Below are 57,671 nucleotides of genomic sequence, written 5' to 3'. Positions count from 1 at the left end.
ACAGAAGATGAGTTGAAAGGTTTGCTTGCAAACGCCGACTTAAAAATAAACCGCATTATAGATACCGGTACTTATTTAACGATTGTTGAAGCAGTCGCTCGTTAATGATAGGGAGATGATCACGTAGAATGTTAGATGTCAGTTTGCTTAAGCCCATAAGAAACAACGTATGGGCTTTTTCTTTTCCTAAATCAAATCAGTTTTCCATCAGTGCCAAGAGCTATCCTATAACTTGCAGCTTTGCATTCCATAACACGCACTGACTTTTTCCTCATAAACGTGAACTATGGGATTAATTAATCGGTTATTCCGAGTATTTGTTGCTATAAAAACGACTTTTTACGAGTGAATAATTAGCCTAGAATTTATAAATTATTTGCCAGCTCTTCTGGCTTTTTTTCTGTCCGATGTAAGGAGTATTCATTGTGACAAATATGATTCGTCAATTTTTGCGCCAAGAGGCCGCGGGTGGACTGATTTTAATCTTTGCCGCTATCGTCGCCTTAATAATGGCTAACACTTCGTTACAAGGGATTTATCAATCGTTTCTTGATGTACCCGTATCAGTCAAGATCGCATCGTTGGATATCAGTAAACCGCTGTTGTTATGGATTAATGATGGCTTAATGGCGGTGTTTTTTCTGGTTGTAGGACTAGAAGTTAAGCGCGAGCTGATGGAAGGTTCTTTGGCGGGGCGCGATAAAGCTGTCTTCCCTGCGATTGCTGCGTTAGGCGGTATGTTGGCTCCAGCCTTGATTTATTTAATGTTTAATGGGGCCGATGAAGTGACTCGCCAAGGTTGGGCAATTCCAGCGGCAACGGATATCGCTTTTGCTCTTGGGGTGATGGCGCTGCTGGGGAATAGAGTTCCAACCAGCCTGAAAGTCTTTTTACTGGCACTGGCGATTATTGATGATCTCGGCGTCATCATTATTATTGCGCTGTTCTACACATATGAGGTTTCAGTACAGGCTTTGGGGATCGCAGCGGCGGCTATTGCACTGCTGGGGTATATGAACTGGCGTGGTGTTGGGAAAACATCAGCCTATTTGCTAGTAGGATTAGTGCTGTGGGTTTGCATTCTTAAGTCAGGTGTACATGCGACCTTAGCGGGTGTGATTGTTGGCTTTATGATACCGCTGCATACCAAAGATAATCGTTCACCTTCAGAATCTCTGGAACATGGCTTGCATCCGTGGGTCGCCTATTTGATTCTGCCCATTTTTGCATTTGCTAATGCGGGTGTATCGCTGCAAGGTGTCTCTTTCTCTGGTTTGACGTCGTTGCTACCTTTGGGCATTGCAAGTGCCCTGTTTGTGGGTAAACCACTAGGCATTTTCGTCTTTAGTTGGTTAGCGGTTAAGTTAGGGATTGCTAAACTGCCTGATGCGATAAACTTTAAGCAGATCTTTGCGGTATCAGTGCTCTGTGGTATCGGCTTTACGATGTCGATATTTATTGCCTCACTCGCCTTTGGCGACGCAGATATTGCTCTGACAACGTATTCGAAGTTAGGCATATTGCTAGGTTCGACTGCTGCTGCGGTCGTGGGTTACAGCTTATTGCGTGTGGTCTTACCCACAAACAAAAAACTGTCTGACTAGCTTAATATTTTGGCATTGCCGGTGTCAGGCAAAGGCACCGGCGGTTTTACTTGATGGGATTCCTGGCTCACAGTTTGTGAAGCCTAAAACAAGGAATGTTTTATCGTGCATTTGGCCCTATATCTGGCTTCGCGATATGTTAAGGAGATAACGACATGCGAGTATCACATATCAATTTTAACCATCTTTACTATTTCTGGCAGGTCTGCAAAGAAGGATCTGTTGTTGGTGCCGCAGGCGCATTATTCCTAACGCCACAAACTATTACCGGTCAAATAAAGGCATTGGAAGAGAGGTTGGGCGGTAAACTGTTTAAGCGCCAAGGGCGTGGGTTAGTGCCTTCTGAACTGGGGCAATTGGTTTTTCGTTATGCCGATAAAATGTTCATGCTGAGCCATGAAATGCTCGATATTGTTAACTATCGCAAAGAATCTAACCTACTTTTTGATGTGGGTGTCGCTGATGCATTATCTAAGCGTTTGGTGAGTCAGGTGCTGGAAACCGCGGTCGTTGATAATGAAAAAATTCATCTGCGTTGTTTCGAATCGACTCACGAATTGCTCCTCGAGCAGTTGAGCCAGCATAAACTGGATATGATTGTGTCGGACTGTCCTGTTGACTCCAGCCAGCAAGAAGGGCTGTTCTCCGTTAAACTCGGCGAATGTAGCGTGAGTTTTTATTGTCGCCAGCCTGTCCCTGATTTGCCTTTTCCTGCGTGCTTACAGCAAAAGCGCTTGCTGGTTCCAGGGCGTCGTTCAATGCTTGGGCGAAAACTATTGAATTGGATTAATAGCAAAGGGCTACAAGTAGAGATTTTGGGCGAGTTTGATGATGCCGCGCTGATGAACGCTTTCGCTATCTACAATGATGCCATTTTTGTCGCGCCAACAATTTATGCTGCTGATACCTATGCCAAAGATGAGCGAATTGTAGAAATTGGCCGTTTAGACAATGTGCAAGAAGAGTATTACGTGATTTTTGCTGAACGAATGATCCAGCATCCAGCCGTTCAACGGGTATGCAATAAAGATTTCACAGCACTTTTTAGTGGTTAAACGCTTGCTTGAGTATTGTACGGTGAAGATATAAGCGATTTTTCGCGAGGATTATTGCTCTATTGGCGGTTCTACTGACGGACGGATCACTGACGATAGTGCAGCGCATTCGTGGTGGTGACACCTAATGATAGACATAAAAAAACCGGCCTAGGCCGGTCTTTTTACAAGCAATCAATGTAAAGCAATTACTGCATTGCGTTGATTTGCGCGACTAAGTTTGACTTATGACGTGCTGCTTTGTTTTTGTGGATCAGACCTTTACAGGACTGACGATCCACGATTGGTTGCATTTCATTAAATGCTTTTTGCGCTGCGTCTTTATCGCCAGCTGCAATTGCCGCATACACCTTCTTAATGAAGGTACGCACCATTGAGCGACGGCTAGCGTTATGCTTGCGGCGTTTCTCAGACTGTACGGCGCGTTTCTTAGCTGATTTGATATTAGCCAAGGTCCAACTCCCAAATATATTCTATTGAGGACAATTCAAAGGCCGAGGAATATGCCCTTTTAGCCTTCGTTTGTCAATGGATTTGTGCAAATAAGCGCCGTTTGTACGGGCGGCACTTGCTACGTTGTGATGGAGCGGGATTTTACCAGCTTCGCGCTGTGGAATACAGTCTTTCGAAAGAAAATTCCACAGTTCACTGCCTCGAAGGGATTCGACGGTGGTTCTTGTAAAAATCTCAGCCTGCTTCTGTATTCAACGGCGAACGTATTCTACAGGATAAAGTCAGTAAAAGGGATTTTACCTGCATATTATTGGCAAAATGGTATGACTTTCGACTAAAGGTGCCAATCGCGGGTTAACCTTAACCGCTGTACAAGGTATAATCCGGCGATTTCCACTGTTTTGAGCCAGCTATGGAGCTAATTCGCGGTATACATAATATCCGGGCACGCCACCATGGTTGCGTGTTAACTATCGGTAATTTTGATGGTGTCCATCGAGGGCATCAAGCCTTATTGGAGCAGCTAAAGCGCGAAGGTCAGCGTTTAGGGCTACCCGTTATGGTCATGATATTTGAACCGCAACCACTGGAATTGTTTGCAGCGGACAAAGCACCAGCAAGGCTGACGCGTTTGCGTGATAAGGCCCGATATCTGGCCGAAGCGGGTGTTGACTATTTATTGTGCGTTAAATTTGATCCGCGTTTTGCAGCGAATACTGCGCAAGCATTTGTTGCTCAGTTGCTGGTCGAGAAGTTGGGTGTTAAGTTTTTAACTGTTGGTGATGATTTCCGTTTTGGTGCAGAACGCCAAGGAGATTTTCATCTATTACAGCAGGCCGGTGCTGAATTTGGTTTTGATGTCATCAGTACTGACAGTTTCTGTGACGGTGGGTTGCGCATTAGCAGCACGGCGATTCGTCAGGCACTTCAGGACGATGACCTCGTGTTGGCTGAGGCACTGTTAGGCCACCCGTACAGTATTTCTGGTCGTGTGGTACACGGTGATGAGTTGGGGCGAACGATTGGCTTCCCTACAGCAAACTTGCCGTTAAAACGTTTAGTTGCTCCGGTAAAAGGAGTGTATGCAGTTGATGTTTATGGCTTGGGTCCAGAGCCATTACCCGGTGTTGCCAATATTGGCACTCGGCCTACAGTTGCCGGTGTTCGCCAGCAACTCGAGGTTCATCTGCTTGATGTGACAATGGATCTTTATGGGCGTCATATCGATGTGGTGCTCCGCGCAAAACTGCGCAATGAACAGCGTTTTGCTTCGCTCGATGCCCTGAAGCAGCAAATCGCCAATGATGTGGTGACGGCCCGAATATTTTTTGGGCTAAAGACACCGGTTTAATATTTCTAGCCGAAACGGAACCGAGAATCTAATGAGTGACTACAAGAATACCCTGAATTTACCTGAAACAGGGTTCCCGATGCGCGGCGATCTGGCTAAGCGTGAACCTGACATGCTGAAACGTTGGTATGAGCAGGATCTGTACGGGATTGTTCGTACGGCCAAGAAAGGTAAAAAGACCTTTATTCTGCATGATGGCCCTCCTTATGCGAACGGCAGCATTCACATTGGTCACTCTGTTAACAAAATTCTCAAAGATATTATTATTAAATCGAAAGGAATGGCTGGCTACGACTCACCTTATATTCCAGGTTGGGACTGCCATGGTTTGCCGATCGAGTTAAAAGTTGAGCAGTTAATTGGTAAGCCGGGTGAGAAAGTCAGTGCTGCCGAATTCCGTACAGCCTGCCGCAAATATGCCGCTGAGCAAGTTGAAGGCCAGAAGGCGGACTTTATCCGTCTGGGTGTTTTAGGCGATTGGGACCATCCTTATCTGACGATGGATTTCAAAACTGAAGCCAATATCATTCGTGCGTTAAGCAAAATCATTGATAACGGTCACTTGCATAAAGGCGCGAAACCAGTGCATTGGTGTACCGATTGCGGTTCGTCATTGGCTGAAGCTGAAGTTGAGTATTACGACAAAACCTCACCTTCTATTGATGTGCGTTTTAACGCTGTTGATACCGCTGCAGTGAGTGCAAAATTTGGTACCACTCACGCTAATGGCCCGATCTCTCTGGTTATCTGGACTACCACTCCGTGGACGTTGCCCGCTAACCGCGCCATCTCACTGAATGCTGAATATATCTATCAGTTGGTGCAGGTTGAGGGCGAATGTCTGATTCTGGCGGAAGATCTGGTTGAGAGCGTTATGAAACGCGCCGGTATCGCCGAATGGACCATTTTAGGAAGCTGTAAAGGCGCGGATCTTGAATTACTGCGTTTTTCTCATCCGTTTATGGGCTTCGATGTCCCCGCAATTTTAGGCGATCACGTGACATTGGATGCCGGTACAGGTGCTGTCCATACTGCACCAGGCCACGGCCCAGATGACTTTATTATCGGTCAAAAATACGGCTTGGAAGTTGCCAATCCCGTGGGTCCAAATGGTTGCTATTTGGCGGGGACTTACCCAACACTTGATGGCCTGTTTGTCTTTAAAGCAAATGATGTGATCGTTGAATTGCTGCGTGAAAAAGGCGCTTTACTAAAAGTGGAGAAACTGGTGCACAGCTATCCATGCTGCTGGCGCCATAAAACGCCAATTATTTTCCGTGCCACGCCACAATGGTTCATCAGCATGGATCAGAAAGGCTTGCGTAAGCAGTCACTGGAAGAGATTAAAGGTGTGCAGTGGATCCCTGATTGGGGTCAAGCACGTATCGAAACGATGGTCGCTAATCGTCCAGATTGGTGCATTTCGCGTCAGCGTACTTGGGGCGTACCGATGTCTCTGTTTGTGCACAAAGAGACTGAAATGCTGCACCCACGTAGTACTGAATTGATGGAAGAAGTCGCCAAACGTGTTGAGCAAGGCGGCATCCAAGCGTGGTGGGATTTGGATCCTGCTGAGATCTTAGGGGCTGATGCGGCCGATTACGTTAAGGTGCCAGACACCTTAGATGTTTGGTTCGACTCTGGTTCAACCCATTCTTCTGTAGTAGATGTGCGCCCTGAGTTTAATGGTCATAGCCCAGATATGTATTTGGAAGGTTCTGACCAGCACCGCGGCTGGTTTATGTCATCACTGATGATTGCGACCGCGATGAAGGGCAAAGCGCCTTATCGCCAAGTGTTGACCCATGGATTCACCGTTGATGGTCAAGGGCGCAAAATGTCCAAATCCATCGGGAACACCATCAGTCCGCAAGATGTGATGAATAAGCTGGGTGGTGACATCCTGCGTCTGTGGGTCGCTTCGACCGATTACACCGGCGAAATTGCTGTTTCTGATGAAATACTGAAGCGTTCTGCCGACTCGTATCGTCGTATTCGTAATACGGCACGCTTCCTGCTGGCTAACCTGAACGGTTTTGATCCTGCGGTACATCAGGTGAAACCAGAAGATATGGTTGTGGTGGATCGCTGGGCGGTAGGCCGTGCTCAAGCAGCACAAGCTGAGATCATGCAAGCGTACGAAAATTACGATTTCCATTTGGTCGTCCAACGTTTGATGCAGTTCTGTTCGGTTGAGATGGGTTCTTTCTACCTGGATATCATCAAAGACCGCCAGTACACCGCGAAAAGTGACAGCGTTGCTCGTCGTAGCTGCCAAACGGCGTTATACCATATCGCTGAAGCCTTGGTTCGCTGGATGGCACCTATCATGTCCTTCACTGCCGACGAAATTTGGAATCAGCTACCGGGTGAGCGCCCGCAGTATGTTTTCACTGAAGAATGGTATGACGGTTTGTTTGGGTTGGCGAGCACTGAGGGCATGAACGATACTTTCTGGGCCGAGCTACTGAAAGTCCGTGGCGAAGTCAACAAAGTGTTAGAGCAGGCCCGAAGTGATAAGCGTATCGGTGGTTCGCTAGAAGCTGCTGTGACTTTGTACGCAGAGCCTGAATTAGCGGCGCGTTTGAACTGCTTGCAAGATGAGCTGCGCTTTGTGTTGCTGACTTCTGGTGCAACTGTCGCGGATTATACCCAAGCAGGTGATGATGCCGTGCAAAGTGAGCTGATCGCAGGTCTGAAAATTACCTTTAATAAGGCTGACGGTGAGAAGTGCCCACGTTGCTGGCATTACACCCAAGATGTCGGTTTGGTAGCGGAACATGCTGAACTGTGTGGTCGCTGTGTTACTAACGTCGCCGGTAACGGTGAAGAGCGTAAGTTTGCCTAATGAGTAAGCCTATTTGTTCGACCGGATTGCGTTGGCTATGGCTAGCGGTACTGGTGGTGATTTTGGATCTTGGCAGCAAACAGTGGGTCATGACCCACTTTGCGTTGTATGAATCCATGCCACTGATTCCTTTTTTCAATCTGACCTATGCGCAAAACTATGGTGCGGCATTTAGCTTCCTTGCGGATAAAAGCGGTTGGCAGCGCTGGTTCTTTGCTGGGATTGCCATCGGTATTTCAGTTGTATTGATGGTGATGATGTACCGCTCCACGGCTAAACAACGCCTGATAAACTGTGCTTATGCATTAATTATTGGTGGTGCTCTCGGGAATTTGTTTGACCGTTTAGTACATGGCGCAGTGAACGATTTCATCGATTTCTACGTCAATAATTGGCACTTCCCGACGTTCAATCTGGCCGATGTCGCGATTTGTATCGGTGCTGCGTTGGTGATATTTGAAGGCTTCTTGAGCCCAGCGGATAAAACGGCGATTGATAAAGAAGGTGAGTGATATGTCTGAAGGTGTGCAAAACATTCAGGTACAAGACAACAGTGCGGTATTGGTGCACTTCACTCTGAAGCTGGAAGATGGCTCAACGGCGGAATCAACCCTTATCAACGGGAAGCCTGCACTATTTCGGTTAGGCGATAACAGCCTATCTGATGCATTGGAGCAGCAATTAATTGGCTTGAAAGTGGGTGATAAGCACACTTTTACCTTGCAACCTGAAGATGCGTTTGGTGTGGAAAGTCCTGACCTGATTCAGTATTTCACTCAGCGTGATTTTGCGTTAACGGGGGTGCCGGATGCCGGCACCATCATGCTCTTTACCGCGCGCGATGGCAGTGAAATGCCGGGTGTGGTGCGTGAGGTTGCAGAAGAGTCTATTACTGTTGATTTTAATCACCCGTTGGCAGGACATATCGTCAGCTTTGAAATTGAAGTGCTGGAGATTGACCCCCAACAGGAGGCTGCCCATGCAGATATTGCTGGCTAATCCACGAGGCTTTTGCGCCGGAGTTGATCGGGCTATCAGTATTGTTGAACGCGCGATTGAAATGTACGGTGCGCCCATCTATGTGCGACATGAAGTGGTACATAACCGCTATGTGGTTGATAGCCTGCGCGAACGTGGGGCTATCTTCATCGAAGAAATCTCTGAAGTGCCTGATGGCTCGATTCTGATTTTTTCTGCCCACGGTGTTTCACAGGCGGTTCGTGCAGAAGCCCGTGAGCGTGAGTTAACGATGTTGTTTGATGCAACCTGTCCGTTGGTGACTAAAGTGCATATGGAAGTTGCACGTGCCAGCCGTAAAGGTAAAGAAGCTATCCTGATTGGCCATGCTGGTCATCCGGAAGTCGAAGGTACGATGGGGCAATACAGCAACCCGAAAGGGGGGATGTATCTGGTTGAGTCTCCCGAGGACGTTTGGGCTCTGAATGTCAAAGACGAAGATAATCTGTGTTTCATGACACAAACAACTTTGTCCGTTGATGATACATCTGCCGTGATTGATGCTTTGCATAAACGTTTTCCGAAGATTATTGGTCCACGCAAAGATGATATCTGCTATGCCACAACCAACCGGCAAGAAGCGGTGCGTAATCTAGCAAACGATGCTGATGTGGTACTCGTTGTTGGCTCGAAAAACTCTTCTAACTCTAACCGGTTGGCTGAGTTGGCTCAGCGAATGGGGAAATCAGCTTATCTGATTGACTCTGCTGCTGATATCCAAGAGTCATGGTTAGCCGGCGCTGCGCGAATTGGTGTGACGGCAGGTGCATCAGCGCCTGATATCTTGGTGCAACAAGTTATTTCACGTTTGCAAGAACTGGGTGCTGGCGGTTCTATTGAGCTCAGCGGCCGTGAAGAGAGCATCGTCTTCGAAGTTCCCAAAGAGTTACGTGTGGATATCAAACAGATCGATTGATTCTTTTCAGCACAGATATATATGCGTTAACCAATACTAAGCAGCCGCAGTGGCTGCTTTTTTTTATCGTAAAAGTGGCGATTTTGCCATGTTGGTGCATGACGCTCGGCCGGACTAACCCTGTGATAGGGCAGAATAAACCGCAATAAATGGCAGCATAACTTGCACTATAACTGAATGAATATGCGCACTAACGGCAAACATGCAGATTAAGCGCTCTGAAAGTGAAGTGGGATGAATGAGACGCTGCTGGACTAAGGTTAAATAACGATATTTAAGGCTTTAAGTGGTTTCGCTGATAAACGCGAGCGTATATCATTTTTTTCTAATACAGACTAAATAGACTGGCGGAGTCCATAGTGGGCGGCTAATCTGAACCCTTGTCAGGGTAGATGACACAACATGAGGAGGAATCATGACTCAATCAACAATTCGTATTGCTGTGGTTGGCGCTGGTGGTCGTATGGGCCGGCAATTGATCCAAGCAATCACCGATACAGACGGTGTTGCACTGGGTGCTGCTGTTGAACGCGTAGGTTCCACACTAGTAGGCAGTGATGCGGGTGAACTGGCTGGAACAGGTTTGTTAGGTATTACTGTAAGTGATGATTTATCCAAAGTAATTGATCATTTTGACGTATTGATCGATTTTACTCGTCCAGAGGGCACATTGGCGCATTTAGCCATTTGTCGCCAATACCGCAAAGCGATGGTTATCGGCACTACGGGCTTCGATGATGCTGGTAAGGCGGCCATTCGTGAGGCAGCAACCGAAATTGGTATCGTGTTTGCGGCTAACTTCAGTGTTGGGGTCAATGTCGTGCTTAAATTGCTCGAAAAAGCAGCTAAAGTGATGGGCGACTATACCGATATCGAAATAATTGAAGCTCACCATCGGCATAAAGTGGATGCGCCTTCAGGTACGGCATTAGCGATGGGAGAAGCGATTGCTGACTCACTCGGTTGGTCATTGAAAGAACATGCTGTTTATAGCCGTGAAGGCCATACCGGCGAACGTAAACCGGGCACAATTGGTTTTGCAACAGTACGTGCTGGCGATATTGTCGGTGAGCATACCGCGATGTTTGCGGATATTGGTGAGCGTGTTGAAATCACCCATAAAGCGACCAGTCGCATGACATTTGCCAACGGTGCCGTAAAATCCGCTGTTTGGGTATCAACGCACGATAATGGCCAGTTTGATATGCGTGATGTCTTGAATTTGAACGAACTTTAACGGTGTAAAGCACAGCCAGTGATGTGGTTGTTTTTATCATAATTATTTGATAATAGGGCAATATTTTATTGTCCTTTTTTATTTTGTTATGTAATTGCCGTTTTTAATCAAATTATTCACTATAAGATACAAAATAATGTGTTTTTAGTGCTATTTATTCCTTTCATCTCCTAAATGAAGCAGCCGCATGTGCTTTTCTCCCTTCTGAACCTCTATTTACCAACCACTGGCCATCGCAACCGTTTACTCAGTTAGGTTAATATGTGTTTTTGCCGTAGTAAGCCGCTCTTTTTGATGAGAACGGCAAAAAATAGAGAAAAAATGGCACTATTAGTAGACAAGAGCATCACTCATCATTAAAATGCGCCCAATTTGCCAAAAATTAGCTTTGAGGGCGGTTTTTGCATTGATTTAGATCGTTAGATATGAATTAATATGCAAATAATGTGACTGTTTATTCCTTGGAGGGTGTTTTGATTAAGTCAGCGCTATTGGTTCTCGAAGACGGAACCCAATTTCACGGTCGGGCCATCGGGGCAGAGGGTACGGCAGTGGGGGAAGTGGTCTTCAATACGTCGATGACCGGTTATCAAGAAATCCTCACTGATCCTTCCTACTCCCGCCAGATCGTCACTCTTACTTATCCCCATATCGGCAATGTCGGCACTAATGCCTCCGATGAAGAATCCTCCGCAGTACACGCCCAAGGTCTGGTTATTCGCGACCTACCATTAATTGCCAGCAACTACCGTAATGAAGAAGGCTTAACCGAGTATCTCAAGCGTCACAACATTGTTGCGATTGCGGATATTGATACCCGTAAGCTGACTCGGTTGCTGCGTGAAAAAGGTGCGCAAAACGGCTGTATTATTGTGGGCGACTTGTCTGATGCCGCTTTAGCATTGGAAAAAGCGAAAGCCTTCCCTGGCCTGAAAGGGATGGATTTAGCGAAAGAAGTGACCACGAAGGATAGCTACGAGTGGCTACAAGGTAGTTGGACGCTGGAGAATGATTTGCCTGCGGCGAAGCAGCCAGAAGATCTGCCCTTCCACGTAGTGGCTTACGACTATGGCGTGAAACGCAATATTCTGCGCATGTTGGTGGACCGTGGTTGCCGCCTGACGGTGGTTCCAGCACAAACCCCTGCTGAAGACGTTCTGAAGCTGAATCCGGATGGCATTTTCTTATCTAACGGTCCAGGGGACCCTGAGCCATGTGATTATGCTATCGCAGCCATTAAACGCTTCCTTGAAACGGATATTCCCGTGTTCGGTATCTGTCTGGGTCATCAATTACTGGCACTGGCCAGTGGCGCCAAAACGGTAAAAATGAAGTTTGGTCACCACGGTGGTAACCACCCGGTTAAAGATTTAGATGCCGATTGCGTCATGATCACTGCGCAGAACCATGGTTTTGCTGTAGATGAAACCACATTACCCGCTAACCTGCGCACTACGCACGTTTCATTATTCGATGGGTCGCTGCAAGGCATTCATCGCACCGATAAAGCAGCGTTTAGCTTCCAAGGTCACCCCGAAGCTAGCCCAGGGCCGCATGATGCTGCTCCGTTGTTTGATCACTTTATCGAGCTGATTGAAGCTTATCGTGCCGCTAGTCACACCCATAAATAATCAGGAGCGATTACCATGCCAAAACGTACAGATATAAAAAGCATCCTGATTCTGGGCGCAGGCCCAATTGTTATCGGCCAAGCTTGTGAATTTGACTACTCTGGTGCTCAGGCTTGTAAAGCGCTGCGTGAAGAGGGTTACCGCGTCATTCTGGTGAACTCAAACCCAGCGACCATCATGACTGACCCAGAAATGGCCGATGCAACCTATATCGAGCCAATTCACTGGGAAGTGGTGCGTAAAATCATCGAAAAAGAGCGCCCAGATGCTGTTTTACCGACCATGGGTGGCCAAACAGCACTGAACTGTGCGCTGGAACTGGAACGCCAAGGTGTTCTCGCCGAGTTTGGTGTCACCATGATTGGTGCCACCGCTGATGCGATTGATAAAGCAGAAGACCGTCGCCGCTTTGATATTGCGATGAAAAAAATCGGTCTGGATACGGCGCGCTCCGGCATTGCACATAATATGGAAGAAGCACTGGCCGTTGCGGCTGATGTGGGCTTCCCTTGTATTATCCGCCCCTCCTTCACCATGGGTGGCACTGGTGGCGGTATTGCCTATAACCGCGAAGAGTTTGAAGAGATTTGCGAGCGCGGTCTGGATTTGTCACCAACCAAAGAATTGTTGATTGATGAGTCACTGATTGGTTGGAAAGAGTATGAGATGGAAGTGGTTCGCGATAAGAACGACAACTGCATCATCGTTTGCTCCATCGAAAACTTCGATGCAATGGGTATCCATACCGGAGACTCCATTACGGTCGCGCCAGCTCAAACACTGACTGATAAAGAATACCAAATCATGCGTAATGCCTCGATGGCAGTACTGCGTGAAATCGGTGTAGAAACCGGTGGTTCTAACGTCCAGTTCTCGGTTAACCCGAAGAACGGCCGTTTGATTGTCATTGAAATGAACCCGCGCGTTTCTCGTTCCTCAGCGCTGGCGTCAAAAGCGACGGGTTTCCCGATTGCTAAAATTGCCGCCAAACTGGCGGTAGGTTATACGCTCGATGAGTTAATGAATGACATCACCGGTGGCCGCACACCAGCGTCTTTCGAGCCCTCTATTGATTACGTTGTGACCAAAATTCCACGCTTTAACTTCGAAAAATTTGCGGGCGCGAATGACCGCCTAACCACACAGATGAAATCTGTCGGTGAAGTGATGGCAATCGGTCGTACGATGCAAGAATCATTGCAAAAAGCGTTACGTGGTCTGGAAGTTGGCGCGACGGGTTTTGATCCGAAAGTCAGCTTGGATGACCCTGAAGCCTTGACCAAGATTCGTCGTGAATTGAAAGAAGCCGGTTCTGACCGTATTTGGTTCATCGCTGATGCTTTCCGCGCCGGCATGTCGGTTGATGGCATTTTTAATCTGACGAACGTGGATCGCTGGTTCTTGGTACAGATTGAAGAACTGGTTCGCCTAGAAGAAAGTGTGGCGGAGTGCGGTATCAATGGTCTGAACGCTGAGTTTATGCGTCAGTTGAAACGCAAAGGTTTCGCCGATGCGCGTTTAGCCAAATTGGTGGGTGCGGCAGAAAGTGAAGTGCGCAAACTGCGTTACAAACACGGCCTGCATCCAGTTTACAAACGCGTCGATACCTGCGCAGCAGAGTTCTCAACTGACACGGCTTACATGTACTCAACCTACGAGGAAGAGTGTGAGTCCAACCCAACCAGCGATCGTCCGAAGGTGATGGTACTGGGTGGTGGACCGAACCGTATCGGCCAAGGGATTGAGTTCGACTATTGTTGCGTACACGCTTCATTGGCGCTGCGTGACGATGGTTACGAAACCATCATGGTGAACTGTAACCCAGAAACGGTTTCGACCGACTATGACACTTCTGACCGCCTCTATTTTGAGTCAGTAACACTAGAAGATGTATTGGAAATCGTACGTATCGAGAAGCCACAAGGCGTTATCGTGCAGTACGGTGGTCAAACACCATTGAAATTAGCGCGCGAACTTGAAGCGGCTGGTGTGCCCGTTATTGGTACCAGCCCAGATGCTATCGACCGCTCTGAAGACCGTGAACGTTTCCAACAGGCCGTTAATCGTCTGGGCTTGAAACAGCCAGCGAATGCGACCGTTGCCACGATTGAACAAGCGGTAGAGAAGGCGACTGGTTTGGGCTACCCGTTGGTGGTTCGTCCATCCTATGTCTTGGGTGGCCGCGCAATGGAAATCGTGTATGACGAAGCTGATTTGCGCCGTTACTTCCAAAACGCGGTCAGTGTATCGAATGATGCGCCCGTGCTGCTGGATCGCTTCCTTGATGATGCTGTTGAGGTCGATGTTGATGCCATTTGTGACGGTGAACGCGTACTTATTGGCGGGATCATGGAACATATTGAACAAGCGGGGGTTCACTCCGGTGACTCTGCTTGTTCACTGCCAGCCTACACGCTGAGCAAAGAAATCCAAGATGTGATGCGCCAGCAAGTCGAAAAACTGGCCTTTGAGCTATGCGTGCGTGGCTTAATGAACGTGCAGTTTGCGGTGAAGAATAACGAGGTTTACCTGATTGAAGTTAACCCTCGTGCTGCCCGTACTGTGCCGTTTGTCTCAAAAGCGACCGGTATGCCACTGGCAAAAATTGCTGCACGCGTGATGGTCGGTCAATCACTGGCTGAGCAAGGTATCACCGAAGAAATCATTCCACCTTATTACTCAGTCAAAGAAGTGGTCTTGCCGTTCAATAAATTCCCGGGCGTTGACCCGATTTTAGGGCCAGAAATGCGTTCGACCGGTGAAGTCATGGGTGTTGGTCGTACCTTTGCTGAAGCATTCTCTAAAGCGATGTTGGGCAGTCAGTCTGGCATGAAAAAGAGTGGCCGCGCGTTATTATCAGTGCGTGAAGGTGATAAACATCGGGTGGTTGATTTGGCGGCAAAGCTGCTGAAACAGGGCTTTGAACTGGATGCAACCCACGGTACTGCAGTGGTGCTGGGTGAAGCAGGGATAAATCCGCGCTTGGTCAATAAGGTGCATGAAGGTCGCCCACACATTCAGGACCGTATTAAGAATGGTGAGTACACTTACATTGTCAATACAACGGCGGGGCGTCAGGCGATTGAAGACTCCAAACTGATTCGCCGCAGTGCTTTGCAATATAAAGTGCATTACGACACGACCTTGAATGGCGGTTTTGCTACCGCGATGGCATTAAATGCAGATCCGACTGAACAGGTTATTTCAGTGCAAGAAATGCATGCCAAAATTAAGAATATGAAAGGTTAATGTGGATGTAACACCACAGTAAACAAGAGGCGATGGAGACATCGCCTTTTTTTATGCTTAGAGATGATAAAATCGCGTTCTTTAGCCTAATTAGCAGTATTTGTTATAAACAGAAGTATTATTCATAAACATTAATATTGTTCATAAACAACATTGATCTTCACCAATGTTAATGCGCGACGTATTGTGGATATTAAGGATAACGGGTTAAACACCGCTATCGCTAGCTCAGTGCGACTTTGATGCCTAAGCCGATCAATAGGCCGCCTAATAGCTTATCGACCACTTTTTGTGCTTTTGCTAAACCACGACGCACTGGCGCGCTTTGAATCAGAATGACCAGTAGAGGCCACCAGATAACGGCCAGTACCCAGATGATGGAGGCGTACCACAGTTTTTCGCCCACGCCAGAGTTAATCTGCAAGATTTGAGTGAAAACGGCGAGGAAGAAAAGTGTCGCTTTGGGATTCAATAAGTTGCAAAGGTATCCCTGTAAGAAGGCGGCTTTCAGCGTGATGGGGGACTGTGTGGCGTTATCGATATTGAGTTTACTTTCTCCGCGCGCCAGCAGGGCTTGAATACCAATCCAAATCAAATAGCAGGCACCAGCATATTTCAGCAGATTAAATAGCCAAGGGGTAGTGGTGATAACCACTGCCAGACCGGCCACGCAGTAAGACATGTGTGTCGCGACACCCAAAACGACGCCAAGCGCGGTCATCATGGCCGCGGGGCGACGGTAGCGAGCAGCATTTTTGATGACCAAAAAAAAGTCAGGTCCAGGGGAGAGCATCCCCAAAGTAGCAAGAGTAGCGACGAATAAAGAGGTTTCAAGCATAAGGATTACCGAGTAAGAGTGATGCGTTCTGGCGATAATAACGCCACTAAGCCTTCGTTGCATTATTCTTATTGGTTATCTGTGGTAGTGAGATTTTTTGCAGCGATGATACCGAGCATTGTCTTTATGCTCTTTTGGCAGATTCTTTTACTTTTCTGACGGATAGTGATGCACGAATATGAGCCTTGAGAATGTAGTCAGTCATGATGTACCGCACCAGCAACAGCGTGAAATTACGAGGCTGTGCATCAAGTGTGCTTTGCTGCTTTTGCAGCATGGTGCTGAAAGTATGCTGGTTGAACAGTTATCTGCCCGCTTAGGTCTGGCGCTGGGGATGGACAGTGTCGAAAGCTCTATCTCTGCTAATGCTGTGGTATTAACGACCATCAGCCAAGGCAATTGTCTGACCTCAACCCGTAAAAATACCGATCGCGGTATCAACATGCAGGTGGTCACAGAAGTCCAGCATATTGTCATTTTGGTCGAACACCATTTGTTGGACGGGAAAGATGTAGAGAAGCGTTTTGAGAATATCAAACCGCTGCGTTACCCGCGCTGGCTGGTCGTCGTGATGGTTGCGCTCTCTTGCGGCTGCTTCAGTAAACTCAACGGCGGCGGCTGGGATGCCTTTTCAATCAGTTTTATTGCCAGTGGGTTGGCGATGTTTGTGCGGCAAAGTTTGACTGCTCGCCATATGAACCCGCTCATTAACTTTTGTATCACGGCGTTTGTCGCGACCTCGGCCTCTGGCCTACTGATGCGGTTACCTGCTTTTCAGGAGGCTTCCAGCGTGGCGATGGCCGCCAGTGTGCTGTTACTGGTGCCGGGGTTCCCGCTGATTAATGCTGTCGCCGATATGTTTAAAGGGCATGTGAATACCGGATTGGCGCGATGGGCAATGGCAAGCCTATTAACCCTGTCGACCTGTATTGGGGTGATATTTGCGATGGGGCTTTGGGGATTGCGGGGGTGGGCGTGAGTTTACTCTGGGCTTTACTACAAGATATGGTGCTGTCAGCAATACCGGCACTCGGTTTTGCGATGGTGTTCAATGTGCCGGTTCGCGCATTACGCTATTGCGCATTACTCGGGGCGATGGGGCACGGCTCGCGTATGCTGATGGTTCACTTTGGCATGAATATCGAGCTGGCTTCATTATTGGCGTCGATAATGATTGGGATCGTCGGGATTAACTGGTCACGTTGGTTGCTGGCTCACCCAAAAGTATTTACCGTCGCTGCAGTCATTCCAATGTTTCCGGGGATCTCAGCGTATACCGCCATGATCTCAGTGGTGGAGATTTCTCATCTGGGTTACACCGAGGCATTAATGTCGACGATGGTGACTAATTTCCTAAAAGCGTCATTTATCGTGGGGGCGTTGTCGATTGGTTTATCTTTACCTGGATTATGGCTCTATCGCAAACGTCCTGGTGTATAAGGCTTTTTTTATTCTCTGTTTTAGTATCGCGCTAGGAGCTGTCTTATATGTGCAATTAGCCTGATCATCGCTATCGACGCTGGTTTAGGCTTTACGTATAGTGTGAGCAATTTTTCGGTACTGGCTCTCGTAGCCCACAGGGTTTAACAATGATTATTAGCCTGATCGCTGCATTGGCAGCAGATCGCGTTATTGGTATGGAAAATGCCATGCCATGGCACTTACCGGCAGATTTAGCGTGGTTCAAACGTAACACGTTAAATAAACCGGTCATTATGGGTCGTAAGACTTTTGAATCTATTGGCCGTCCTTTACCAGGGCGTTTGAATATTGTTATCAGTAGCCAGCCCGGTACTGATGACCGTGTCACTTGGGCCACCTCTATTGATCAAGCACTTTCTTTGGCTGGTGATGTAGAAGAAGTGATGGTGATGGGCGGCGGGCGTGTCTACAATCAATTTTTAGACCGTGCAAACCGGATGTACCTGACTCATATTGATGCTGAAGTCGGTGGTGATACCCATTTCCCTGACTATGAGCCAGATGAGTGGGAAAGTACTTTTAGTGAATTCCACGATGCAGATGAGGCCAACTCTCACAGTTATTGCTTCGAAATTCTGGATCGTCGCTAAAGGCGCATATTGTTCATCATTTGTATCTCGCTAAAAAGCCGAGATCGCTGACAAGGTGCCCTTTGCGGAGAGAACAAGCAGATCGTAAAGACGCCGTAAAATCATCCCTGATGGCTCGAGCCGCGCCATCCGTGGCGCGGACGGCCTGTCCTCACCGTTTTAAATCGAGTCATCGGTGTTTGTCAGCAGTCTGAAAGCCCATTAATGGGCTTTTTTTGTATACGCCTTTAACCGATATTCAATATTACAAATAATTTAGTGGATCTTCAGATGATGATGCTAATTCATCAGCCTGCGTTATTTCGGCCTCAACTTTGAATGAATGTTGAGTGAAATAGCGCTTATCTTCCCAGCGTAGCAAGGTTAAATCGCCACCCCAGCAGCAGCCTGTATCCAGCCCATAAATACCATCAGGTACACCTTTACCTTCTAATGATGCCCAATGACCAAAAATAATCGAATACTCAGGATCGACTCGTCTTGGCAAATCGAACCAAGGTTTGAGCGGAGCAGGGGCATTGTCCGGCGTATCTTTACAGATCATGTCCAATTGCCCGTTCGGGAAGCAAAAACGCATACGGGTAAGTGCATTGGTACTAAAGCGCAAGCGTGCTAACCCCGTTAGCTCAGGTGACCAGTTATTTGGCATATCACCGTACATGGCATCAAGAAACAATGGATAACTGTCACTGCTTAATACCATTTCGACTTCACGGGCGCAGATCTTGGCGGTTTCGATATCCCATTGTGGCGTGATACCGGCATGAGCCATGATTAATTTGAGTTCATCATCAACCTGTAAAACCGGTTGGCGACGTAACCAATTGATCAATTCGTCAGCGTCAGTCGCCTCCAGCAGAGGTGTGATGCGATCTTTTGGCTTATTACGGCTGATACCTGCATAAACGGCCAACAGGTGTAGGTCATGGTTACCTAGAACCATACGTACAGCGGATCCTAAAGAGCGCACATAACGTAATACATCTAATGAATCGGGGCCTCTGGCGACTAAGTCACCCGTGAGCCATAAAGTATCCTGCTGAGGATCAAAATTGACCTGCGCTAATAGCGCAAGCAATTCATCCAAACAGCCATGAACGTCGCCAATAAGATAAGTAGACATATTTGAGTTGAGATCAGGATTAATGGATCAGCGCTGGGATCGCTAAGCGGAATACCGGAATTGCCGTACGGAAAGTCTGACCAAGATGATCAACCATTTCATAATGCCCTTCCATAGTACCCAGCGGAGTTTCTAAAACTGCGCCGCTGGTATATTGAAACTCATTACCTGGCAGGATCAAAGGCTGTTCACCAATGACCCCTTCGCCCTGAACTTCAGTCTGCCGGCCATTGCCATTGGTGATTAACCAATAGCGGCCAATCAGTTGCACATTTGAACGGCCCAAATTACGGATGGTGACGGTATAAGCAAAGACGAAACGTTCTTCATCCGGTATCGATTGAGTTTCCACATAGATACTTTGCACCTGTACACAAACGCGAGGCTGTTCAATCATAATGTGCTCCTGCCTATTCTTGCGGTGTCGATTGGGCTGAAAGCCAGTTCGCCAGCTTACAGTATTGCGCGACAGAAATATTCTCTGCCCGCATTATCGGGTCAATACCTAAATCAATTAACTGCTCTGGAGTAAACAGGTCACCTAAACTATTACGCACTGTTTTTCTACGCTGATTAAATGCCTGTGTAGTAATGCGACTCAGCATGCGTACATCACCCACTGGGTTTGGCATGTTCACATGTGGAACTAAGCGCACCACAGCCGAATCAACTTTCGGGGCAGGGGTAAATGCAGTCGGCGGCACTTCGAGTACCGGAATGACATTGCAATAGTATTGCGCCATGACGGTCAAACGGCCATAAGCTTTGCTATTCGGCCCTGCAACCAAGCGGTTAACGACCTCTTTTTGTAACATGAAGTGCATGTCACGGATAGCATCAGTATAGCTGAAAAGATGGAACATCAGCGGGGTGGAGATGTTGTATGGCAAGTTACCAAACACCCGCAATGGTTGCCCCGCAAGTTCTGCCAACTCAGAGAAATTGACCTTCATCGCATCTTGCTGATGGATGGTAAGCTTATCTTTCAATTGAGGATGACTGGCGAGGCGAGCGGCTAAGTCACGGTCCAGCTCGATCACCGTCATACGATCCATACGTGCTGCGACCGGTTCGGTCAATGCGCCTAAACCGGGGCCAATCTCTACGACCGCTTCACCGGGAACTGGATGGATCGCTGAGACGATGCTATCGATGACAAACTGATCGTTTAAAAAGTTTTGTCCAAAGCGTTTGCGGGCAAAATGCCCTTGGTGGACTCTATTATTCATTGCTGTTATTTATCATTTTAATGGCTAAGTTTAATGCCGTAATGAAACTGCCAACATCAGCAGATCCGGTTGCGGCGAGTTCTAATGCGGTGCCGTGATCCACAGATGTGCGGATAAAGGGTAAACCGAGAGTGATATTCACTGCTCGACCAAACCCTTGATATTTCAGCACAGGTAATCCCTGATCATGGTACATCGCGAGAACAGCATCAGCATGTTGCAGATATTTGGGCTGAAATAGGGTATCTGCCGGCAGAGGGCCGACAAGATTTATCCCCTGCTGACGTAATTCATTCAGCGCAGGAATAATGGTATCAATCTCTTCATGGCCCATATGGCCACCTTCGCCTGCATGAGGATTAAGCCCGCACACATAAATCTGCGGCTGCTTAATACCAAATTTAGTTTTCAGGTCATGATCAAGAATGGTGATCACTTCATGCAAGCAATCGCGAGTGATAGCTTCTGGCACAGCCAGTATTGGCAGATGAGTCGTTGCCAGTGCAACACGCAGTTCTTCTGTTGCCAGCATCATCACAACACGTGGGCAATGGCTACGGTCAGCAAAGAACTCGGTATGCCCGATAAAAGGGATACCAGCATCATTGATAATGCTTTTTTGCACTGGGCCTGTCACAAGGGCAGCAAACTCACCACTTATCGCGCCATCACAAGCTTTAGCCAAGGTTTCCACCACATAGTGGCTGTTGTTAACATCAAGCTTACCGGGTATCACCTGTGCCGTCGTTTTCACTGGCAAAATAGTGAGCGTACCAGCTTGCTGGGCTAACGCGGGTTGGTTTGGCTGATAATCACGCAACTGCAAAGGGAGATTAAGTTGGCTAGCACGTGCAAGCAGCAAGGCCGGATCCGCGCACACCACTAACTCAACAGGCCAATCCTGTTGCGCTAGGGCGACGACTAAATCCGGCCCAACCCCAGCAGGCTCGCCGGGGGTGATAACGATACGGTTATTGTGGTTGTGCATTACTACCATCAAGAATTTTTACGTAAGCAGCAGCACGCTGCTCTTGCATCCAAGTTTGAGCTTCTTCAGCAAACTTGCGGCTGAAGAGCATACGGTACGCACGATCTTTCTGCGCGGCATCAGTTTTGTCTACCTGGCGGGTATCGACAACCTGAATTAAGTGCCAGCCGAATGAGGAATGAACCGGTGCACTGATTTCGCCTTTTTGCAGCTTCATCAAGGCATCACGGAACGCAGGGTCATAAATATCAGGTGATGCCCAACCCAAGTCACCCCCTTGCACCGCAGAACCTGGATCCTGAGAAATCTCTTTGGCAATATTGGCGAAAGTGGTTTTCCCACTTTTAATGTCAGCAGCCGCTGCCATTAACTTAGCGCGTGCTTGATCATCCGTCATCACTGGCGATGGTTTCAGCAAGATGTGGCGAGCGTGAACTTCCGTGACAGAAACGGAATTATCCCCGCCACGGATATCATTCACTTTCAGAATGTGGAAGCCTACGCCGGAACGGATAGGACCAACGACTTCACCCTTATTCGCCGATTGTAGTCTTTCAGCAAACAGAGAAGGCAGTTCCTGCAATTTCCCCCAACCCATCTGGCCGCCTTTCAGTGCCTGAGAGTCAGCAGAGTTAGCGATAGCCAATTTACCAAAATCAGCGCCACCTTTAATGTCGGACACCAGTTTGTTGGCTAACTCTTCAGCCTGATCAACTTGTTGCTGAGAAGGATTCTCTGGCAGCGGGATCAATATGTGACTGAGATTCAACTCGGCATCACCACTGGTTTGGTTACCAATTTGCTTGGCCAAGGATTCAACTTCCTGCGGCAAGATGGTAATCCGGCGGCGCACTTCGTTGTTACGTACTTCAGAGGTCAGCATCTCTTTGCGGATCTGCTCACGATAAGTATCATAATTCAGGCCATCAGCCGCTAAACGACTGCGCATTTGAGCGGGGGTCATACGGTTTTGCGCTGCAATATCCGCAATGGCTTTATCTAATTGCTCATCACTGATGGTGATGCCCATCTTCTTGCCCATCTGCAACAGGATATTATCCATAATCAGACGTTCAAGGATCTGATGGCGTAAGGTCGCATCGTCTGGCACTTGTTGCCCAGACTGCTGTGCATTCAGCTTCACTGACTGTAACAGGCCATCAACGTCACTTTGCAAAACGACGCCGTTATCGACTACGGCGGCAACTTTATTGATTTCTTGTGGTGCTGCGAACGCGGTATTGGCACAGACAACCAATCCGAGAATAAGCGTTCTCCAGTTCTTCATACCTTTTCCATTTATGTAATCCGCTTTGGCGGGTTAAAATTCACTGTATTCAGTGTGTTACACAGTATCAGAATGCACTTTGATAAGGCAGAATACCTGAGCGCAGCATTTGTGCCGTCCCCAGGCTATGGTCACTACTCAGACCACGTAATTCGATGTTAAAGCTAATTTTGTTATCGTACTTACTGGATTCATATTGTGAATTCCAGCCAGTGATTTTACGCTCATAACCTAAGTTTATCGCCCAGCAACAAGTGTTGTATTGTACGCCAACAAGCTGGCTAGCAGGTTGATTAGCTTTGGTATCGTAGTAATAAGCGCCAACCAATGCCCAACGGTCAGCGATTGGCCAACTCGCGGTCGTACCAATCTGAGAGATACCCTGCTGATAGCCGGGGCTTCTCACGTTAGAGACTGCGGCTTGAATATATTCTGGACTCGCATAGCGATAATTCAATTGAATCATACGCTCGGCGTCCTTTCTATACTCCAATACTCCGTTACCTAAGGTTAAATTCCCTAAACGCGTATCATACTGCGCGCCGCCTTTCAGACCCAACTGGTCACTGATTCGCCAGAACGTATCACCCGCCCAAACTAAGCTACCGGTATCACTACTGTTATCAATAGTTTCGCTGTTACCGGTACGCGAACGACTGAAGTAATAGATTTGACCCACAGAAGCATTAAAACGTTCAACCAGCGTGTCATCATATATGCGTGTGGTTAAGCCTGTGGAGACTTGATTCGCAGACGCAATACGGTCTAGGCCACTGTAGGTACGATCACGGAACAGGCCAGAATAGTCAGACTGCATCAGAGTGGTGTCATAAATGTAGATATCATCCTGATTCCGGTAAGGAACGTAGAGATATTGTACGCGCGGTTCCAGAGTTTGGGTGAAACCTTCACTCCAATCCATTGGCCGGTCAAATACCACTTTGCCATCGACTTTAAATTGCGGCATCACCCGATTTACTGAATCTTTCAGTTCAGGCGCTGCTTCACCGCCATTAGAACTTGAGTAATAGTTGGCGAAGCCAGTAGGGATATCCTGCTGGTAGTGGGTGGCCAATAACTTGGCTTCAGTATTTAAGCTCCCCCAACCGTTAGACAATGGTAGGTTAACCGATGGCTCGACATGGAATCGGCTAGCTTCCGGATTATTCAGGCTAACGCTGGTGAATTTGGCTGCTTGGCCATAAACATGCAGGTCAAACGGGCCAATATCATTTTTGTAGTAGTTCATGTCCAATTGCGGCTGGGCGCGGTAAGCATTGCTATTACCGGCGTCAGTAAACACTTGGAACTGCTTGGAAGCCAAAGTGGCATTCCAGTTTTGATCGGCATACCCAGCGCTGAATATTTGCGTCGCATAACCGTCAGTGGTGGAGCCATATTGCGACGATAAATCGGTGAAGTAGTTTGGATCACTCACACGGGTATAGTTGACGTTGAAACGCCACACTTTATCCATCACGCCAGAATGGCCCCAGTAGTATAACCAACGAGTCGGATTATCTTCTTGGCCATTTTGTCCGTGGTACAAACGATCGCTGGGTAACCAATCTAACGCCATAGTACCGGCTCCCGGAGCCAGTAAATAGCGGAACTCATTCTGCCATTGCAACCCGCGACGCTCCATATAATGTGGCGTAATGGTGGCATCGAAGTTTGGCGCAATATTCCAATAATACGGCAGCATAAACTCAAGGCCGTTATTACTGGTGTACTTCGCGTTAGGGATCAGGAAGCCTGAACGACGTTTATCGCCGACGGGTAATTGCATATACGGGCTGTAGAACACCGGTACTTTGCCAATTTTAAAGCGAGCGTTCCAGATTTCAGCCACTTCTTCTTCGCGGTCATGTATGACTTCTGAACCTACGACGCTCCAGCTATTATCCCCCGGTAAACAGGAAGTAAAAGTCCCGTTCTCTAGGATGGTGTAGCGGTTCTGCCCACGCAATTTCATCAAATCTGCATCGCCACGCCCCTGACGCCCGACCATCTGATATTTACCTTTATCCATATCAGTGTCTTTGGTATTCAGGTTTGACCAGCCTTTGGGGCCTTTCAGCTTAATTTGCGGATCGTCATAATTAACGTCACCAGTAGCGGTGACAGTACGTACCGGGATAGCTGTACCGGGTTTTTGTACTTGTGTCAGCTCAACCTGATTAGCCGTTAGCGTGCTGTTGCCTTGCTGGACAATAACATTACCCGTAAAAAGTGCATTATCGGGGTAATTGGCTTCGGTCTTATCTGCATTAATGCGGACCGGTAGCTGATTCGGATCGCCTGTGACCAGAGGTTGGTCATAGGTAGGCACACCGAGCATACATTGCTCAGCAAGGTCAGCCAGTGATTGTTGGCTATATAGCGCCGTCCATATCAATGTGGCCAGCAGTGTGGGGAATCTTTTTTTCATACGCTGTTTTGGTGTTCCGTCATCTGGGGGCATCATGCCGGCAAACGGTTTGAGACTATATTACTCATCACCGTTGCGCTAGTGTTAAATCCGGTCGTTTACACGTCTCGCCGTTAGGCGCTGAGCTGAATGCCGAGTATGATAATGCAAATTTTGACTGACGGCATGATGAATTGAGGAGTATATGCAGTATTGGGGAAAACTGCTCGGTCTGGTATTGGGCTTAATGTCAGGTACTGGTTTCTGGGGTGTGGTACTGGGGTTGCTTGTCGGCCATATGGTCGACAGGGTGCGAAGCACGAAGCGCCGCGGCTATTTTGCCGATCAACAAACACGACAATTCATTTTTTTCCGCGCCACTTTTCAGGTGATGGGGCATTTGACCAAGGCCAAAGGGCGGGTGACGGAGGTTGATATTCAGCTTGCCAGCCAATTGATGGATCGAATGCAATTGCATGGTGAGGCCCGAACGGCGGCGCAACAAGCGTTTCGTGAGGGTAAAGAGAGTGGTTTTCCGTTACGTGAAAGATTGCAGGAATTACGTAGCGTTTGTTTCGGCCGCTTTGATTTAATTAGGATGTTTCTGGAAATTCAGTTGCAGGCAGCATTTGCTGATGGGTCATTGCATCCCAATGAGCGCCAAGTGTTGTATGTCATTGCTGAAGAGCTGGGGATCTCGCGCGGTCAATTTGACCAGTTTCTGAGCATGATTGAAGGCGGTCGTCAGTTTGGCGGTCACGGTGGGTGGCAGGGGCAGCAGGGGGGATACTCTCGAGGGGGTTACCAGCAAGCCTCGAATGGCCCGACGATGGAAGACGCCTGCAAAGTGCTCGGAGTTAATAGCACGGATGATAGTGTGGTCATTAAGCGTGCTTACCGTAAGTTAATGGGGGAGCACCATCCTGATAAGTTGGTGGCAAAAGGCTTGCCGCCAGAAATGATGGAGATGGCGAAACAGAAAGCCCAAGAGATCCAAGCTGCGTATGATTTGATTAAGCGTGAGAAAGGATTTAAGTAAGCGAGCTTGGCTGCATTAAAAAAATGCCTGTGATCAGGCATTTTTTACTTTTATCTCACATGGTTGCCAGAACGATAATCGTTAAAGTAGTTGAGGTGTTGTCATTATTGTTGTGGCGAGAGCCTGTAAGATTTTCCCCGCACTTTGCTCCGCCATACTGACCATGTCTGCTTGATTGGCAGTGAATGCCGCCATAGCATCAGGCAATGAATGATGTGTTGCTGAATGAGCCAAACAAACATCATTTTCTGTGGCTAGGGTTGAGTGAGGGTATTCGTGATGGGCTTCGTAAATATTATCGAAACTGACTTGAGAGTCATTAATTCCTTCTGCCTTTTTTTGTTGCGGAACGTAAGCGCCAAGCTTGCTATAAAATGTTTTTGAATCTGAGGCACCAAAAGGAATATCTCGCCGATATACCTCATTATTATCAATGGCAATCTTGATGAGAGGCTGATCTCTGTGCATCACCATCTCAAGTTCGAAATGATAATATTGGCCTAATTCAATTTTCTCTATTACAACATTTTCATTTTGATAAAGAGGGCTTTCAGCATCAGCAGAAACAAGATGTTGATTGACGGTGTTAATGGTTGAAACAAGCGTACCATCTTGTTTAATATGTAACGAAAAAGGAGGGCGATCACCGCCTAATGTTTTCATACTGCCGCCCAGTTCTCTAACCTGAAATAGAATCAGATCTTTAGGCAGAGAAGTTGCTTTGAAATCAAAGGAATATTTCGACTGAGCTGCTATTTTAATCGGCTTAAAGTTAGAAATCTCCGCACGATAGTTGCCTATTTTTTTGGGCAAGTAAAACGTGATGTCGCTATCCTTTCCTGATGTTCCACTTTTAGGAACGATGGAAATATGTTCTGATTCAACTGCTTGTTTGGTAGCGGATTTTCTAACCGCTAATGTTGTGGTTTTTGTAGAATGCCAGTTTTGCGTACTGGTATTGATACTGACCGAATACCCTGATAATGCCGCGACATTATTTTCATTAAATCGGTGTATATGACTTCTTATTTTTTTGCCTTGATGAGTAATGTTTTTATCTGTATTTAAAGAACAATTATCGGTGATAGACATCATAATATTCCTTCATTTCAGTGGTGATTGATGGACTATTATTATCTGGCAAACTATTTTGTTGTTGTTTTACATTCTTAATTATATTCCACTCTAATATTTAATCACTTAATTAAAAGAGTGAAACACAATTTAACTACAACTTATTCTACGAATAAATATCAAAATTCCGCTTCGCATTTAAAATGCATAGCTGTCCCAAATTCTGGATGAGTAATGCATAATTCCTGCGCATGGAGCTGTAATCTCGATGCCATCGCTTTCGCCTCTGGATGAGCATAGAAACCATCACCCAGAATCGGATGCCCCATCGCCAGCATATGAACGCGTAATTGATGCGAGCGGCCCGTAATAGGCGATAACTTCACTCGGGTACTGCCATCGGCATCACGTGAGAGGACCAAATACTCTGTCTGTGCTGATTTACCGGTTTCATAGCAGACTTTCTGCTTTGGCCTATTGGGCCAGTCACAGATTAAAGGCAAATCTACCAACCCCTCATCTTGTGCTAAATGGCCCCATACGCGTGCGATATACGTTTTTTTCGGCTCACGCTCACGAAATTGTCGCTTAAGTTCGCGCTCAGCCGCCTTGGTCAACGCCACGATAATCACACCACTGGTGGCCATATCTAACCGATGAACAGATTCTGCGCTTGGAAAATCGGCTTGAATGCGCGTCATCACGCTGTCTTTATTCTCGGGTGCGCGACCCGGAACGGAAAGCAACCCGCTGGGCTTATTGACCACCATGATGTGTTCATCTTGATACAACACGATCAAATTCATCTATTTCTACCCGCTACTGATGAGGCTTTCCAACGCCATTGAAAAATTGGAGGCCATAATAGCAAAAAATGGGCATTTTATTCTCGACGCAGAAAAGAAAACTGGGCAAGAAGCGGCTGTCAGTCATATCGCTTGCAACAATATGATGGAAACAGCAGATTCATGCCCAGCGTCGTATTACCGCGTTACTTTTTGAGTAAAACGCTTCCTATCAGAACAGCACGGAATAGTTCACTGCAAAGGTACGGCCACGACCTTTATAGGTATAGAGGTCCGGTGCGCCGTAGGTTGGGCTATACAGAATCGGTGCACGTTGTCCCCAAACCGTGGTGTAGTCTTTATCCAGCAGATTTTCGATGCTGAAAGTGACTTTCCCCACTGGCAAGGTGTAGCTACTCATGGCATCAATGGTGTTGTAACCGTTGATCTTACGGCCCTTACTGTCAGAGACATCGAAAGTTTGTTGGGTCTGCACGCGTAGCTCCCAGTCACCCGGTGCCCAGCCAACATAGGCGGTGGCTTTAGATGGGCTGGCGGTGTCGACCGTCAACTTCTGCCATTTACCGTCAGTTTGGGTTTCAGATTTGATCAGGTTAAAGGTACCGCCGGTACTCCACTCGCTATCGTCGAAAACGTAATCAGCAGCGCCTTCAACCCCGTAGATACGGCGCTTATCCGGCAACACATTGATGGTCATATCGGTTTTGTTGATTGAAATGGTTTGGTCAGAAACTGAGTAATAACCTGCGATTTGAGTGCGTAAGTTATCACCGGTATAGCGCCAACCCAGTTCATAAGCATTAACCTTGATGCCTTCCAGCTTGGAGTCATTAACGTTGACACTGTTTTGTAACTGGTAGTGGCCATTGACCAACGTATAGCTACCTGAACCGTAATATTTCGCCAAGTCAGGGATCTCAAATCCTTGTGAGAAATTAACCCAAGTCTGTTGGCTTTCTGTCAGGTGGGCCAGTAAACCGGCATTAAACAGGAAGTTGTTGTAATCGGTTTTCCCGCCGGGAACCGCATCTGCCGAGGTCGCAGTGCCTTGCGCAATGGCTTGTTGCTGCGCATAGGCCACGAAATCATCCACTTTGTTCTCGGTATATTGATAACGGACCCCACCGCTCAGGGTGAAGATCGGGTTGATGTCGTAGCTCGTTTGCAGGAATGGTGCCACATTCGTGGTGGTGTAACTTGGATAGCGGCCCACGTTGTAGGCATTGACTAACGTCATGCCGCCAGATTGCTGGGCTTGCGCCAAATTAAAGAACTGTTGATTGGCATTGAAACTTTCATGTTCCAAATCGACACCGTATGTCAGCGTCAAACTGTCGATAGGTTTGCTGTTGAGTGTCAGTTTAGTGCCATAAAAATCAGTTTTCTGCTGGGATGCACCAATGCTGGTTACCGCTGTACCGGCTTTGTTCAGCGTTGGGAAAGGATAAAAGGTCAGTGACTCATCGCGATAAAATACCTGAGCCACTAAATCTTGCCCCCACAGATCCGTGTTGGAGTACTGCAGATTGATAAGATGGCGTTCTGTACCCGGAATACGATCTGAGTTCAGACTTGAGCTGTTTGACGCTGTTCCTGTCCCCGTGACTGCCGAGAAATTTTGCCCCAAATACAACCCGTGTTTACCGTCGGACTCACTGTTGAAATACTGAGCGGTCAATTGTAGCTGCTGGTGGTCATCAATATTGTATGTGCCACTGCCCATCACGTCTAAACGGTTAGAAAACTGCAAGCCAGTCTGAGTGTTATCGATTAAGACTTCATTGCCTTTACCGTCATACCAACCGCCATAGCGCTGATAAGACACTGAGAACCGCCCGAAGGCTTGTTCTGTGCCACCACTCACCGCTGCGGCGATATTCTCATCATGGTCATGACTACTATTGAACCCCGTTTTGCCTCCAATCTGTAATTCAACCTGTTTTTCAGCTTGGCCTTTTTTGGTCACGATATTGATCAGGCCGCCGGTACTACCACCACCGTAAAGAGAGGTGGCACCGGAGATAACCTCAATATGCCCAATATTGAATGGATCAATCGAATCGAGCTGGCGGCTGTCACTGCGCGAGGAGTTTAGGCGAACGCCATCTACCATCACCATCATTGAACGGCCACGCATGTTCATCCCGTAGTTCGTTCGGCCCTGACTGCTGACATCCATGCCTGGAATCAACTGCGCGAGGATATCTTTAAGCTCTTTACCCGCCTGAACCTGCTGTTCGAGTTCAGCGCCTTCAATCACCCAAGTTGTTTGCGCCATTTCAGTCACACTGCGGTGTGTACGGCTGGCGGAAACCACCATTTGATCTTCTGCCCAAGCGGCGGGGGTGAGCATGGTGAGCAGACACGAATTTATTACCCAGAGGTGCTTCATTATAATTTCCTGTATTCCTATATCGTTATATTGATGTGGTAGTAAAACGCAAAGTTGGCTTAAACCGGGTGTTCCTATCCTCCCCTGTCGGGTGGGAAGCTAGCAGCTCTGCGGCTTCAAATTTGATGTCAGGATGCTTTCAGCGCGGGTTGTCGCCCCCGTTTGCTGACTACGCCACTGAATCAACGCCGGAGTCGGTGCTAAATCAAACTGCTCACGCCCTAAAGCACGATTGAGGATCCGAGCTGATCGCCAAGCCATCAGGCTAAGCTGAGGCTCCGCGATCCCATGACTGTGCATACCCATGTTGACGGCAAACAGGCAGTTATCCCGTGGGCCTCGCCAATCGAGGGTAAAGTCAGGGGCAACACGGTATTGGTAGTTGGCCGTCATGGTCAGGCGCTTAGCCATCGGCTCAAGGAACGCGGGACGGTCCTCCTGATAACCGGTCGCGAAGATCACGATATCGGTATCGAAGGTTTCTTTGCCCTGATCGAGATGATGTTGAGTGACTAGCTGGTAACCGCTGCCTTGCGAATGGATAGCGGTGAGTGAACGGCTCGGTAATAAACTTGCCCAAGGGCGCTCACGTAATACTTCAAACTGGTGATACATCGCTCGGTAGATAGCCAGTAGTGACTCACTGGTAATGCCGTCAGATGTCATTTTTTGCTCAGCCAGCATGTGTTGCTTGGCGCTGTCGTTCAGCCCATAGAAACCTTCTACGTATTCCGGCGTAAAATATTCATTAGCAAAAGCGGCTTCATCCAGCGCGTTGTAGTTATTACGGCGCGAAATCCAGTTCAGTTCTTGCGGTTGGCCCCATTCGCCGCGAAAAATGTTCAGGAACAAGTCCGCGCCACTCTGGCCTCCACCAATGATAGTGACACGCTTGCCCGCCAGATCTGGCTTGCGCAATGCCATTTCACTGGCGTGGAAGCAGCGGTCATTTTGTTCTGTCACGCAGGCCGGCAATTTAATGCGTTTGCCGATACCCAAGCAAACATGGCGTGCATGGTAGACTTTGCGTGGTGTGGTGACGACAAAATGGCCCTTTGTATCGTCAAAATCCACACTCTGAATATCCTGATTGAACGCCAATGAACTCATGTCGTTGGCCGCCCAACTGAGATAGTCAGCAAACTCCTCGCGTGACACGGTGCGGTGTTCGGTGGTTAAGAATCGGTAGAATTTTTTACGCTGCACCAAATAGTTAAGGAAACTGTACGGATTAGTCGGCGAAACTGCGCTGACTAAATCCTTCAGAAAGCTGGTTTGCATATGGCAGTCCGGCACCATCATGCCGGGGTGCCAAGAAAAGTGCGGTTTACGCTCAAAGAATTTGCAGTTAAAACCGGGTACTTCACTGCCGAGTGCAGCAATACTGAGGTTAAATGGACCGATGCCAATGCCGATGAAATCTAGCGTCTGATTCATTGGGCGAGTTCCTTGGTGACCAAAAAGAGAGGGTTGTCCAGATCTTGCAAGTAGTTCGGTAGCATGCGGTTGCCGCCGTCTTGCTCTGAATAGGTGAGTTTCACCGGATTGAGAACCACACGAATAATGCGGGGTTTGAATAAATTGAATAACGTGAAACGGTCTGCCATGTCTGGATGTTGCGCCATATACCGCGACAACACCTGCGCCAGCAGTTGATAAAACCGATGCTCACTGATACCGAAAGCCTGCATCAGGGGTGAGATAAATCTCAACACAGTCACGAAATGCCCCGTCTGTAGGTCATGAATCAGATAGTCGGCAGGTAAGCGAGCGGTCACGTCTTTGACTATTTTCGGCAGGGAGGCTGCTTGCACAAAATCCTCATCCACCAGACGCATATCACCTTGGAAATCTTTCAATAAGATGCGTTGCGGGACATTGTTTTTCATCACCAGGGTGATGTTTTGGCCGTGGGCAATCAGTGCGACACCATAACGGCACATCAGGTGGTACATCGGCACTACCACCACGCGGAACATCTGCGTTAGCCAAGCCTCAGCATCTAGCCCTGATTTTGCAATATAGGCCGCGATCAACGGATGGCCCTGATTATCGGTTTCCATCAGCGTCGCCATTAAAATGGCGTGTTCACCCGTTTGTAAGTAGCAGGACGGATTCTCACGCCAGATAACGCCAAGCATTTCCTGATAGCGATACGGCGCTTTACCCAATGAGGCATAAGTTTGATGCGCCATATAACCGGCCGCTGGCTCGCCGAGAATTTCGGCACCGCTTTCACGCAGCGTACTGTCCTGCGCAAAAATCTGCTGCAACCAACGCGAAGCTGCCGGACCAGCACTGATGTACTTGCCGGGGATACCTCGATAGCAGGAGGTGTTGTAGATGGTGAGAGGGAGTTTGATATCATAGGGCACACGGCGGCTGACATTCGTTAGCGTGCGCAATGATTGCTGCGCCAAATAGTGATCGCCAAACTCACCCAGTTCGACCAACTCCCCGTCTGCCAACTGTGGCAGGAAGTGCAGGGCAACTTTTTGCTGCCATTGCCAAGGATGCAGCGGCACGGGAATCCAATCATCACTCAACTGTAATTCGTGCCAGCGGGACTCAAAGCGGCGACGTTCAGCATGGGACATGGCGCTGTTGAGCAACGTATCCAGCGCGAGATTGGCATCTGCACACCACACAAAACTGCCACGTTTCGCCGCCAGCCAATGTAGGCGGAATTGACCCTGATATTCGGGTGCATATTGTTGCAGGGCGCTTAACCCCCACCCACGGCGGCCTTTGTTGAAGATAAATTTCGGGTGGCCGGAAAGCAGACATTGCAGCGCATCAGCATCAAGGGCTATTAAATCCTCTGCACTCATACCGTGACGAGCAGAGAGCAACTGCATATCGCCGCGCAGCGTGGCGTATAAATCCTCTAAATGCTCTGCAATTTGAGCGTCATCCATTGCCAGAACCTGAGCGAGTTGGCGTAGCAAATGGTCCGCAGCCAGCGGGGCACCTTCGCAATGTAACGAGGACGGCTCGATATGCAGCCAGCCCCAAATACCGCGATTGGCGTTAAAGGTGTAAACCGCTTCCGGCAAGGCGATGCGCCATGCTTCTCCTTGAGGCTCAGCACAGAGTGTGCGCTCGTACTCCAGCTCGGCTAGGATCTTGGCGATCATCTGGCGGTTTACTCGCGCCCAGTCGGTATAATCGTTGCTGATCATAGCGCCCCCTCTCGGAAGAAATCTACGCGCTGATTGACGACCAGACGCGAGCGCTTATGCGGGAAATCAAACTCTTTCATCGTGTGATAACCCGCAGCAGGCAGGTGACGGAACAAACGCTGATTATCTGCGCGCGGTTCAGCAACCACGCGGGCAGTACGAGGTTCATCCAGGTACAAGTAATGCGTTAGGCCGCGTAACCAACTGCGAATGTATTGCGCTCCGCGCCAGCACTCTTCGCCCACTAACATATGCAGCCCACGGTCGAAAGGCTGCCAGCGGTAATGGCGGCCAATTCTATCTTCCGCTGCCCAATAAACTTCAAAATAACCAAAGGGTTGATCGTCAAAACAACCCAGTAATGGGTAGCAATAGCTCGAGTCTAACTGACGTTGTAAATAAGCTGCCTGTACCTCTAGCGGGCCGCTCATCTCCCAAAAAGCATCTACGCGCGGTGAGTTCATCCAGCGGGTAAACTGCTCGGCATCACGCTCTATCTCTGGCAAGCGGAAACTGAGTGTATGCTTAATTTGTGGGTCAAAGCGGCGATAGACTTCTCCGTTAGGGCGGCTAGGTCGCTGCGGGAACCAGATATCACGTTCCGTGTCATACAGCATTTGAGCTGAAGAGGACATTTGAGCCGAAGCCTGATTGCGATCTGCCCCCAACCACAGCGGTAGCTGATAAAACTGTTCACGGGCTAGATAGTCACCGCTGGCTAACGCAAAGAGTGCTCGTGCTTGTGGCTCTTCACGCCACTGGGTATAGGGTAAGGCTATTCCGGTTAATGACGGGGCGGCGACGAATAATTGATCGAGGGCTTGTACCAACCAACCTTCAGGCAACCTTCCTGGAAGCGGTAATACCGCGCTGCCATCGAGCCCGAAACCGAGGATGAGATTTTTTTGCAGGTATTCGCAGCGAAAACCGCCATTAGCGTGCATTAATTTAGCGCAAGGTTTCATTGGACAGCCTCTTCGCACTGTTGAGACGCGACATCGCGGTGAGCGGCGAAGTGAAAGGGATTGGCGAAATCAAAGTAGATCACAGCCGGATCAACGATCGTGTTTTCATTGTGGTCGTGCAGATAACAGAAGAAGTTGCCTTTGCAATTCCAGTGCGAACTGTCGAGAACGTAATCCAGACACAGCGTGTTTTTAGCGTTTAGGCGTAGACCGTGCAGTGCCACGCGTACGCGTGCCATCAGGTTTTCTTCGCTGTCGAGATTGGCCGCCGCCAGTGCTGCTGTCACCGCGAGACTCGAATTGACTAGCAGGTAATACGGGAAATATCGCAGTAGCTGTTGCTCGCTGAAACGGTTTTCGGCATTGGCCTCGCCAATTTCTTCCAGCCATGACGCAGCATCACGGGTAAATCCGCTGCCTTGGCAGTCGCGATACAGCATGCCAACAGGCAAATCTTGCTGCATTTCCACCAGAATATTTTGTTGATGCGCGAGCAGCACCAGCCCGTAGTCAGCCTCGGTACTGAATAATGGCAGCAAGACATGTTGGCAATAGGCATCTAGCCAGCAATGGGCTGCTTGCTGTAAGGGAAGGTTCAAGCGCGCGGCCAAACGACGAACTGCGCAAACCAACAGGCTGTCGCCGCCATCAGGCGCGGCCTGCGTCAACGTCACTAAGACATTGGTTTGATTATCCGGTTGGCTGAACAGCAGATTATCGCGCAGTACCATTAAGCTCTCTTCCTGAATCACCCCCTCTGGTGAACGCAACCCCGCCCAGCCATCTTCCTGCATCACACGGAAAGTCGGGTAACGTGCTTGCAGCGATTGCCACCGTGAGGTCTGCGCGAGTCGTGCCAGACGAATACCGCGTTTGGCTTCTTTCACTGAGAGAGTTCGCACTGAATTGGTGAGGCGCACACTGAGTGAAAACTTAATCATGTCGCGGTTCGATGGGCTATAGAGCGAACGGGAGGAACTGGTGGACAACCAACGTTCACCCGCTTCGCCCAAATCGTGTAATCGGCCTTGTTGCACTAACTGTTGGCACCAATCCTGCGCCAGCAAATGACTGGCTTGCCAAGGATGCATCGGTAACAGCCAAACATCATCGGTAAAGTGTGATAACAATTGCGGTGCGCTTTCACTCGCAAACCGTTGCAGCCGCTGTTGCAGTGTCAGATTAAGGCTTTCACCACACACATAGCGTCTATCAACAGCAAACCAGCGTAGAGGGAAACGGGCAGCGTAGTCAGGCAGGTAGCGGCGAGCTTGTTTTTCATCGAAGGGTTCATGGGATTTTGGTGCTGGGTGGAAGGCATGACCGACCAATAACCCTTGTTCCGCTTGGGCGAAGTTGAGTGGTTTATCACGCAGCGAGGACCAATCAAGACGCAAATTGATGGCTTTTTGAGTGTTGTCATGACTTTCCAGCACCCGTTGACGAAAACGCGCAATAACCTCTTGCGAGAGTTCCCCTTTTACCGCAGGTTTCTCCAGCAATAAGGTCACAAGCTGTTCCACGCTAATTGGCACACTGACACCGCCATCTTGCTGATGCAGATAAGCGGGGAAAAGATAGTGATGATGTTGCGTCGGAGAAATATGCCGCAAAGCAATGCGGATTGCTTGTGAAGAGGAAATGGGGATATAAATCTGCGGATACTGCTGGTTGTTTGCTGCTGGAAGTATTTGCCAATCCCTAGTTTCACGTATCAGGGCGTTGAGGAAACATTGCGCAGCCACATTGGTTGTCGCGGCTTCTAACTGGATAGTCATGATCCCGAATCTTCTTTAGCACAAATGAGAACGATTCTTATATCAATATTCGTTACCATTATCAATAATAAACATGATACAATTTTTTAATTGAATTCCCCAAAATCACTAATGTTATTAACGGTTAATTAACTTTTGATGCAGACTTCCTCGCAACCTAATACAGGTTCAAACTTAAGGCTTTCTTCCAACTGGCCATTAGCCTTTTGCGCTGGGCTGTTAGGTATTGGGCAAAATGGCTTATTGGTGGTGCTGCCAATATTAGTCAGCAAAACTCACCTATCACTGTCGGTTTGGGCCGGTTTGCTGACCCTGGGTTCAATGCTATTTCTGGTCGGGTCGCCGTGGTGGGGACGCCAATCGGAGATTCGTGGGTGTAAATTTGTCGTCATCATGGCGTTGGCGGGCTATTTACTGAGTTTTGCCCTGCTCGCGTTAGCGGTTTGGGGGCTGGCAACGGGGTGGCTAACTGAAATGATAGGACTGGGGGGGCTGGTTGTGGCGCGTATTATTTACGGCCTGACGGTCTCTGGTATGGTCCCCGCCTGCCAGACTTGGGCTTTACAGCGCGCTGGATATGAACAACGCATGGCTGCGCTGGCGACAATCAGTTCAGGCTTGAGTTGTGGCCGTCTACTGGGGCCGTTATGTGCGGCGGCGGCTCTCTTGATACACCCAATGGCGCCTTTGTGGTTGATGGCGATATCCCCGTTGATCGCACTGATCGTGGTCAGTTTCCAATATAATGACCCACCGTTACCCCCTATGGCGCATCAACAAAATCGCTTACGCATCAGTATGCTACCTTATTTAGTCTGTGCACTATTACTGGCAGCAATAGTGAGCCTGATGCAGCTTGGATTGGCACCCCATCTGAGCCTATTATTCCGTGATTCGGCAACTGCAGTTAGCCAACATGTTGCTATTCTCTTGAGTGTGGCGGCGGGCTGTACTTTATTAGCCCAGTTTTTAGTGGTGCGCCCACAGCGCTTTACGGCACCTCAGTTATTACTGATGGCTGCCTTATTGATGGTGCTTGGCTTAGGGTTAATGTGTGCTCAACCATTGCTATTGTTCTATGCGGGGTGTGCATTAACCTCTTTTGGTGCTGCCATGGCGACACCGGGTTATCAATTAATGCTGAATGACAAGTTGTCCACGGGAAAAGGTTCAGGCGTGATAGCAACCAGTCATACACTAGGTTATGGCATGAGCGCGTTAATGGTCCCGATTGTGGCCAAACTTTACGGTGAGTCATACCTCATCGCAGCGGCTTTGTTGATGGCCGTTCTGTTGAGCGCGGTCAGTGGTTGGCTCTGGTGCCAGCATCAAGAAACAATCCATTCCGTAGGAGAGTAACGAAAATGTCCGGCTCGTCAAGCTACCGAATTTTTGATATCAGATTGAAGTCAAAAGAAAATGTATCACCTTCATTGATGCGTTGTGTCTTTGAAGGGGCAGAAGTTAATCGCATGAAACTTGAGGCGCCCGATCAGCGGATCAAATTGTTATTCCCAGCAGAAGACGGACAGATCCCGCAGTTGGAAAAGGGTGATGACTGGTATCGCAGCTACATGGATTTACCCAAAGCGCAACGTCCGGTGATGCGCACCTATACTCTGCGCGCGTTGCGTACCGAGCTAAATGAGATGGATGTGGAGTTTGTTTTGCACGGCGAAACGGGCCCAGCATCCGCTTGGGCAACACATGCCAAAGCGGGCGATGCCATTCAGGTCGTGGCACCGAATGCTGAATATCCACTCGATAGCGGGGGTTATGAATGGTCACCCCCCGCGCAGATGACGCAAGCGCTATTGATTGCTGATGAGACGGCGTTGCCGGCAGCCGTGGCTATTTTGGAACAATTGGCCTTGCAGATTAGCCCCCCACAGGTTCAAGCATTTTTTGAGGTGCCGCTCGCCGGTGATTGCCTCAATCTTGAGCAATATCCGTTTGCACAAGTACATTGGTTGCCACGAGATACTGAAGGGCAAGCCGCACACGGTCGTTTATTAGTAGATGCGGTACGTCAATCGGTACAGATCCCAGATATGGCGCAGGTCGCTGGGCAATCGTTGGCAGAGAATAGCTTGGGCGGTGAGGTGCTATGGGAACGCGCCGAAGGCGAGAAGGCGTTCTACGCATGGGTCGCCGCGGAGTCTTCAACAGTGAAGGTTTTACGCCGCTATCTGATTGGTGAGCGTGGCTTAGATCGTTCCACGGTCAACTTTATGGCGTATTGGTGTTAAGGGCTTTGCTGCGATAGGGAAGAGGTGGTGACATTATTCTGAAAAAAACCACTGATAAGGCAAGGTGAAAACTGGGCTTCCTATCCCGGCTCTCACCTTGCATTGAGCACTTAAGACATTACTGGTGAGTGACCACCACCAAACGAATCGCGTCTAAACGCCAACCCGCCTGATTCAGGCTTTCCAGCACCAGTTTACGGTTATGTTCCAGCGCCTCGAGTTCGTCATCGCGAATATTAGGATTCACCGCTTTTAGCGCTTCCAAACGGGCCAGTTCTGCGCTCAACTTATCATCAGCTTCATGCTTAGCCGCATCAATCAGCATGCGCGCTTGCTCTTCAACCAATGCTTCCGCTTGCTGCAACATGGTGTGCACTTCTTGCTGTACCGCATTGACCAGTTTGCTGGAGGTATGACGGTTGACCGCATTCAACTGACGGTTAAAGGATTCAAACTCAACCTGTGCCGCCAGATTGGTGCCGTTACGGTCCATCAGCATCCGCACTGGGGTCGGCGGTAAGAAACGGGTCAGTTGCAGGTGTTTCGGTGCTTGTGCTTCCACCACATACACTAATTCAGCCAGCAGCGTCCCGACCGGTAACGCTTTGTTTTTCAATAATGAAACAGCACAGCTACCAGTATCACCCGACAGGATCAGATCCAAACCATTACGGATGATCGGGTGCTCCCAACTGACAAATTGGGCATCTTCCCGTGAGAGCGCTTGTTCACGATCAAAGGTAACGGTGCAGCCATCTTGTGGGAGCCCAGGAAAATCAGGCACCAGCATATGGTCAGATGGCGTCAGTACAATCAGATTATCACTGCGGTCTTCTTGATTGATCCCGACAATATCGAACAGGTTTAGTGCAAAGCTGACCAAGTTAACGTCATTATCTTGATCCGCGATAATTTGCGCTAATTCTTGCCCATGTTCGCCACCGTTGGAATGCATCTCCAGTAAGCGGTCACGCCCTTGCTCCAATTGAAGTTTCAGCGCTTCATGTTGCTGGCGGCAAGTTTGGATAAACTCATCCAACCCCTCTTGCTCATTCGGGGTCGCCAAATAGCCAATCAGTGTTTGGTAGCCGGCATCATAAATTGTCCGGCCCGTCGGGCAAGTATGCTCGAAAGCATCCAACCCTTCGTGATACCAACGCACCAGTACCGCCTGCGCGGTATTTTCCAGATACGGCACCATGATTTGGATTTCGCGATTCTGGCCGATACGGTCTAAGCGGCCAATACGTTGTTCCAACAAGTCAGGGTTGAAAGGTAAATCGAACATCACCAACTGACAGGCAAACTGGAAGTTACGCCCTTCGGAACCAATTTCAGAACACAGCAACACCTGTGCGCCATCTTCTTCAGAAGCAAAATAGGCGGCGGCGCGGTCGCGTTCAATCAGTGACAAACCTTCGTGGAACACGGCAGCACGGATAGCTTCGCGCTCACGCAACACTTGCTCGAGCTGCAATGCGGTGGCGGCTTGCGCGCAAATGACCAACACTTTCTCGTTACGATGAGCAATCAGGTAGTTAAGCAACCACTCAACGCGGGGATCAAAGTTCCACCACGTTGCGTTTTCACCTTCAAACTCCTGATAGATTTGCTCGGGATACAACATATCTTTCGCGCGCGCTTCCAGCGCTTTTTTGGCGCCCATGATGCCGGACACTTTGATCGCCGTTTGGTATTGCGTCGGCAATGGCAGCTTAATCTGATGCAAAACGCGATGCGGGAAGCCTTTCACGCCATTACGGGTGTTACGGAACAAGATTCGGCTGGTGCCGTGTCTGTCCATCAACATGGCAACTAACTCTTTGCGCGCAGCTTCACTGTCTTCACTTTGGCTATTGGCAGCTTTCAGCAGTGGCTCAATGTCCTGCTCAGCCATCAACTCACCCAACAAATTCAGCTTATCGTCAGCTAAGCGCTCGCCACCCAGCAGCAACGTCACCGCGTCGGCAATCGGGCGATATTTTTGCTGTTCGTTGACGAACTCTTCGTAGTCGTGGAAGCGATCGGGATCGAGCAAACGCAAACGCGCAAAGTGGCTCTGTTGGCCGAGTTGCTCAGGGGTCGCGGTCAGCAGCAGCACGCCAGGAATATTTTCAGCCAATTGTTCGATGACCTGATACTCACGGCTTGGCGCTTCTTCACTCCACGCCAGATGGTGCGCTTCATCGACGACCAGCAGATCCCAAGAGGCATCGGCTAACTGTTCCAAACGCTGCTTATTACGGCGCACAAAGTCCAGTGAACAGATAACCAGTTGCTCGGTTTCGAATGGGTTCGTGCTATCGAGCAGAGATTCGGAATAACGGCTGTCATCAAACAGAGAGAAGCGCAGGTTGAAGCGGCGCAGCATTTCAACTAGCCACTGATGCTGTAGGCTTTCTGGCACCACAATCAGCACGCGCTCAGCGCGGCTAGACAGCAATTGCTGGTTAATAATCATCCCAGCTTCAATGGTTTTACCCAAACCCACTTCATCAGCTAGCAAGACACGCGGTGCATGGCGCTGGCCCACTTCATAAGCGATATGGAGTTGGTGTGGGATCAGGCTAGCACGGACGCCACGCAAGCCACTCCACGCTAAGCGGAATTGCTCACTTTGATATTTACGGGCGCGAAAACGCAGGGCGAATCGATCCATACGGTCGATCTGGCCGGCAAATAAGCGATCCTGCGGTTTGCTAAAGGTCAGTTTGCTATCGAGCAAAACTTCACGCATCGAGACGCCCGTCTCTTCTGTATCTAGACGGGTGCCGATATAGGTAATCAGCCCATTTTCGAGTGTCACGTCGTCCACTTTTAGCTGCCAGCCTTCGTGGTGAGTGATGGTATCGCCCGGATTGAACATCACGCGGGTGATCGGCGAATCATTTCTAGCGTAAAGGCGGTTTTCACCGGTGGCGGGGAACAGTAAGGTCACCATGCGTACGTCGATGGCAACGACAGTACCTAATCCAAGCTCACTTTCTGTGTCGCTGATCCAGCGTTGACCAAGTGTAAAAGGCATAAATTATCGGCTCGATTTTTTGTTTGACAGTAATGAATAAAAACGTGTTTGTCAGTGCGATTGATGCAATTTTGGCAAGGGCGCTATGGTAATGGAAGGCGAGCGCGACGTCACCTCTAAAACAACGGAATGACGATTAAAATAACCCCATCTGACCCGTGATCAGCGTGGTGAAGTCATCGTGCATAAAAGGAAGTATAGCGTCAGCAACCGGTTGTAGCTGGCGGGTGAGATAGTGATCGTAATCGATAGGGGATTGGCGTGTTTCCAGCGGCTCTGGGCCTGCGGTGGTCATCACATAGTTTATCCAACCGCCATTTTGATATTGTAATGGGCGGCCTTGCTGGCGGTTGAACTCATCGGCTAAACGGGCCGCTCTGGCATGAGGTGGCACATTGCGTTGATAGTCATCCAGCCGTCGACGTAGGCGTTTACGGTAAATCAGTTGATTATCTAACTCGCCATTCAGTGTGCGTGCCACATAATCGCGCACATAGTCCTGATAGGGCTGTTGCTGGAAAATCAGCAGGTAGAGCTCACGTTGGAATTGTTGCGCCAGTGGGGTCCAATCCGTGCGCACTGTCTCTAGCCCTTTGTAGACCATTTTATCGCCATCGGGGGTAGTGATAAGGCCAGCATAGCGTTTTTTACTGCCTTGCTCTGCGCCACGAATGGTAGGCATCAGAAAGCGCCGATAATGGGTTTCAAATTCCAACTCTAAGGCGCAGGGCAAATCATAGGTTTGCCGTATATGGTTTTGCCACCATTGATTGACGTGTTGAACCAGTGCTCGACCAATGTGCGATGCCTGCTCTTCGCTATGCGCATTCTTCAGCCAGACAAAGGTTGAGTCTGTATCGCCATAAATCACCTGATAGCCTTGGGCTTCAATCAATTCGCGGGTTTGGCGCATGATGTCATGACCGCGCAAGGTGATTGATGAGGCGAGTCGCGGATCGAAAAAACGGCATCCGCTGGAGCCTAACACGCCATAAAAGGCGTTCATAATGATCTTCAGCGCTTGCGATAACGGCTTATTTTGTTGGCGTTTCGCCGCTTCTCTTCCCTGCCAGATCTGGTTAACGATGGCGGGCAGGCAGTGTTTCTCGCGGGAGAACCAAGCCCCACGAAAACCCGGTACAGAGTGTTGTTCATCGGGTTGCTGCATCCCTACCACCAATCCCACCGGATCGATTAAAAAGGTGCGGATAATCGAGGGGTACAGGCTTTTATAGTCGAGCACCAATACCGAATCATATAAACCGGGTTGGGAATCCATCACAAAGCCACCGGGGCTGTGCTCTTCGGGGAGTTCGCCTAAGTTGGGGGCGACATAACCGATGCGGTGCATTCGTGGCAGATAAAGATGAGTAAACGCCGCCACTGAACCACCACTACGATCTGCCGCTAGCCCAGTAACGGTAGAGCGCTCAAGCAAAAAGCTCAGCAGCTCAGTTTTGGCAAAGATCCGTGTCACCAACTCGCAGTCTTTTAGGTTATAACGAGCCAGCGCGGGCTTATCATGGGCAAAACGATGATTGATCTCATCCATACGCTGATAAGGATTATCACTGGCTTTACCTTCGCCCAGTAACGTCTGGGAAACCGATTCCAAGCTGAAAGAGGGGAAGTTCCAAGTGGCTGATTTGAGTGCCTCAATGCCATCGATAATCAACCGCCCAGCGGCAGAGGCGAAGAAATGCCCTTGCTTAAAACCGTGTTCACGCCATTCGAGCAGGTTACCACCACGGCCAAAGCGCAGCGGGATCTGATAGCGGTCGGCGTGCTTTTGCAATACCCGTAAATCGAACTGCACCAAATTCCAACCGATAATGGCATCGGGATCATACTGTTCCAGCCACTGATTCAGTTTTTCCAGTAACAGCGGGCGGCTGGCAACATATTCCAGATTGAAATCCAGTGTGGCAGCCTCTTGCGTCTCCCCATTGGGTGGCCCGAGCATGTAGACCTGACGCTGGCCACAACCCTCGAGCCCAATACAGTAAAGCTCGCCGTGTTCACTGGTTTCGATATCCAGTGATAGCAGCTTCAGTGTCGGTCGGTAGTCATCGGCGGGTTTCATTTGGGTCTTGAGCAGTGGGCCGTTACCGTTGTCGTCACCACTGAACCAGACTGGCGCGGTAATAAAGCGTTCCATCAGAAAACGTTCAGGCGGGCGTATATCACCCTCATACACATTCACGCCACTTTCGCGGAGCAGTTTTTCCAAGCGGATTAATTGGCGATGCTGGCTGCAATACAGGCCCAAAACGGGGCGTTGATGGAAGTCTGTTAGCTCAAGAGGGCGCAGTTCCCAGCGACGTTCATCACGCAGCAGCGTTTCAGCCCGTTGCCGTTGTTCAGCCGGGATAAAGGCCACCGATGGCTGAGGTGGCAGCCGGACATGCTGCGGGCCTTCATTGGTGGCTAACCAGAATTCAACTTCGGTGCCTGCCTGCGTATCGCGCCAGTGGCGGGTGAGCAGGAAGCCCTGACGGGTTTGCCCCACAGTGCTACCTTTAGTATATGAATGAATTAATATCGTTTGAAATCTTAAGCTATCTTAGTATGGGTATTTATACAGTAATTGTCTATTTCAATGATAGATTACTCTCAATCTATCTACCCGCAAAATCATTGGTCTTGCGGCTAAGGTTGCTGTGGTTTGATGCCAAATGCGAGAAATTGCTGATTGACTGATTTAGCCGAGGGCCGGACAATCCCCCGCGCCTTAAACAGGGTTGTTAACTCACTGAGCGTTACGATAAACGGATAAATCTATGGAAGCCTACGTATTACATTTATTGACACAATCACTGGCTTTCGCGCTATTTGTCGTCATGTTAGTGACATTTCTCGAATCTTTAGCGCTGGTGGGAATGCTCTTGCCCGGTACGGTCATGATGACGACGGTCGGGGCATTGATTGGCAGTGGAGAGATGAGTTTTTATTGGGCTTGGGCCGCCGCGACGGTGGGGTGCCTCACGGGTGACTGGCTCTCGTACTTTATTGGTCGCCGCTTCAAAGAACCGCTACACCGCTGGTCGTTCCTGAAAAAGCATAAATCCTTGTTGGCAAAAACCGAGCATGCGCTGCACAACCACAGTATGGCAACGGTGCTACTAGGGCGCTTTATTGGTCCCGCACGGCCTATCGTGCCGATGGTGGCGGGGATGCTAAATCTGCCGCCGGTCAAATTCGCGCTACCCAATGTGATAGGTTGCCTCACTTGGCCACCTATCTACTTTTTCCCCGGTATTCTCGCCGGTGTTGCTATTGATATTCCGCCCAGTGCCAATAGCTTTATGTTCAAGTGTTTGCTGGTTACGGTTGTCCTGTTGATTTGGCTGGCGTGTTGGTTGTCATGGCGCTGGTGGCGTTTTGGTAAACGTAGCCCAGACCGTCTCAGCCGTTGGTTACCTCTTGGCCGGCTGCGTTGGCTGACGGTGTTGGCGATTGCCATGGCGATAGCCAGTTTTGTTTGGCTGCATATGCAACCCATCATGCCGGTTTATCGTCATTTGTTGTGGAAGGTGCTGGCTGGCTGATCGCCATGTGCTCACCCCAATCACAAACTTGAGGTGGCGATCCCCAGTACCTTGGCTTCGGGGGCGCTGCCATTCACCAGTGCTTGTGTCGGGCCGTCGTAATAAATGCGGCCATCGACGATCAGCAAGGTACGATCGGCGATGCGTGCGGCATCATCAAGATTGTGTGACACCATCAATAGGGTGAGTTGTCGCTGGCGGCACACCTGATCAACCAATAACAGCATTTCATTACGCAACGCGGGATCTAGCGCCGAAAATGGCTCATCGAGCAGCAAGATGGGCTGGCTGCGTACCAAACACCGCGCCAATGCCGCTCGTTGGCGTTGACCACCAGAAAGCTGGGCTGGCAGGCGATCGAGGCAGTCCTCTAATCCCACTTGCTGGGCAATTTGGCGCAGTAGTTTTTTTTGTTCCTGATTCAGTTTCAGCCCCGGATGCAAGCCCAGCCCGATATTCTGTTCCACACTCAGATGGGAGAATAAATTGTTCTCCTGAAACAGCATCGACACCGGCCGTTGGGCGGGCGGGGTGGCGGTATGATCCTGATGGTTCAGTAACATGTGGCCGCTGGTGGGCGCTAAAAAACCCGCAATCAGGCTCAGCAGGGTGCTTTTCCCTGCGCCACTCGGCCCGAGGATGGCCACCCGTTCACCCTGTTGAATCCGCACATCAAAGCGCATGGGTAAGTGGTCATACAGATAAGTGATTTTTTCAAGCGTTAGCATGGCGGCTCGGCAGTCGTTCAATAAGGGTAAACAGCAAGAAACAGAGCAACAGCAAGAGCAAGGCGGTCACTGCACCATCGTGGCTACGGTAAGAACCTATCTGTTGATAGAGATAAAATGGCAAGGTGCGGAAATGTTCATTGCCAAATAATGCCACCACGCCAAAGTCGCCAATAGAGAGCACGCAGGCAAAGGCCAGTGCTTGCGCCAATGGGCGTTTCAGGGCACTCAGTTCAATATAGCGCAACCGATGCCAGCCGCGAATATCCAGTGATAAGCACAGCGGCGTGTAGCGTTCCGCCAGATCCCGCATTGGGTTATCCAGCACTTTCAAGGCATAGGGCACCGCCATCAGCGCATTGGTGAGGATCACCAGTGCGTAAGGGGATTGCGGTAAGCCAACCGTGTCGTTGAGCAGCAAGAAGAAACCGGTCGCTAACACGATACCCGGCATCGCCAAAATCACCATGCCACTCACTTCGAGCGCCTGACCATAAGCCATTTGATGGCGTAACTTTAGCTCACGGCTACTCCACAACAGCATCATGGTGAGGGTCACACACAGCAATCCGGCCCCAATGGCAATCGTCAGCGAGGTGAAGAAGGCTTGCCAAAGTGCCGGTTGTTGCAACACCGTCAGGATCGTCTGATTACTGCCATCAATGACGACGGCTAACAACGGCGGAACCATCAATAGCAAGGCGGCACCTATGAGCAGCGTATCGCTGATGCGCGACCAAGGGCTATCTTGCTGATTGCGCCAGACTTGCGCATGGGTATTGCCGACCGCCAGTACGGAATTAAGCCGCTGACTCAATATCACTAACCCCAAGCAGCAGCCCAGTTGAATCAACGCCAACAGTGCGGCGCGCCCGAGATCGTAGTCGTAACTCAGCGCCTGATAAATGGCCAGCTCGATAGTGGTGGCTTGCGGCCCGCCGCCCAGTGATAGCACGGTGGCGAAACTGGCAAAACAGAGCATAAAAATCAGTGCAGCAGTGGGCAGAATCTGGCGGCGTAGGTAGGGCCATTCGACCCAGCGGAAATGCTGCCAACCGTTCATGCCTAATTGCGCCGCTAATTGCCGCTGTTCTACGGCGATACTCTCCAATGACTGCAACAGTAATCGTGTTGCCAGCGGCATATTGAAGAAGATATGCGCCAGTAAAATGCCTTGCAAACCATAGGGGGAGAAACGGTAATCCACCCCCATCCAGCCAAATAATCCCGCTAGCCAACCTTGGCGACCATACACTGTCAAAATACCAAATAGCGCGACAAGCACGGGTAACACCAGCGTCATGGCACATAAACGCAGCATCAATTGGCGGCCAGGAAAGCGGCGGCGATACAGGGCGCGCGCCAGAAAAATGGCGGGTAGCACTGACAGTAACGCAGAGAGAAACGCCTGCCAGAAGGTAAAGCGAATCACATGCCACAGATAGCTGTCATGCCAGAGGCTGCGCCAGTCGGCCGCCGGCGCATGTCGCCAAATCGCGGTGAACGCCAATAAGGCGACACCGACTATCAGCGCAGCGGCGAGCAGCCCTGGCCACAACCACGCGGGGATTAACGGCTGACGGCGGATTGCCATGCCTGAATCCATTTTCCACGGTTATCGGCCACGTCTTTAGCATCAAACTGCAACGCTTTTTGCGGCACGTTTAGCGTTTCAAACCCAACAGGCAGATCCATCTTGATGACGGGATACATCCAGTTACCGGTCGGAATATGTTCTTGGAACGCGGGGGTAACGATGAATTTCATAAAGCGTTGTGCCAGTTCTGGCTGTTTGCTGGACGCGACTTGACCGGCGACTTCCACTTGCAGATAGTGGCCTTCACTGAAATCAGCGGCGGCATAATTATCTTTCTTCTCTTCAATCAGATGGTAAGCCGGTGAGGTGGTATAGCTCAGTACCAAATCGCCTTCACCTTTGAGGAAAAGACCATAAGCCTCACTCCAGCCTTTGGTGACAGTGACGGTTTTCTTCGCCAGTTGTTGCCAGGCCTGCGGCGCTTTATCGCCATACACTTTTTGCATCCACAACATCAAACCCAGGCCCGGTGTACTGGTGCGAGGATCTTGATAAATCACTTTCCACGGCGCATCACTGCTGACCAATTCTTGCAGGCTTTTTGGCGGATTTTTCAGTTTGTTTTTGTCATACACAAAGGCGAAATAGCCGTAGTCGAAAGGGACAAAGGTTTTGTTTTGCCATGGTTCAGGGAGTGTTAGCGCGCTCGTATCCACTTGGCTGGGGGCGAATAACCCCGTTTGTTCCGCTGCCTGTACCAAATTGTTATCTAAACCCAAAATCACATCAGCTTGGCTGTTTTTCCCTTCCATTCGCAGGCGGTTTAGCAGTGAAACGCCGTCTTCCAGCGCCACAAATTTAAGCTGGCAATCGCATTCGGCTTCAAAGGCTTTTTTTATTGCTGGCCCTGGTCCCCAGTCGGCAGCAAAGGAGTCGTAAGTGTAAACCGTCAAGGTGGGTTTATCGGCAGCAACAGCGGCAACAGAAAATAAGAACAAGCAGGGAATCATGCGTTTAAACACTTTGCACTCCTTAAAGATAAAGGTGGCAAAGGTATCTGAGGCGGTGAATAACATCGGCATCGCAGTGAGGCGGCGTTATTTTTCTCAAATCCCTCCGCCGGTTTTAACCGGATCAGGTTCGACGGGTTTGCTCTCAGCGAAAAAAACGTGCTGCGATGAGGTGGATCCGGTGTTGGGCAGGACTCGACATCCTCACGTACTCGCAGTACGTTCCGGTTTATCTGTGCTGTCCGCTTCCGGCTGAACCTCCCTCGCGACGTTGTTGTTTCAGCGTTAATGGAACGAAGCAGAATAAATTCTGATCACGACCACAGCAGCTTTTCCGCACCCCGTTGAGACGGCGCTATTGTAGAGACTAATTCGGGCGGGTGAAAGTGTGTTTATGCCTCGGGAGGGGTAAACCATGCGGATTTGAAATCAAACCAGCCGAGGGTGTTCATGCGCACGCCGCGCATGCTGTGCTGCCCATATAATTCTAGCCAGTGATGGAAGAGAGGGTGGAATTGATTTTGGCTGACCAATCGTTGGCTCCAATCCACCATGGGGAGGGCATTGTTACGCCATAATTCCACGTCTTGATGCAGTTTGTCGTCGAGGCAATGTTGCAGCAGGGGCAACTCATACAAGGTCGCAAACAGTGAAAACTCCAGCGGCAGGTAGAAGTTGGCGCTGCCAAGCCACATATCGCTTCTCGCGTCACCTTGATACCAACTAACATAATCGACCACCTGAATCACCAATTTGACGCCGTGCGCGGCCAGCAGTGTGGTCAGTGTTTGGCTGATGGCATCAAATTCAGAATGCTCACTGTAAAACGTCAACGTAAGCTCAGTTAACCCTTCGGGCTTCGGCTCTAGTGCGGTCAACCGGTTATGGTGCCAGCGCGGTAGCATGCCGTAAGCGGGCGACCAGTAACGCTGATAAAACGGGTCAGCATGGCTGAGTAGGGCGACCGGTGTGATCAGCTCGCAAAGCCAGCGGCGGATCTCGGGTTGGCTTGTTTGCGCCGATCGCTGGTCAAACAGCAAGAAATAGCAGCCTTCTTCCAAGCGGCTTTCCAGCTCATTTTTACTGGTATCGTCAGCTTGCAACTGCACGCCAGAGTAAACTAATTCCTCGGACAGTTCCGGTAGCACCCAGATGTTCACTTCATCAATCAGTGCGCGAAAACCAAAATAGTTATCAAAGGCCTGAATTTTCAACTGACTGTGGTGATTACGCATCACCGAATAGGGGCCAGTGCCGATAGGATGGCGCTGGAAGTCCGGCTGGCTTTCCCACTCTTGCGGCAAAATCATGGCGTGAACGCACCCCAATAACCAAGGTAACCAGTGGTCTGGGCTGCTCAAATGCACGTCAATGACATAGGGGGTGGGGGAGCGTACGGCGGTGATGTGCGAGAACAGCGGCTGCGGAATCAAGCGCGTCAAACTGGCGATGACATCGTTCATTTCCAGTTCACGTCCGTGGTGGAAATGGATGGCGGGCCGCAAATAAAAACGCCAATGCAACGGGCTTATGGCTTGCCAGTGATGAGATAAATCCGGTTCGAGTTCCCCGTTTTCCTCATTTATTCGCGTTAGGCCATTAAATATCTGCCGCACCATATGCGTTTCGGAACGTCGTAGGGCAGTACCGGGTAATAGATTAGGCAGTGGGCGGTAATAGAGCACACGCAGAATGTGTTTCCCTTGGCGAAAGCTACGTCCTAACTGGGATAGCAGCATTTGTCGTACGGCTTTTTTATCCCCAACTAACTGCACCAGTTGATCAATATGATCCTGCTCGAGTAATTCCTCGGCCCGTTGTTGTTGCAGTGCTAAACCAGAATAGAGAAACGTTAATTGTGAGCGTTTACCACGGCCTGCCTCGGCTTGCCAACTCAGCCAACCCGCTTGTTGCATGCTGCTCAGCAAGGATCGGACATGGCGACGTGAACAACTGAGTACGTCTGCGAGTTCTTGCAAGGTGGTTTCCGTTGGCTGGCCATTAAAACGTTGCCAGAGCCGAATAAACTGTTGTTGCAGACGTGAGGCAGACATAAAAGGGGAACTCCACGGCAAAATTCATCAATTTTTCTTTCCCTATATTACGCAGATACTGGTGTGCATGAAAAGTGGGTTATCACTGCAACGTCTAAGAAGTCACACTAAGTGGAGGGATAATATGATTTTTAATCTACAACGTTATTCCACCCATGACGGTCCTGGCATTCGTAGCGTGGTGTTCCTTAAAGGCTGTTCGCTCAGTTGTCGTTGGTGCCAAAATCCGGAGAGCCGATCAGCAAAACCTGATGTGTTATATGACCCACGTCTTTGTCTCTCCGGTTGCGATTTGTGTCAGCAAAGTTGCCCGCAAGCGATCCAACGAATGGATGACCAGCTCGTTATCCAGCGCCAGTTATTGGTCGAAGAGGATATTCAGACGCTCACCCTTCGCTGCCCCAGTGGCGCACTGACGGTATGTGGTCGCCCCATTGATATGGATGCCACGATGGAGACTTTACTGCGCGATTTGCCATTTTATCGGCGCAGCGGTGGTGGAGTGACCTTATCCGGTGGCGAACCTTTTATGCAGCCTGAGACTGCCGCTGAAATATTGCAACGTTGCCATCAACTGGGCATTCATACGGCAGTTGAATCTTGCTTACACACGCCATGGCGTTACATCGCACCATCATTGCCGTGGCTTGATTTGATGCTGGCAGATTTAAAACACACCGATGAGCGCCGTTTCCATCAGTGGACGGGGGGGATCTGCCAAACGGGTTATGGCGAATTTCCGCCATTTAGCCGCCGCGGGCACCAATATCACCGTGCGAGTGCCGTTAATCCCTGATTTCAATGCTGATCGTCGTTCGGTGAAAGGGATCGTCGATTTTGCCGCTGATGAGATTGGTGTGAAAGAGATTCATTTTTTGCCTTATCACACACTGGGTATCAGTAAATATTCGTTGCTGGGTGAAACCTATCTGGCCGCAAGTACCCCTTTGGATGCACCTGATTTGTTGGCCTTCGCGGAAAGTTATGCCCGTGACAAGGGCCTGACCGCAATGTTAAGAGGATGACGCAATGACCACTCTCGATTTGGTAACCCTAAGCGAACGGACAAAACAGCATAAAAACGCCCTGATTCATATTGTGAAACCGCCAGTGTGTACGGAGCGGGCGCAGCATTACACCGAGGCTTATCAGCAGCATCAGGATAAACCGCTACCGGTTCGTCGTGCGTTAGCCTTGGCCCACCATTTACAGCAGCGCACGGTGTGGATCAAAAATGATGAGTTGATTATCGGTAATCAGGCTAGCCAACTGCGTGCAGCCCCTATTTTCCCTGAGTACACCGTCGGCTGGATCGAAAGTGAAATCGATGACTTAGCCGATCGCCCAGGCGCAGGTTTCTCCGTCAGCGAACAAGACAAAGCGGTATTGCATCAAATCTGCCCATGGTGGCGTGGTCAAACCGTGCAGGACCGCTGCTACGGCATGTTTACCGATGAACAGAAAGCCTTACTGGCGACGGGTATCATCAAAGCGGAAGGTAATATGACTTCCGGTGATGCCCATTTGGCGGTGAACTTCCCACTGTTGCTGGAGAAAGGTTTGGATGGCCTGCGCGCTAAAGTCGCCAGTCGCCGTGAGCGCCTGCAACTGACCGACTGGAGTGACTTGCACAAAGAGCAATTCCTGAAAGCGATTGATATCTCGCTGGTGGCGCTGAGTGAACATATTGAGCGTTATGCCGCAGTGGCGCGACAAATGGCAGAGGAAGAAACCCGTGAATGGCGGCGCGCTGAGTTGTTGAATATGGCTGATAACTGCGCGCTGATTGCTCATCAACCACCGCAGAGTTTCTGGCAAGCGTTGCAACTGTGCTATTTCATTCAACTGATACTGCAAATTGAATCCAATGGTCACTCGGTATCATTTGGTCGCCTCGACCAGTACCTCTACCCTTGGTATCGCCGCGATGTTGAGCTGGAAAACACCCTCAGCCGCGAACAAGCCATTGAAATGCTGCATAGCTGCTGGCTGAAATTACTGGAAGTGAACAAGATTCGTTCTGGCTCTCACTCCAAGGCATCGGCAGGCAGCCCGCTTTATCAAAACGTCACTATCGGCGGGCAAAAATTGGTGCAGGGCAAAGCCATTGATGCCGTCAATCCGCTCTCGTATGCCGTGCTGGAATCTTGTGGCCGCTTAAAATCCACTCAGCCCAACCTCAGTGTCCGCTACCATGCGGGGATCAGTGATGATTTCCTTGATGCTTGTGTACAGGTCATCCGCTGTGGTTTTGGTATGCCAGCCTTTAATAATGATGAAATCGTCATTCCTGAATTTATCAAGTTGGGTGTGGAACCGCAGGATGCTTACGACTATGCGGCCATTGGTTGTATTGAAACTGCCGTCGGGGGGAAATGGGGTTATCGCTGTACTGGCATGAGTTTCATTAACTTCGCTCGTGTGATGTTGGCCGCGTTAGAACAAGGCCGTGATGCGACATCTGGGCAAGTCTTCATGCCGCAAGAGCAGGGGTTATCAAAAGGTAACTTCACCGATTTCGACCAAGTGATGGCGCAATGGGATCAGCAGATTCGCTATTACACCCGCAAATCCATTGAGATAGAGTGCGTGGTTGATACCGTGCTGGAAGAGAACGCCCACGATATTGTCTGTTCAGCGCTGGTGGATGATTGTATTGAGCGCGGTAAAAGCATCAAACAAGGGGGCGCGCGTTACGACTGGGTTTCTGGCTTGCAAGTGGGGATTGCCAACTTAGGTAATAGCCTAGCCGCCGTGCGTAAACTGGTGTTTGAACAACAGCTTATCGGCCAGCAGCAACTGGCAACCGCCCTTGCCAATGATTTTGAAGGGCTGAACGGTGAACAACTTCGCCAACATTTGATTAATTCAGCACCGAAATACGGCAATGATGTCGATGATGTCGACCAACTGTTAGTGCGGGCGTATCAGACCTACATCGATGAACTGAAGCAATACCACAACACTCGTTTCGGTCGTGGCCCGATTGGTGGCACCTATTACGCAGGGACATCATCCATTTCTGCCAACGTGCCCTTTGGTGCGGCCACGATGGCCACACCGGATGGCCGCAAGGCGCATAGCCCGCTGGCGGAAGGGGCAAGCCCTGCCTCTGGTACTGACCATTTAGGGCCAACGGCGGTGTTTAACTCGTTGTCCAAGCTACCTACCGCTTCAATTCTGGGGGGCGTCTTGCTGAATCAAAAACTGAACCCGTCCACGCTGGATAATCCTCGTGACCGCGAAAAGTTGATGATGATGTTACGCACCTTCTTTGAGGAGTATCTGGGCTGGCACGTGCAATACAACATCGTCTCCCGCGAGACGCTGGTGGATGCCAAGCAGCATCCGGATCGTTACCGTGATCTGGTGGTCAGAGTGGCAGGTTATTCGGCCTTCTTCACCGCGTTATCACCTGATGCACAGGACGATATCATCGCCCGTACCGAGCATACGCTGTGATCCCTGATGTTAGAGATTGAACGTGTTAAGTGTTGACTGTGCAGTGAAATGAATCTTGCTGTGATACTGAGTTCCAAAATTTCTGAGTAATGGTGTTGTTCACCAGCCAGCAGGTTTAGTCGCCCGCTGGCTTTTTTTATTACTCTGCGTGATTGACGCAGTGGCGTGATAATAAGCATTCATTGCAACGCAAATATTTGAGTATAAAATTAATTTATCTTTCTCTAAAAATAAGCACTTCTGTCGCTTCTGCCTAACCAATTTCAAGGCGCGCTTGCACTTGAAATCGGGGGAGAGGGCGTAATAGCTGTTTCTGGCGCTGGAGCCTGGAATGAAATCTGCATTAACTTTTTCCCGCCGCATCAACCCGGTATTTCTTGCTTTCTTTGTGGTGGCTTTTCTTTCAGGTATCGCGGGCGCGTTACAGGCACCGACCTTAAGCCTGTTTTTAAGTACGGAAGTGAAAGTCCGGCCACTGTGGGTCGGCCTGTTTTATACCGTGAATGCCATTGCTGGGATAACCGTCAGTTTCTTACTGGCTAAACGCTCAGACTTACGTGGCGATCGCCGCAAACTCATCATGGTCTGTTACTTGATGGCGGTGGGGAACTGCCTATTATTTGCTTTTAATCGTGATTATCTGACGTTAATCACTGCCGGTGTGCTCTTGGCAGCGGTCGCCAACACTGCCATGCCGCAAATCTTTGCTTTGGCGCGTGAATACGCGGATAACTCGGCACGTGAAGTGGTGATGTTCAGCTCCATTATGCGTGCGCAGCTCTCATTGGCTTGGGTTATCGGGCCGCCGCTGTCGTTTATGTTGGCACTTAATTATGGCTTTACGCTGATGTTCAGTATTGCCGCCGGTATTTTTGTGCTGAGTGCGCTGGTGGTGTGGTTTGTCTTACCCTCAGTGAAGCGCGCAGAACCCGTAGAGGATGCACCGGTAGTGGTGCAAGGCAGCCTATTCGCCGACAAAGACGTCCTGCTGTTGTTTATTGCCTCGTTGCTGATGTGGACGTGCAACACCATGTACATCATTGATATGCCACTCTATATCACCGCCAGTTTGGGGTTGCCTGAGCGGTTGGCCGGCTTATTGATGGGTACCGCTGCGGGGCTGGAAATCCCTATCATGTTGCTGGCGGGATATTCAGTCAGACGCTTTGGTAAACGTAAAATCATGCTGTTTGCGGTGCTCGCGGGCGTCTTGTTCTATACCGGATTGGTGCTGTTTAAATTCAAATCTGCACTGATGCTGCTGCAAATTTTTAACGCCATTTTTATCGGTATCGTTGCCGGTATCGGAATGCTCTATTTCCAAGATCTGATGCCGGGCAGGGCTGGGGCGGCGACCACGTTGTTCACCAACAGTATTTCGACGGGTGTCATTTTAGCGGGTGTGTTGCAAGGGGTACTGACCGAAACTTGGGGCCATGATTCGGTGTATGTGGTGGCGATGGTGCTAGCGGTTTTAGCGTTGATTATTTGTGCGCGAGTCAGGGAAGCATAGCGCCCCGTAGGGCGCTGGTTGATGAGTTTTAGTAGACCGGCAGCAGATTCAAGCTGGACAGAACATGGGCGATGGCATTCACTGCCCCGAACAGCAGAATCAACACAATCATGGGTGTCCCTCCCCATACACGATACAGCGGACTACCAAAGCGTTTGCGAGAGGCTCGGGCCAACAGCGCGGGGACGATGGCAGCCCAGACAGTGGCGGCGAGTCCCGCGTAGCCGATGGCGTAGATGAAGCCATCAGGGTAAATCAGGCCACCCAAAATGGGCGGTATGAAGGTGATGGCGGCGGTTTTCCCGCGCCCTAAGCGGCTGTCGTCAAATTTAAATAAATCAGCCAGATAATCGAATAATCCCAATGTCACGCCCAGGAATGAACTGGCGACCGCGAAGTTTGAGAATACCGTCAGCAGCAGGTCCATTGACGGGCTTTTTAAGATCCCCCCTAACGCACTGACCAACACATCGATATTGCCGCCCTGACTGGCTATTTCACGAAACTGCGGTCGCGGAATATTGCCCATGGTGCCGACTAGCCAAATGATATAGAGGGTCAGTGCCAGCAGTGTGCCAATCAGCAAACAGTTGCGGATTCGATGAGGATTCTTGCCGTAATGCTTCATCAGGCTAGGGACGTTACCGTGGTAGCCGAATGAGGCCAGACAAAACGGCAGTGTCATCAGTAGATAGGGCAGATAACTGGGGTTAGCATCGCTTAGGTTAAACAACTTAACGGGTTCGACATGCCCTAGCAGCCCGCCAAACGTCATAAAGAAGGTGAGTATTTTTGCGCCTAGCACGATAGTTGTCATGCGGCTCACCGCAGTGGTACTGAGCCAGACAATAAAGGCGACAAATAAGGCAAAGAATAAGCCACCTAATCGAGCAGGAAAATCAACCCCCATTCCACGTAGCGTGTGTTGAATAACAGAACCGCTGGCGGAGATATAGGCATAGGTCAGAATGTAGAGTACAAAGGCGACGGTCAGGCCATTAATCACGTTCCAGCCATTGCCCAGTAAGTCTTTGGTGATGGTGTCAAAACTGGCACCGGTGTGGTAGTTGAGGTTGGCTTCGAGGATCATTAATCCTGAGTGAAGCATGCAAAACCAAGTAAAAACCAGAACGGCGATAGACCAATAAAACCAGATCCCTGACATAACAACGGGTAGCGAAAACATCCCTGCGCCCACAATGGTGCCTGCAATAATCATTGCACCACCGAGTAGGGAAGGACTTTTAATTTTTACTGCTGTGACCTGATCTTCTAATGTTGTTTGGGCCATAGTAGGGTGTCCTCGTGTGGTTTTACCACTTATAGAGGTAACAATTTGGTCGCTGTGTACCCCCTACCGGTGCGATAGGGGGCGTATTGTCAGAATGGCAGTTGCCGCTTACTCGATGGGTTTCAAACGGGCAACAAAGTGACGCAAAACAGGGGGTTCGTAGGTGAAAGTCAGCCCTTTGATTTCTTCAGCACGTGATTTAAGTGCAATCAGCGCATCGGCAATGTAATCCATATGGTCGTTAGTGTAGACACGGCGTGGAATGGTCAGGCGTAGCAATTCCAGTGGTGAGGGTTTTTGCTTGCCAGTTTGCGGATCACGGCCGAGCAGGAGTGAACCAATTTCCACGCTACGGATACCCGCTTCCAGATACAAGGCGTTGTTCAGTGCCTGCGCAGGGAATTGTTCCGCCGGAATATGGGGCAGTAGGATTTTGGCATCGACAAAGACGGCATGGCCCCCTGTTGGGTATTGAATCGGAATCCCCCCCGCGCGTAGGCGTTCACCCAGATACTCAACTTGGCCAATACGGTAAGTCAGGAAGTCTTCATTCATCCCTTCTTCTAACCCGATGGCCAGCGCTTCCATATCGCGGCCCGCCAAACCACCGTAAGTGACAAAACCTTCCATTGGCACGCAACGGATACGAACGTCGTTGAACAAGTCTTCATCGTTGCGGAAGCAGCATAAGCCGCCAATGTTAACCATC

General features: G+C 49.5%; 44 protein-coding genes and 1 pseudogene (2 of these 45 running past the window's edge). 21 read left to right on the top strand and 24 right to left on the bottom strand.

Annotated features, from left to right (window positions below; all coding sequences use genetic code 11):
* The 3 genes from BN68_RS10575 to nhaR form a co-directional block, all read left to right on the top strand.
* Positions 1-105: the final stretch of a methyltransferase gene (locus tag BN68_RS10575; protein WP_019211139.1), read on the top strand. The gene continues 927 nt to the left of window position 1, outside the view; only the last 105 of its 1,032 coding nucleotides appear in the window; its start codon lies off the left edge, out of view; it ends in the stop codon at positions 103-105.
* 320 nt (positions 106-425) lie between these two features.
* Positions 426-1,604 carry a Na+/H+ antiporter NhaA gene (gene nhaA, locus BN68_RS10570; RefSeq protein WP_019211138.1) on the top strand — a complete coding sequence of 393 codons (1,179 nt, stop codon included), beginning with the start codon at positions 426-428 and terminating at the stop codon, positions 1,602-1,604.
* A 155-nt stretch (positions 1,605-1,759) separates the two neighbouring features.
* Complete coding sequence (gene nhaR / locus BN68_RS10565) at positions 1,760-2,659, top strand: transcriptional activator NhaR (protein ID WP_019211137.1); 900 nt, start codon at positions 1,760-1,762, stop codon at positions 2,657-2,659.
* Positions 2,660-2,847: 188 nt separating this feature from the next.
* Here the strand turns inward: nhaR and rpsT are convergent, their stop codons facing one another.
* Positions 2,848-3,111 (bottom strand): 30S ribosomal protein S20, encoded by a 264-nt coding sequence (gene rpsT, locus BN68_RS10560; RefSeq protein ID WP_002220715.1) that lies wholly within the window; start codon positions 3,109-3,111, stop codon positions 2,848-2,850.
* Between the two features lie 413 nt (positions 3,112-3,524).
* Here rpsT and ribF point away from each other — a divergent pair, with 413 nt between their 5' ends.
* The 8 genes from ribF to carB all read left to right on the top strand — a co-directional run bounded on the left by ribF (position 3,525) and on the right by carB (position 15,361).
* The gene (gene ribF, locus BN68_RS10555) at positions 3,525-4,463 is read left to right on the top strand and encodes a bifunctional riboflavin kinase/FAD synthetase (protein WP_019211136.1); all 939 of its coding nucleotides are present in this window, start codon (positions 3,525-3,527) and stop codon (positions 4,461-4,463) included.
* A gap of 31 nt (positions 4,464-4,494) precedes the next feature.
* Positions 4,495-7,311 (top strand): isoleucine--tRNA ligase, encoded by a 2,817-nt coding sequence (gene ileS / locus BN68_RS10550; protein ID WP_019211135.1) that lies wholly within the window; start codon positions 4,495-4,497, stop codon positions 7,309-7,311.
* The gene (gene lspA, locus BN68_RS10545; protein WP_019211134.1) at positions 7,311-7,823 is read left to right on the top strand and encodes a signal peptidase II; all 513 of its coding nucleotides are present in this window, start codon (positions 7,311-7,313) and stop codon (positions 7,821-7,823) included. Before ileS ends, lspA begins: the two co-directional genes overlap by 1 nt.
* 1 nt (position 7,824) lies before the next feature.
* Complete coding sequence (fkpB, locus tag BN68_RS10540; protein ID WP_042806634.1) at positions 7,825-8,310, top strand: FKBP-type peptidyl-prolyl cis-trans isomerase; 486 nt, start codon at positions 7,825-7,827, stop codon at positions 8,308-8,310.
* Positions 8,291-9,244 carry a 4-hydroxy-3-methylbut-2-enyl diphosphate reductase gene (gene ispH / locus BN68_RS10535; RefSeq protein WP_019211132.1) on the top strand — a complete coding sequence of 318 codons (954 nt, stop codon included), beginning with the start codon at positions 8,291-8,293 and terminating at the stop codon, positions 9,242-9,244. The genes fkpB and ispH overlap by 20 nt, the downstream gene beginning before the upstream one ends.
* 415 nt (positions 9,245-9,659) lie before the next feature.
* On the top strand, positions 9,660-10,481 hold the full coding sequence (dapB, locus tag BN68_RS10530) for a 4-hydroxy-tetrahydrodipicolinate reductase (RefSeq protein ID WP_019211131.1): 822 nt from the start codon (positions 9,660-9,662) through the stop codon (positions 10,479-10,481).
* 473 nt (positions 10,482-10,954) lie between these two features.
* On the top strand, positions 10,955-12,112 hold the full coding sequence (carA, locus tag BN68_RS10525) for a glutamine-hydrolyzing carbamoyl-phosphate synthase small subunit (protein ID WP_019211130.1): 1,158 nt from the start codon (positions 10,955-10,957) through the stop codon (positions 12,110-12,112).
* A gap of 15 nt (positions 12,113-12,127) precedes the next feature.
* The gene (gene carB, locus BN68_RS10520) at positions 12,128-15,361 is read left to right on the top strand and encodes a carbamoyl-phosphate synthase large subunit (RefSeq protein ID WP_019211129.1); all 3,234 of its coding nucleotides are present in this window, start codon (positions 12,128-12,130) and stop codon (positions 15,359-15,361) included.
* A 223-nt stretch (positions 15,362-15,584) separates the two neighbouring features.
* Here the strand turns inward: carB and BN68_RS10515 are convergent, their stop codons facing one another.
* Entirely contained in the window at positions 15,585-16,199 is a 615-nt protein-coding gene (locus tag BN68_RS10515; protein WP_019211128.1) for a LysE family transporter, read from the bottom strand.
* Between the two features lie 178 nt (positions 16,200-16,377).
* Between BN68_RS10515 and BN68_RS10510 the strand changes: the two genes are divergently transcribed.
* The 3 genes from BN68_RS10510 to folA all read left to right on the top strand — a co-directional run bounded on the left by BN68_RS10510 (position 16,378) and on the right by folA (position 18,271).
* Positions 16,378-17,178 carry a threonine/serine exporter family protein gene (locus tag BN68_RS10510; RefSeq protein ID WP_019211127.1) on the top strand — a complete coding sequence of 267 codons (801 nt, stop codon included), beginning with the start codon at positions 16,378-16,380 and terminating at the stop codon, positions 17,176-17,178.
* Complete coding sequence (locus BN68_RS10505; RefSeq protein WP_019211126.1) at positions 17,175-17,639, top strand: threonine/serine exporter; 465 nt, start codon at positions 17,175-17,177, stop codon at positions 17,637-17,639. Before BN68_RS10510 ends, BN68_RS10505 begins: the two co-directional genes overlap by 4 nt.
* A gap of 149 nt (positions 17,640-17,788) precedes the next feature.
* Positions 17,789-18,271, top strand: a complete 483-nt coding sequence (gene folA / locus BN68_RS10500; protein ID WP_019211125.1) for a type 3 dihydrofolate reductase — start codon at positions 17,789-17,791, stop codon at positions 18,269-18,271.
* A gap of 16 nt (positions 18,272-18,287) precedes the next feature.
* On the opposite strand, the gene BN68_RS24490 is transcribed toward folA, so the two are convergent.
* The 7 genes from BN68_RS24490 to lptD all read right to left on the bottom strand — a co-directional run bounded on the left by BN68_RS24490 (position 18,288) and on the right by lptD (position 25,330).
* A complete protein-coding gene (locus tag BN68_RS24490) occupies positions 18,288-18,383 on the bottom strand; it encodes a gluconate 5-dehydrogenase (RefSeq protein WP_145495892.1) in 96 nt (31 codons plus the stop codon).
* A gap of 132 nt (positions 18,384-18,515) precedes the next feature.
* On the bottom strand, positions 18,516-19,394 hold the full coding sequence (gene apaH, locus BN68_RS10495) for a bis(5'-nucleosyl)-tetraphosphatase (symmetrical) ApaH (RefSeq protein ID WP_019211124.1): 879 nt from the start codon (positions 19,392-19,394) through the stop codon (positions 18,516-18,518).
* 19 nt (positions 19,395-19,413) lie between these two features.
* The gene (gene apaG, locus BN68_RS10490; protein ID WP_019211123.1) at positions 19,414-19,791 is read right to left on the bottom strand and encodes a Co2+/Mg2+ efflux protein ApaG; all 378 of its coding nucleotides are present in this window, start codon (positions 19,789-19,791) and stop codon (positions 19,414-19,416) included.
* Positions 19,792-19,804: 13 nt separating this feature from the next.
* The gene (gene rsmA, locus BN68_RS10485; RefSeq protein WP_019211122.1) at positions 19,805-20,623 is read right to left on the bottom strand and encodes a 16S rRNA (adenine(1518)-N(6)/adenine(1519)-N(6))-dimethyltransferase RsmA; all 819 of its coding nucleotides are present in this window, start codon (positions 20,621-20,623) and stop codon (positions 19,805-19,807) included.
* Complete coding sequence (gene pdxA / locus BN68_RS10480; RefSeq protein ID WP_042806633.1) at positions 20,616-21,611, bottom strand: 4-hydroxythreonine-4-phosphate dehydrogenase PdxA; 996 nt, start codon at positions 21,609-21,611, stop codon at positions 20,616-20,618. The genes rsmA and pdxA overlap by 8 nt, the downstream gene beginning before the upstream one ends.
* On the bottom strand, positions 21,595-22,899 hold the full coding sequence (gene surA, locus BN68_RS10475; protein ID WP_019211120.1) for a peptidylprolyl isomerase SurA: 1,305 nt from the start codon (positions 22,897-22,899) through the stop codon (positions 21,595-21,597). Before surA ends, pdxA begins: the two co-directional genes overlap by 17 nt.
* A gap of 67 nt (positions 22,900-22,966) precedes the next feature.
* Positions 22,967-25,330, bottom strand: coding sequence for an LPS assembly protein LptD (lptD, locus tag BN68_RS10470; RefSeq protein ID WP_042806698.1), 2,364 nt, complete (start codon positions 25,328-25,330; stop codon positions 22,967-22,969).
* A gap of 184 nt (positions 25,331-25,514) precedes the next feature.
* On the opposite strand from lptD, the gene djlA reads away from it, so the two are divergent.
* Complete coding sequence (gene djlA, locus BN68_RS10465) at positions 25,515-26,348, top strand: co-chaperone DjlA (protein WP_019211118.1); 834 nt, start codon at positions 25,515-25,517, stop codon at positions 26,346-26,348.
* A gap of 81 nt (positions 26,349-26,429) precedes the next feature.
* Here djlA and BN68_RS10460 read toward each other — a convergent pair whose 3' ends face one another.
* The 7 genes from BN68_RS10460 to BN68_RS10430 all read right to left on the bottom strand — a co-directional run bounded on the left by BN68_RS10460 (position 26,430) and on the right by BN68_RS10430 (position 36,545).
* A complete protein-coding gene (locus BN68_RS10460) occupies positions 26,430-27,440 on the bottom strand; it encodes a hypothetical protein (RefSeq protein ID WP_019211117.1) in 1,011 nt (336 codons plus the stop codon).
* Between the two features lie 161 nt (positions 27,441-27,601).
* Entirely contained in the window at positions 27,602-28,222 is a 621-nt protein-coding gene (rluA, locus tag BN68_RS10455) for a bifunctional tRNA pseudouridine(32) synthase/23S rRNA pseudouridine(746) synthase RluA (RefSeq protein ID WP_042806697.1), read from the bottom strand.
* 217 nt (positions 28,223-28,439) lie between these two features.
* Positions 28,440-30,620 carry a TonB-dependent siderophore receptor gene (locus BN68_RS10450; protein ID WP_019211115.1) on the bottom strand — a complete coding sequence of 727 codons (2,181 nt, stop codon included), beginning with the start codon at positions 30,618-30,620 and terminating at the stop codon, positions 28,440-28,442.
* A 99-nt stretch (positions 30,621-30,719) separates the two neighbouring features.
* Positions 30,720-32,057 (bottom strand): lysine N(6)-hydroxylase/L-ornithine N(5)-oxygenase family protein, encoded by a 1,338-nt coding sequence (locus BN68_RS10445; RefSeq protein WP_019211114.1) that lies wholly within the window; start codon positions 32,055-32,057, stop codon positions 30,720-30,722.
* The gene (gene iucC, locus BN68_RS10440; RefSeq protein ID WP_019211113.1) at positions 32,054-33,802 is read right to left on the bottom strand and encodes an IucA/IucC family protein; all 1,749 of its coding nucleotides are present in this window, start codon (positions 33,800-33,802) and stop codon (positions 32,054-32,056) included. The genes BN68_RS10445 and iucC overlap by 4 nt, the downstream gene beginning before the upstream one ends.
* Complete coding sequence (locus BN68_RS10435) at positions 33,799-34,767, bottom strand: GNAT family N-acetyltransferase (RefSeq protein ID WP_019211112.1); 969 nt, start codon at positions 34,765-34,767, stop codon at positions 33,799-33,801. Before BN68_RS10435 ends, iucC begins: the two co-directional genes overlap by 4 nt.
* Positions 34,764-36,545 (bottom strand): IucA/IucC family protein, encoded by a 1,782-nt coding sequence (locus tag BN68_RS10430; protein ID WP_019211111.1) that lies wholly within the window; start codon positions 36,543-36,545, stop codon positions 34,764-34,766. The genes BN68_RS10435 and BN68_RS10430 overlap by 4 nt, the downstream gene beginning before the upstream one ends.
* A 138-nt stretch (positions 36,546-36,683) precedes the next feature.
* Here BN68_RS10430 and BN68_RS10425 point away from each other — a divergent pair, with 138 nt between their 5' ends.
* Together BN68_RS10425 and BN68_RS10420 are read left to right on the top strand one after the other, a co-directional pair.
* The gene (locus BN68_RS10425; RefSeq protein ID WP_019211110.1) at positions 36,684-37,904 is read left to right on the top strand and encodes an MFS transporter; all 1,221 of its coding nucleotides are present in this window, start codon (positions 36,684-36,686) and stop codon (positions 37,902-37,904) included.
* Positions 37,905-37,909: 5 nt separating this feature from the next.
* Positions 37,910-38,794, top strand: coding sequence for a siderophore-interacting protein (locus BN68_RS10420; RefSeq protein ID WP_019211109.1), 885 nt, complete (start codon positions 37,910-37,912; stop codon positions 38,792-38,794).
* A gap of 118 nt (positions 38,795-38,912) precedes the next feature.
* On the opposite strand, the gene rapA is transcribed toward BN68_RS10420, so the two are convergent.
* Positions 38,913-41,819 carry an RNA polymerase-associated protein RapA gene (rapA, locus tag BN68_RS10415; RefSeq protein WP_019211108.1) on the bottom strand — a complete coding sequence of 969 codons (2,907 nt, stop codon included), beginning with the start codon at positions 41,817-41,819 and terminating at the stop codon, positions 38,913-38,915.
* Positions 41,820-41,955: 136 nt separating this feature from the next.
* Positions 41,956-44,328, bottom strand: coding sequence for a DNA polymerase II (locus tag BN68_RS10410; protein ID WP_019211107.1), 2,373 nt, complete (start codon positions 44,326-44,328; stop codon positions 41,956-41,958).
* 271 nt (positions 44,329-44,599) lie between these two features.
* On the opposite strand from BN68_RS10410, the gene BN68_RS10405 reads away from it, so the two are divergent.
* Positions 44,600-45,367 carry a DedA family protein gene (locus BN68_RS10405; protein WP_019211106.1) on the top strand — a complete coding sequence of 256 codons (768 nt, stop codon included), beginning with the start codon at positions 44,600-44,602 and terminating at the stop codon, positions 45,365-45,367.
* A 20-nt stretch (positions 45,368-45,387) separates the two neighbouring features.
* Here the strand turns inward: BN68_RS10405 and thiQ are convergent, their stop codons facing one another.
* The 4 genes from thiQ to sgrR all read right to left on the bottom strand — a co-directional run bounded on the left by thiQ (position 45,388) and on the right by sgrR (position 50,696).
* A complete protein-coding gene (gene thiQ, locus BN68_RS10400; protein WP_019211105.1) occupies positions 45,388-46,095 on the bottom strand; it encodes a thiamine ABC transporter ATP-binding protein ThiQ in 708 nt (235 codons plus the stop codon).
* On the bottom strand, positions 46,082-47,689 hold the full coding sequence (gene thiP, locus BN68_RS10395) for a thiamine/thiamine pyrophosphate ABC transporter permease ThiP (protein WP_019211104.1): 1,608 nt from the start codon (positions 47,687-47,689) through the stop codon (positions 46,082-46,084). Before thiP ends, thiQ begins: the two co-directional genes overlap by 14 nt.
* Positions 47,665-48,654 carry a thiamine ABC transporter substrate binding subunit gene (thiB, locus tag BN68_RS10390; RefSeq protein WP_042806695.1) on the bottom strand — a complete coding sequence of 330 codons (990 nt, stop codon included), beginning with the start codon at positions 48,652-48,654 and terminating at the stop codon, positions 47,665-47,667. The genes thiP and thiB overlap by 25 nt, the downstream gene beginning before the upstream one ends.
* A gap of 380 nt (positions 48,655-49,034) precedes the next feature.
* Complete coding sequence (gene sgrR, locus BN68_RS10385) at positions 49,035-50,696, bottom strand: HTH-type transcriptional regulator SgrR (protein WP_019211102.1); 1,662 nt, start codon at positions 50,694-50,696, stop codon at positions 49,035-49,037.
* A 124-nt stretch (positions 50,697-50,820) separates the two neighbouring features.
* On the opposite strand from sgrR, the pseudogene BN68_RS10380 reads away from it, so the two are divergent.
* From BN68_RS10380 to BN68_RS10370, 3 genes and pseudogenes are all read left to right on the top strand, one after another.
* Positions 50,821-51,721: pseudogene (locus BN68_RS10380) on the top strand (glycyl-radical enzyme activating protein).
* A 4-nt stretch (positions 51,722-51,725) separates the two neighbouring features.
* Positions 51,726-54,158: a formate C-acetyltransferase/glycerol dehydratase family glycyl radical enzyme gene (locus tag BN68_RS10375; protein ID WP_019211101.1), complete on the top strand. Its 2,433-nt coding sequence runs from the start codon at positions 51,726-51,728 to the stop codon at positions 54,156-54,158.
* A gap of 331 nt (positions 54,159-54,489) precedes the next feature.
* Complete coding sequence (locus tag BN68_RS10370) at positions 54,490-55,671, top strand: sugar efflux transporter (RefSeq protein ID WP_019211100.1); 1,182 nt, start codon at positions 54,490-54,492, stop codon at positions 55,669-55,671.
* A gap of 28 nt (positions 55,672-55,699) precedes the next feature.
* On the opposite strand, the gene mtr is transcribed toward BN68_RS10370, so the two are convergent.
* Together mtr and tnaA are read right to left on the bottom strand one after the other, a co-directional pair.
* Positions 55,700-56,962, bottom strand: coding sequence for a tryptophan permease (mtr, locus tag BN68_RS10365; RefSeq protein ID WP_019211099.1), 1,263 nt, complete (start codon positions 56,960-56,962; stop codon positions 55,700-55,702).
* 108 nt (positions 56,963-57,070) lie between these two features.
* On the bottom strand, positions 57,071-57,671 hold the 3' end of the coding sequence (gene tnaA / locus BN68_RS10360; protein ID WP_019211098.1) for a tryptophanase. It continues 800 nt past the right edge of the window; 601 of the gene's 1,401 nt are visible here — the last part of the coding sequence; its start codon lies beyond the right edge, outside the window; its stop codon occupies positions 57,071-57,073.

It is taken from the genome of Yersinia massiliensis CCUG 53443 (assembly GCF_000312485.1).
GTDB lineage: Bacteria > Pseudomonadota > Gammaproteobacteria > Enterobacterales > Enterobacteriaceae > Yersinia > Yersinia massiliensis.
The sequence above is the reverse complement of the archived record's forward strand: the minus strand, read 5'-3'. Positions and strand labels throughout refer to the sequence as shown.

What these genes read in the sequence shown, in the direction of transcription:
- BN68_RS10460 (WP_019211117.1), bottom strand. Translation starts at nt 27,440, where the DNA reads ATGTCTATCACCGATAATTGTTCTTTAAATACAGATAAAAACATTACT.
- sgrR (WP_019211102.1), bottom strand. Translation starts at nt 50,696, where the DNA reads ATGTCTGCCTCACGTCTGCAACAACAGTTTATTCGGCTCTGGCAACGT.
- djlA (WP_019211118.1), top strand. Translation starts at nt 25,515, where the DNA reads ATGCAGTATTGGGGAAAACTGCTCGGTCTGGTATTGGGCTTAATGTCA.
- surA (WP_019211120.1), bottom strand. Translation starts at nt 22,899, where the DNA reads ATGAAGAACTGGAGAACGCTTATTCTCGGATTGGTTGTCTGTGCCAAT.
- BN68_RS10430 (WP_019211111.1), bottom strand. Translation starts at nt 36,545, where the DNA reads ATGACTATCCAGTTAGAAGCCGCGACAACCAATGTGGCTGCGCAATGT.
- fkpB (WP_042806634.1), top strand. Translation starts at nt 7,825, where the DNA reads ATGTCTGAAGGTGTGCAAAACATTCAGGTACAAGACAACAGTGCGGTA.
- rsmA (WP_019211122.1), bottom strand. Translation starts at nt 20,623, where the DNA reads ATGAATAATAGAGTCCACCAAGGGCATTTTGCCCGCAAACGCTTTGGA.
- BN68_RS10405 (WP_019211106.1), top strand. Translation starts at nt 44,600, where the DNA reads ATGGAAGCCTACGTATTACATTTATTGACACAATCACTGGCTTTCGCG.
- carB (WP_019211129.1), top strand. Translation starts at nt 12,128, where the DNA reads ATGCCAAAACGTACAGATATAAAAAGCATCCTGATTCTGGGCGCAGGC.
- rapA (WP_019211108.1), bottom strand. Translation starts at nt 41,819, where the DNA reads ATGCCTTTTACACTTGGTCAACGCTGGATCAGCGACACAGAAAGTGAG.
- ileS (WP_019211135.1), top strand. Translation starts at nt 4,495, where the DNA reads ATGAGTGACTACAAGAATACCCTGAATTTACCTGAAACAGGGTTCCCG.
- thiP (WP_019211104.1), bottom strand. Translation starts at nt 47,689, where the DNA reads ATGGCAATCCGCCGTCAGCCGTTAATCCCCGCGTGGTTGTGGCCAGGG.
- BN68_RS10420 (WP_019211109.1), top strand. Translation starts at nt 37,910, where the DNA reads ATGTCCGGCTCGTCAAGCTACCGAATTTTTGATATCAGATTGAAGTCA.
- lptD (WP_042806698.1), bottom strand. Translation starts at nt 25,330, where the DNA reads ATGAAAAAAAGATTCCCCACACTGCTGGCCACATTGATATGGACGGCG.
- ribF (WP_019211136.1), top strand. Translation starts at nt 3,525, where the DNA reads ATGGAGCTAATTCGCGGTATACATAATATCCGGGCACGCCACCATGGT.
- BN68_RS10450 (WP_019211115.1), bottom strand. Translation starts at nt 30,620, where the DNA reads ATGAAGCACCTCTGGGTAATAAATTCGTGTCTGCTCACCATGCTCACC.
- BN68_RS10445 (WP_019211114.1), bottom strand. Translation starts at nt 32,057, where the DNA reads ATGAATCAGACGCTAGATTTCATCGGCATTGGCATCGGTCCATTTAAC.
- BN68_RS10510 (WP_019211127.1), top strand. Translation starts at nt 16,378, where the DNA reads ATGAGCCTTGAGAATGTAGTCAGTCATGATGTACCGCACCAGCAACAG.
- lspA (WP_019211134.1), top strand. Translation starts at nt 7,311, where the DNA reads ATGAGTAAGCCTATTTGTTCGACCGGATTGCGTTGGCTATGGCTAGCG.
- iucC (WP_019211113.1), bottom strand. Translation starts at nt 33,802, where the DNA reads ATGATCAGCAACGATTATACCGACTGGGCGCGAGTAAACCGCCAGATG.
- ispH (WP_019211132.1), top strand. Translation starts at nt 8,291, where the DNA reads ATGCAGATATTGCTGGCTAATCCACGAGGCTTTTGCGCCGGAGTTGAT.
- nhaR (WP_019211137.1), top strand. Translation starts at nt 1,760, where the DNA reads ATGCGAGTATCACATATCAATTTTAACCATCTTTACTATTTCTGGCAG.
- BN68_RS10515 (WP_019211128.1), bottom strand. Translation starts at nt 16,199, where the DNA reads ATGCTTGAAACCTCTTTATTCGTCGCTACTCTTGCTACTTTGGGGATG.
- apaG (WP_019211123.1), bottom strand. Translation starts at nt 19,791, where the DNA reads ATGATTGAACAGCCTCGCGTTTGTGTACAGGTGCAAAGTATCTATGTG.
- BN68_RS10435 (WP_019211112.1), bottom strand. Translation starts at nt 34,767, where the DNA reads ATGAAACCTTGCGCTAAATTAATGCACGCTAATGGCGGTTTTCGCTGC.
- apaH (WP_019211124.1), bottom strand. Translation starts at nt 19,394, where the DNA reads ATGTCTACTTATCTTATTGGCGACGTTCATGGCTGTTTGGATGAATTG.
- mtr (WP_019211099.1), bottom strand. Translation starts at nt 56,962, where the DNA reads ATGGCCCAAACAACATTAGAAGATCAGGTCACAGCAGTAAAAATTAAA.
- thiQ (WP_019211105.1), bottom strand. Translation starts at nt 46,095, where the DNA reads ATGCTAACGCTTGAAAAAATCACTTATCTGTATGACCACTTACCCATG.
- dapB (WP_019211131.1), top strand. Translation starts at nt 9,660, where the DNA reads ATGACTCAATCAACAATTCGTATTGCTGTGGTTGGCGCTGGTGGTCGT.
- BN68_RS10375 (WP_019211101.1), top strand. Translation starts at nt 51,726, where the DNA reads ATGACCACTCTCGATTTGGTAACCCTAAGCGAACGGACAAAACAGCAT.
- folA (WP_019211125.1), top strand. Translation starts at nt 17,789, where the DNA reads ATGATTATTAGCCTGATCGCTGCATTGGCAGCAGATCGCGTTATTGGT.
- BN68_RS10425 (WP_019211110.1), top strand. Translation starts at nt 36,684, where the DNA reads ATGCAGACTTCCTCGCAACCTAATACAGGTTCAAACTTAAGGCTTTCT.
- pdxA (WP_042806633.1), bottom strand. Translation starts at nt 21,611, where the DNA reads ATGCACAACCACAATAACCGTATCGTTATCACCCCCGGCGAGCCTGCT.
- BN68_RS10370 (WP_019211100.1), top strand. Translation starts at nt 54,490, where the DNA reads ATGAAATCTGCATTAACTTTTTCCCGCCGCATCAACCCGGTATTTCTT.